This is a genomic window from Novosphingobium soli, from assembly GCF_042432915.1.
Lineage (GTDB): Bacteria > Pseudomonadota > Alphaproteobacteria > Sphingomonadales > Sphingomonadaceae > Novosphingobium > Novosphingobium soli.
Window position 1 is genome coordinate 276,682 of the sequence record NZ_JBHLWK010000013.1, and the last position, 49,805, is coordinate 326,486.

Consider the following 49,805-nt stretch of genomic DNA (forward strand, 5'->3'; position numbering starts at 1 on the left):
GTCGACGACACGCCGCCCGAGGCGATCGCGAGCATCACCATGCGCACCCTGTGCGTATGCGGTGCCGACGACCACGACAACGGCTCCGCGCAGGACCTCGCTGCCGCGCTGCCCGACGCCATCTACGCCGAGGTCCCGGGCAATCACATGAGTTCGGTGACGTTCAAGGACATGGGCCGCACCATCGCCGAATTCCTGGCCTGAGCCGGCGGCATTCCCGAGCGTTGCGGGCGGACGTCGCACTGCGTTTTCGGGTGCCGGCACCTGCCGTTCGTACCGCACGGGATGCTGCGTTCGGTTGATGACGGGCGCATATGGGCTTGCCGGAAGCCCGCAAGGTCAATAACCCGCCGCGCCACAATCGATTCGCAAGCGGCGCGCGGCTGACCATGCCCCCCGCACGAGAAGGAGCGGTCGCGATGCGTGCATTCGTTTTCCCCGGTCAGGGTAGCCAGAAGGTCGGCATGGGCGCCGAACTCGCCCAGGCCAGCGCCGTGGCGCGCGAGGTCTTCCAGGAGGTCGACGAGGCGCTCGGCCAGAACCTCTTCCGGATCATGACGGAGGGTCCGGAGGACCAGCTCACCCTTACCGAGAACGCGCAGCCGGCGATCATGGCCAACACCATCGCGGTGCTGCGGGTGCTGGAGAAGGAAGGCGGCGTGGCGCTGGCGGACAAGGCCGACTTCGTCGCCGGCCATTCGCTGGGCGAGTACACCGCGCTGTGCGCCGCGGGCGCGTTCAGCCTGGCCGACACCGCGCGCCTGCTCAAGCTGCGCGGCCGGTCGATGCAGGCGGCGGTGCCGGTGGGCGTGGGCGCGATGGCGGCGCTGCTGGGCGCCGACATCGAGAAAGCCACCGCGCTGGCCGAAGCCGCCGCGGAAGGCACGCTGCCGGAAACGGGGGCGAAGCTGGTCTGCACGGTGGCGAACGACAACGATCCCGGCCAGGTCGTGCTCTCCGGGCACCGCCAGGCGATCGAGCGGGCGATCGAGGTGGTCAAGGACTTCGGGATCAAGCGCGCCGTCGCGCTGCCGGTCTCGGCGCCGTTCCACTGCCCGCTGATGCAGCCCGCTGCCGAGGCGATGGCCGAGGCGCTCGACCGGACCCGTCCCGGCGCGCTGCGGGTGGCGCTGTTCGCCAATGTCACCGCCGCCATGGTCAGCGACCCGGCCGAGATCCAGCGCCTGCTGGTGGAGCAGGTCACCGGACGCGTGCGCTGGCGCGAGAGCGCCATCGCCATGCATGCGGCGGGCGTGGAACGCTTCGTCGAGCTCGGCGGCAAGGTCGTCGGGCCGATGATCAAGCGCTCCGCAGGCGAGGTGGAGGTCACCGCCGCGAATACGATGGCGGAGATCGAGGAGCTTGCCCGGACGCTCTGAGCCGGGCCGCTCTGAGCCGGGCCACTCTGAGCCGGGCGCGAGCGCCGCTTGCGTTTGCCCGGGCAGGCCGTAGGTCTGCTGGGCGCGTTGCCGCAGTCGCCAACGGGCGCCGGGCGGCTCCTGCATCTGCGCTGCGGCGCGACTGAATTCGGATTACGGAGACTGCGATGTTCAACCTCAACGGAATGACTGCCCTGGTGACCGGCGCCAGCGGCGGGATCGGCTCGGCCGTGGCGCGCGCGCTTGCGGCGCAGGGCGCCCGCCTCGCGATCTCCGGGTCCAACGCCGAGAAGCTGCGCGCCTTCCGCGACGAGCTCGACGAGCATACGCCGCAGCACCTGCAGGAGGTCGACCACGTCGCCATCGCCTGCAACCTGGGCGATGCCGAGCAGGTCGAGAAGCTGGTCCCGGCCGCACTCGAGTCGCTGGGCAAGATCGACATCCTCGTGAACAACGCCGGCATCACCCGTGACAACCTGGCCATGCGGATGAAGGACGAGGAGTGGGATCAGGTCATCACGATCAACCTGGAATCCACGTTCCGCCTGATGCGCGCGGTCACCAAGCCGATGATGAAGGCCCGCTTCGGGCGCATCGTCAACGTGACCTCGGTGGTCGGCACCACCGGCAACCCCGGCCAGATGAACTACTGCGCGGCCAAGGGCGGCATCACCGCGATGTCCAAGAGCCTCGCGCAGGAGCTCGCTACCCGGGGCGTGACGGTGAACTGCATCGCGCCCGGCTTCATCCGCACCGCCATGACCGACGTGCTGCCCGACGCCCAGAAGGAGGCGCTGAACGGGCGCATCCCGATGGGCCGGATGGGCGAAGGCGACGACATCGCCAGCGCCGCCGTGTTCCTCGCCAGCCGGGAAGCGGGCTACATCACCGGCCAGACGATCCACGTCAACGGCGGCATGGTCATGGTGTGATCGGCCGCGGCGGGGAAGGGCGGGCGGCTGCGGTCTCTCGCCTCCCGCCGCGCGGTCTCCCGCGGTGCCCGGCGGGCCGCACCAAATCGGCGCGAACCCCCGCGCTTATCCCCAGATTCGCGGATTCCGGCATACATCCTGCTTGCCGCAGCACCGCCGGGCGTTAGAGATAGTCGTCCGATTTCGGGGTTGATCCGAACCCACGCCCGAACCTACGTCCGACCAAGGGGGACTTGAGGCTGTCATGAAGGCCACCATCGAACGTTCCACGCTGCTGCGCTGTCTGTCGCACGTGCAGTCCGTGGTCGAACGCCGCAATACCATCCCGATCCTCTCGAACGTTCTGATCGAGGCTTCCGCCGGCGGCGCCATCAAGATCATGGCCACGGACCTCGACCTCCAGGTGGTGGAGACGCTGGGCGCGGTCTCGGTGGACCAGGCCGGCGCGATCACGGTCTCCGCGCACCTCCTGTTCGACATCGCCCGCAAGCTTCCGGAAGGCAGCCAGGTCAGCCTGGACTCGGCCGACAACCGCATGGTGGTTAAGGCCGGGCGCAGCCGCTTCCAGCTGCCGACCCTCCCGCGCGACGATTTCCCGATGATCGCCGAAGGGGAACTGCCCACCAGCTTCGAGATCCCCGCCGCCACGCTGGCGCAGCTGATCGACCGCACGCGCTTCGCGATCTCCACCGAAGAGACGCGCTACTACCTCAACGGCATCTTCCTCCACGTCACGGACGAGGAGCTGAAGGCCGCCGCCACCGACGGGCACCGCCTGGCGCGCTTCACGCTGCCGCGGCCCGACGGCTCGGAAGGCATGCCCGACGTGATCGTCCCGCGCAAATGCGTGGGCGAGCTGCGCAAGCTGCTGGAAGAGGCGCTGGACACCAGCGTGCTGGTGGACCTTTCCGCCAGCAAGATCCGCTTCACCCTGGGCGGCGAGCATGGGGTGGTGCTGACCAGCAAGCTGATCGACGGCACCTTCCCGGACTATACCCGCGTCATCCCCACCGCCAACGACAAGCTGCTCAAGGTCGATCCCAAGACCTTCTTCCAGGGCGTGGACCGCGTCGCGACGATCGCGACCGAGAAGACGCGCGCGGTCAAGATGGCGCTCGACAGCGACCGCGTGACGCTCTCGGTGACCTCGCCCGACAACGGCACCGCGGCCGAGGAAGTGCCCGCGCAGTACGCCGCAGACGGCTTCGAGATCGGCTTCAACGCCAACTACCTGAAGGACATCCTCGGCCAGATCGAGGGCGACACGGTGGAACTCCACCTCGCCGATGCGGCGGCGCCCACGCTGATCCGGCAGGACGAGAAGAGCCCGGCGCTCTACGTGCTGATGCCCATGCGCGTGTGACGCCGACCCCGGCCTGCGCATGACGATCACGAGAGAGCCGGGGCGGTCGTCGCTCCGGCTCTCTTCGTTGGCGGGGCCGCGTCAGGCCCGGCCCGTCGCCTCGATCATCTGCTCGACGTCGACGAACTTCTCACGCGGGGAGCCGTGGCGCGCATTGGCGACCTCGGCCTCGTCGATCTTCTGCCAGTCGGTGAACCTGACCACCTGCAGGCCACGCTCCGCGGCCAGGCGGTCGAACCCCGCGCGCCCCGGCTTGCCGCTGTCGCCCGGCACGTCCGTCGCCACCTTCTCGATGATGGCGAAGCCGTCGGGGCGGTTGGTGCCGATCGTTCCGGTGGGGCCGCGCCGCGCCCAGCCCACGCAGTAGAGGCCGGGGCGGATGCGCCCCTCGTCATTGGCGAAGCGCCCGCCTTCGACGTCGTAGGGGACGTCCGGGATCGGCGAGGTCTGGTAGCCGATGCAGGCGATCACCAGGCCGGCCGGGATGCGGTAGGTCTCCCCGGTGCCGACCGCCTTGCCGTCCTCCAGCCGCGTGCGCTCCACCTCCACCGCTTCCACCCGCCCGTCGCCAAGGATGGCGCGGGGCGCGGCGAAGAAGTCGAAGTCGATGGTGACGTCGTCCGGCCGCGGATCGGCCTGGGCGGCGAAGCTGCGCAGCAGCCCGACCGCCTTGCGCAGGCCGGTGTCCAGCGCGGCGTCCGCCTGGGCGTCGGGCAGGTCGGCCGGGTCCACCACCGGATGCGCACGGGACAAGCGGGCCAGCTCGCCCAGCTCCTTGGGCGTCATCGCCACCTGCAGCGGGCCGCGCCGCCCGAGGATGACGATCCGCCGCACGCGCGAGGCGCGCAGGCCGGCGAGCGCATGGCCGACGATGTCCGATCCCGCGAACTCCTCTTCCGACTTGGCGAGGATGCGCGCGACGTCCAGCGCGACGTTGCCGTTGCCCACGATCACTGCCGTCTCGTGCTCCAGCCGGGGGGCAAGCTCGGTGAACTGCGGATGCCCGTTGTACCAGCCGACGAACGAGGCCGAGCCGAACACGTTGGCGAGATCCTCCCCCGGCAGCGCCAGCTTGCGGTCGGCGGGCGCCCCGGTGGCCAGGATCACCGCGTCGTAGAGCTCCTGCAGCTCCGCCACCGAGAGATCGCGGCCGAGCATGACATTGCCCACGAAGCGCACGTTGTCGGTCAGCGCGGTCGCCTCGTACCGGCGGACCACGCCCTTGATCGACTGGTGGTCCGGCGCCACGCCGGTGCGGATCAGGCCAAAGGGGACGGGCAGGCGGTCGAAGATGTCGACCCTTGCGGCTTCGCCCCATTGGCGCAGGGCGGCTTCGGCCGTGTAGTATCCGGCCGGGCCCGATCCGACGATCGCGATGTGGCGCACGATGGCTTCTCCCATGATGGGCCGGCTGCCGCGCCGGCCGGTTGACGCCAAGCAAGCATGGCCTAACGTGCGGGGCAAGCGGAAAGGGTCGGAGCCGGCCCGTGGTGCGGTGCAGCGGACTTAACGGTTTCCTAATGCGGGCAGGGCCATCACCCCCGCATGACCGTAGGTGCTCGTTCACGTCGAATCGAGGCGCTCGCCCGCGCCGGGGAGCAGCCCGCTTCCGAAGCGCAGGGCGACTCGCGCGTTCCGGCGCCCGCTGCCGGCGCGTTCGGCGGCGTCGTACGGTTCCGCGCCCACCAGGACGTCAGGGACGTGCTGCATTACTTCACCTCGCCGCACTGGTCGCTGATGGCCCCGACGATGGCGGCCGCGGCGATCCTGCTGGGGCTGCTTTCGAACAGCGTCCCGCACGGGCCCGCCCTGCTGTCGATCGCGGCCGGGGCGGCGCTGTGCCTCCCCGGCGGCGCCTACGCGAAGCTGGAGCGGCGCATCGCGCACGACGGGTGGCAGCGCTACCCGCTCATGATGCTGGCCGTGATCCTGCCGATGGTGCTGTTCGGCTTCGGGCTGGCTTACTGGACCTTCCACCACCATGCGGTGGACTGGACGATCACGGTCAACGTCTGCGTGATCGTCGTGCTGATGGCGACCGCGCTGCTGGAGAACCGGCTCACCTCGGTGATCGGCGCCACCATCGGGCTATGGGGCGGCAGCGCTCTCTACGCGGGCTCGGGCGTGTCGATGGCGCTGCTGACGCTGGGGGCCGCCGTCGGGCTGGTCCTGACCGTCTCCCAGGCGCGCCGCGCGGCCTCGCAGTCGCTGGTCCAGGCCGAGCGGGAGCGCGAGCAACGCCGCGCCGAGCAGCTGCTGCACGAATACGAGCAGACCGGCCAGGGCTGGTTCTGGGAGACCGACCGCCTGGGCCGCATCACCTACGTGACCGCTCGGATCGCCGCGATGCTGGGCAAGCGGGCGGAGGAGCTGGAGGGGCGGCCGTTCATCAGCCTCTTCGCGATCGACCTGCAGGGCCAGCAGAGCGAGAGCAGCCTCATGTTCCACCTCGACACGCGCTCCTCGTTCCACGACCTGCACTTGCGCGCGGCGAGCCCGGGACGCGGGTCGGGCGAGCGCTGGTGGTCGATCTCGGGCCGGCCGGTGCTCGACCAGTTCAACAACTTCATGGGCTTTCGCGGATCGGGCACGGACCTGACCGAGACTCACCGCTCGCAGCGCCACGTCACGCAGCTGGCGCGGTTCGATTCGCTGACCGGGCTCGCCAACCGCTTCCAGATGGCGGAGTGGCTGGACAAGGTGCTGGCAGGCCCGCGGCCGGAAACGCGCGCCTGCGCACTGTTCCTGCTCGATCTCGACCGTTTCAAGCAGGTGAACGACACCATGGGCCACCCGGCCGGCGACGCGCTGCTGAAGCAGGTGGCCGAGCGGCTGAGCGAGAGCGCAGGGGAGCGCGGGCGCGTGGGGCGCCTGGGCGGCGACGAGTTCCAGGTCCTCCTGCACGGGGTCCAGCACCGCGAGGGGCTGGCGCAGCTGGCGCGGCGCATGATCGAGGCGCTGTCGCAGCCTTATGCGATCGAGGGCACGCAGGTGACCATCGGCGCCTCCATCGGCATCGCCCTGTGCCCCGATGACGGCTCCACGTCCGAGGAGCTGATCCGCAACGCCGACCTGGCGCTCTATGCGGCGAAGGGCGGCGGGCGCGGGCGCCACCATTTCTACGACGAGAACCTCCACGCCGACGCCAAGGAGCGCCAGCAGCTGGAGCAGGACCTGCGCGACGCGATCGCGGACGGCGCGTTCGAGCTGCACTACCAGCCGCAGGTCCACACCACGAGCGAGAAGATCACCAGCTTCGAGGCGCTGCTGCGCTGGAACCATCCGGTCCACGGCTATATGTCGCCCGCCCGCTTCGTGCCGGTGGCGGAGGAGTGCGGCCTGGTGGCGCAGATCGGCGAGTGGGCGCTGCGCTCCGCCTGCCGCGACCTGGCCCGCTGGCCCGGCTCGGTGCGGGTGGCGGTGAACGTGTCCCCGCTCCAGTTCGCCAATCCGGCGCTGCCGGCAATCGTCACCAGCGCCATCGCCACGGCCGGGATCGACCCCTCGCGCCTGGAGCTGGAGATCACCGAGAGCGTGTTCCTGAGCGACGACCAGGCGACGGAGGCGATGTTCGCGGCGCTGAAGCGGATCGGCGTGCGGCTGGCGCTCGACGATTTCGGCACCGGCTATTCCTCGCTCGGCTATCTCGAGAAGGCGCCCTTCGACAAGATCAAGATCGACCAGAGCTTCGTGCGCGGCGCCGCGGTCGCCGGCAGCCGCAACGGCGCCATCATCTCCTCCATCGTCAGCCTGGCCGAGGCGCTCGGCATGGAGACGACCGCGGAGGGCGTGGAGACGCTGGACGAACTGGACCTGGTGCGCCTGCTCGGGTGCAGCCATGTGCAGGGCTACGTCTACGAACGGCCGCTCAGCGCGGCAGCGGCGTCGGCGCGGCTGGAGCAGGGGCTCGTCGTGGTGGCGAAGGGGCCGCGCGCCACCCGCGCGCCGCGCCAGACGATGCTCCGGCGGGTGGCGATGGAGCACGGTGCCCATTCCTACGAAGGCACGATCCGCAACATCTCGCGCAGCGGCGCGATGATCGAGGGGCTGTGGAACGTGCCCGACGGCACCGTCTTCGGCCTGCACTTCTCCGAGGACCACGTCGTCATGGCCACCGCGCGGTGGTGCCGGGAGGACCGCTTGGGCGTGGAGTTCGCGCAGCCGCTGGAGATCGACGCCACCGGCGCCGTGCTCGCCGGCCCGGCGCGGCAGCAGGCGCAGCGGGCAGAACGGGCGGACACCGCGCTGCTGCGCCGCCTCGCCTGACGCGGCGCTTGTCGAAGCATGCGAGCCTCGCGCCCCGCCCCGGGCCTTCGACAAGCTCAGGCTGAGCGGTTTGAGAGATGAGGCTTGGGGCGGACCTGCCTGCCCCATGGCACCACGTCGTACCGCTTCGCCCATCCCACCCCGCTCATGCTGAGCTTGTCGAAGCATGCGAGCCTCGCGCCGCGCCTTGAGAGCTTCGGCATGCACTCGGCAGGCTGACAGCGCCGCAAAGCGCTGCTAACGGCGCATCCATGACCGACCTCGCGCAGATCCGCAACTTCAGCATCATTGCCCATATCGACCATGGCAAGTCGACGCTCGCCGACCGCCTGATCCAGACGACCGGGGGACTTTCCGAGCGCGAGATGAGCGCGCAGGTCCTCGACAACATGGACATCGAAAAGGAGCGGGGCATCACCATCAAGGCGCAGACCGTGCGCCTGAACTACACCGCCTCGGACGGGCTCACCTACGAGCTCAACCTGATGGACACCCCCGGGCACGTCGACTTCGCCTACGAGGTCAGCCGCAGCCTTGCCGCCTGCGAAGGCGCGCTGCTGGTGGTCGACGCGGCGCAGGGCGTGGAAGCGCAGACGCTCGCCAACGTGTACCAGTCGATCGAGCACGACCACGAGATCGTGCCGGTCATCAACAAGATCGACCTGCCCGCCGCCGAGCCGGAGAAGGTGCGCAACGAGATCGAGGAGGTGATCGGCATCGACGCCTCCGAGGCGGTCATGGCCAGCGCCAAGTCCGGCATCGGCATCGGCGAGGTGCTGGAAGCCATCGTCAAGAAGATCCCGCCGCCGCAGGGCGAGCGCGACAAGCCGCTCAAGGCGATGCTGGTCGATTCCTGGTACGACCCCTACCTCGGCGTCGTCATCCTGGTGCGCGTGATCGACGGCGTCATCAAGAAGGGCCTCCAGGTCAAGTTCATGCAGGGCGCCACCGAGCACCTGATCGACCGCGTCGGCTGCTTCACCCCCAAGCGCATCGACCTGCCCGAGCTGGGGCCGGGCGAGATCGGCTTCATCACCGCGCAGATCAAGGAGGTCGAGCAGGCCAAGGTCGGCGACACCATCACCACCGTGAAGGGCGGGGCCACGCAGGCGCTGGCCGGGTACAAGGAAGTCCAGCCGGTGGTGTTCTGCGGGTTGTTCCCGGTGGACGCCAACGACTTCGAGAAGCTGCGCGAATCGATCGGCAAGCTGCGGCTCAACGACGCCTCGTTCAGCTTCGAGATGGAATCGAGCGCGGCGCTGGGCTTCGGTTTCCGCTGCGGGTTCCTCGGCCTGCTCCACCTGGAGATCATCCAGGAGCGCCTCAGCCGCGAATACGACCTCGACCTCATCACCACGGCGCCCTCGGTGGTCTATCGCCTGACCATGACCGACGGCTCGGTGAAGGAACTGCACAACCCCGCCGACATGCCGGACCCGGTGAAGATCGACTTCATGGAGGAGCCCTGGATCAAGGCGACGATCTACACGCCGGACGAATACCTCGGCTCGATCCTCAAGCTGTGCCAGGATCGCCGCGGCATCCAGAAGGACCTCACCTACGTCGGCGGCCGCGCCCAGGTGAGCTACGAGCTGCCGCTCAACGAAGTGGTCTTCGACTTCTACGACCGCTTGAAGTCGATCAGCCGCGGCTATGCGAGTTTCGACTACGAGCAGATCGGCCTGCGCGAGGGCGACCTGGTGATGATGAACATCCTGGTCAACAACGAGCCGGTCGACGCGCTGTCGATGATCGTCCACCGCGGCCAGGCCGAGCCTCGCGGGCGCGCGCTGGTGGAGCGGCTCAAGGAGCTGATCCCGCGCCACATGTTCAAGATCCCGATCCAGGCGGCGATCGGCGCCAAGGTCATCGCGCGCGAGACCATCAGCGCGATGCGCAAGGACGTCACCGCCAAGTGCTACGGCGGCGACATCACCCGCAAGAAGAAGCTTCTGGAGAAGCAGAAGGAAGGCAAGAAGCGCATGCGTGAGTACGGCAACGTGCAGATCCCGCAGGAAGCCTTCATCGCCGCGCTGCGGATGGGCGAGGAGTAAGGCACGGGGCCACCGCAAGGCGCGCCCGCCAGTCTCCGGTGCCGGCGATTCGCGCGGGCGGCGGCGTCTGGCGATCGGTGAGCAAGAGCTCTGCGTCGGGCCCGCGCCTAACCGGCGCTGTTAATCGTTAAGTCAAGTTAACTGCGCTTATTGTTGCGCGTTTATGACCAACGCGGCTAGGGTCGGACCCAGAGGCAGGGGGGCTCTCTGATAATCTATGGACGACACTGGTCGCCCGATCGAGCAAGACCTGCATCTGCGCAGCGGCGGTTGCGGACGCATTTTCGCGCACCTGACGCTCAAGCAGCACGAGGTCCTGGTCCGTATCGCGGAAAACAGGACGAGCAAGGAGATCGCCTGGGAACTGGGCATTTCCGAAAGCGCGGTCAACCAGCGCATCGAAGGCGTGCGCGTGCGCCTGGGCTCGCCGTCCCGGGCCGAGGTCGCCCGCGCCTATCGCCAGTACCTGCAGGATCGGTCGGCGACCTGTAATTCGATACCAGGGAAGAATCTTCAGGTTCCCGAGGGAACCTTGGCCGACGATGCGGAGGCCCGGGACGCGCGCGCCCGCTACTTCGCGCGCATCGAAACGCTCTCGGGCAAGGCTCCTCCTCGCCCGCCGCAGCGCGAGTTCGGCCGTTTCGTCCCCGAGGTTCTCGACGGGGTGAACGCCGGCCTCAGCAGGACGGCGGCGACGGTGGTCATCGCCCTGGGCATGCTGCTCGTGGCGGTCGTCGGGCTCAGCCTGGCGCGCGCCCTGACCGAGCTTATGTGAAGGCTCGAATGACCGATTGCTTGCCCAGCCGCCGCCGCGCCGTACCGCCGGGGACGAGGATCCGGCCAGGTGGCAAAACCCGTCGCCGCCCCGGTGGCCCGCCCGGCAGCCACAGAGGCGCCAGGCATGGCTGAGCCGTCCTGGACGGCCTGGCTGTGGATGACCAAGCACAGCTTCCAGTTCGCGGCCTTCGTCCTGCTGTTCCTCTACGCCGTGCTGCGCTGCGACGGGCCCGAGCGCGTGCTGGCCGCCGTGCTGCTGGCGCTGCCGCTGCAAGACCGGCTCTATCACGCACTGGCGGGCGAGGAGGTCGTCTGGGCGCGCCTCGACCTGGGCCACCTCGCGATCGATCTGGTAACGATGGCCTGCGTCTATCCCGTCGCGCTGCGGGCCAACCGGGTCTATCCGCTGTGGATCGTTGCCGCGCAGATGATCGCGCTCTTGGGCCACTTCGATCGCTACCTCATCGTCGGGTGGACGAGTTCGCGTACGACATGATGACGATGCTGCCTTCCTACGTGCAGCTCGTCGCACTCGTCCTGGGCGTCGCCTGGCACCGCGGCCGCTGGCGGCGGATCGGACGCTACCCCGCGTGGCGCAAGGAGTTCCCGGCGCCGGCGTGAGGCAACCGGCGCGAGGCGACCGGCGACCGGCCGGCCGGGCTCAGTCCGCGACCTTGCTGCAGTTGCGCCCCGCGCGCTTCGCCTCGTAGAGCGGCGCGTCGGCTCGGGCGATCCACTCCTCGGCACTGGTCACCGTCTCCACCAGCGGGGCGATACCGAAGCTGGCGGTGATGGCGATGGTCCGCTCCGGACTGATCGCCACCGGGTGCGCGGCGATCAGGCGGCGGGAGCGCTCGGCGGCCGTGAGCGCGTCTTCGGCCCCCGTCTCGGGCAGCAGCATGGCGAACTCCTCGCCGCCGAGACGGCCAATGCAGTCTGCCGGGCGGGTCGAGCCGTCCAGCACCGCGACCAGTTCGCGCAGCACGGCATCGCCGGCCGGATGGCCCCAGGTGTCGTTCACCTGCTTGAAGTGATCGACGTCGATAAGCAGCAGCGAGGCGTCCCGTCCGTAGCGGCGGCAGCGCGCGATCTCCTCGTTCGCCTTCTCGAGGAAGCCGCGGCGCGTGAGCGCCCCGGTGAGCTGGTCGCGCTCGGCGATCCGGCGCAGCTCCATCTCGTTCACGACGATGCGCGCGAAGTTGCGCAGGATGGAAAGGTCCTTCTCGTCGAACTCGCGCGCCTTGGTGTCGATGGCGCACAGCGCGCCCACGTTGTAGCCGTCGGAGGTGACGAGCGGGACGCCGGCATAGCTGCGCACGTGCGGGTCGCCGTTGACCAGCGGGTTTTCGGCGAAGCGCGGGTCCGCCTTGGCGTCGGGGATGACGAAAGGCGCGCGCTGCCGGATGGCGTGGGTGCAGAACGACACGTCGCGCGGGGTCTGGGTGGCGTCGAGCCCCGCACGCGCCTTGAACCATTGCCGGTCGCGATCGACCAGCGTGACCGCGGACATCGGCACGCCCAGCACGGTACGCACCAAGTCCACCACATTCTCGAACGGCTCCTCTGGCGCGGTGTCGAGGATGCCGAGGCGCTCCAGGGCGGCGATCCGGCCCGCTTCATCGGTCAAGGTCTGGTCGGCGTACATGCGCGATGGTCCTGCGAAAGGCTCCCGAAAAATATGGTCCTGATCCAAGCTAGGGAGGTGTCGATGGTCGTACAACCCGCGATTCTCCGTTAAAATCGTTAGGAAAGATTGCGCGACCCCGTCCGTGCAGCGATGCAACCGTTTGACATGGATGCACGGACACGAAACTGTCGCCTCCTGTGTCCATGCGTTCATCCTGCTGACTCGCATGGAACCTGCCCGAGCTTTGGAGACGCTTGCTTGACCCAGATCGTCACAGTCCCGACCACGCCCTTCGAAGGCCAGGCGCCCGGCACCTCCGGGCTGCGCAAGAAGGTCAAGGTGTTCCAGCAGCCGGGATACGCCGAGAACTTCATCCAGTCCGTCTTCGACGTGGTGCAGCCTGAGCCGGGCGCGGTGCTGGTGATCGGCGGCGACGGCCGGTTCCACAACCGTACTGTGATCCAGCAGGCGATCCGCATGGCCGCGGCCAACGGCTACGGCCGCGTGATCGTGGGGCAGGGCGGCATCCTCTCCACCCCCGCCGCCAGCCACGTCATCCGCAAGTACGGCGCGAGCGGCGGGCTGGTCCTGTCGGCCAGCCACAACCCCGGCGGGCCGGACGAGGACTTCGGCATCAAGTACAACATCGCCAACGGCGGCCCGGCGCCCGAGAGCGTCACCGGCGCGGTCCACGGGCGGACCGGCACGATCGACCGCTGGCTGACCGTGGAGGCCGACGACATCGACCTCGACCGCATCGGCGAAGTGCCGGTGGGCGCGGCCAAGGTGCAGATCATCGACCCGGTGGCCGACTACGCCGATCTCATGGAGGCGCTGTTCGACTTCGCCGCCATCCGCAAGGCCGTGTCGAGCGGCTTCACCATGCGCTTCGACGCGATGAGCGCGGTGACCGGCCCTTACGCCAAGGCGATCCTGGAGGGACGGCTGGGCTTCCCCGCGGGCACCGTCGTCAACGGCGAGCCGCTGGAGGACTTCGGCGGGCACCACCCCGATCCCAACCTGATCCACGCCAAGGCGCTCTACGACCTGATGATGTCCGCCGAGGCGCCCGACCTCGGCGCCGCCTCGGACGGTGACGGCGACCGCAACCTCATCATCGGCCGGCACCGCTTCATCACCCCGTCGGATTCGCTGGCGATGCTGGCGGCGAACATCGAGATCGCCCCGGCCTATCGCGGCCGGCTCTCGGGCATCGCGCGCTCGATGCCCACCAGCGCCGCCGCGGACCGCGTGGCCGAGGGGCTGGGCGTGCCGGTGTTCGAGACGCCCACCGGCTGGAAGTTCTTCGGCAACCTCCTCGATGCCGGCCGCGTCACCATCTGCGGCGAGGAGAGCGCCGGCACCGGCTCCGACCACGTGCGCGAGAAGGACGGGTTGTGGGCGGTGCTGCTCTGGCTCAACATCCTGGCCGTGCGCGGCATCAGCGTCGATGAACTGGCGCGCGAGCACTGGGCCCGGTACGGGCGCAACTACTATGCCCGCCACGACTACGAAGGCATCGCCAGCGAGGGTGCCAAGGCGCTGATGGACGGGATCACCGCGCGCCTGCCGATGCTTCCGGGCAGCCGCTTCGGCGCGCTCACCGTCGGGCAGGCGGACAGCTTCTCCTACACCGACCCGGTGGATGGCTCGGTCAGCGCCAACCAGGGCCTGCGGGTGCTGTTCGAGGACGGCAGCCGCATCGTCTTCCGCCTGTCGGGCACCGGCACCCAGGGCGCGACCTTGCGCGTCTACCTGGAACGCTACGAGCCGCCGCTGGGCGACATCGATGCGGATACGGGCACGATGCTGCAGCCGCAGATCGAGGCGGCGGAGGCGATCGCCGCGATCGCGCAGCATACCGGCCGCAGCGCGCCCGACGTCATCACCTGATCGCCACGCCCATCGGGCGGCTGCGACGACGAAGGCCGGGTCCGCATCGCGCGGCGCCCGGCTTTCGCGCATCGGGCCGGTGCCGGCTCTGCCTGCGTGCACGCCGCTCCGGCGATGATTGGATATGCTGAGCACGTCCGAACGGCGGCTTTCGGCGCATTGGGTCCGCGCTCTTCAGCAGGTTGTATACATCCCGGGCAGAAATCGCTTGCCCCACCTTGGGCCCCGTTCCATCATCTCCTCCAGGAGAGGAACGCGGGACACCCCATGAGCAAGCACATCCACCTGGTCAGCTTCCTGATCAATTCGCCGATCAACCACACGGTCCTGAGCTGGTCCCAGCTCGGCGACAACCGGCTGGAGGCGCTGCACGACATCGCGCTGTGGCAGGACCTTGCCCGCACCCTCGAGCGCGGGATGTTCGACGGCATGTTCTTCGCCGACACTCCCGGCGTGTTCGACCGCTATCGCGACAGCCACGAGGATGCGGTGCGCTACGGCGTGTGCTGGCCCTCGCTCGATCCGGTCGTGCTGCTCTCCGCGCTGGCGGCGGCGACCACGCACCTGGGACTGGCGGCGACGATGTCGACCAGCTCGTACCAGCCCTGGACGATCGTGCGCCAGCTGGGAACCATCGACTACTTTTCGGGCGGCCGCGTCGGCTGGAACATCGTCACCGGGCACTTGCGCGGCGAGCATCGCGCGCTCGGCCTGCAGCAGCTCGACCACGACCGCCGCTACGACCGCGCCGACGAGTACATGGAGGTCTGCTACAAGCTGTGGAACTCGGTGAAGCCGGGTGCCATCCTGGCCGACCGGGAGGCAGGGATCTATGCCGATCCCTCGAAAGTGGATTTCGTGGATCATCGCGGCGAGTTCTTCTCCTGCCAGACGGTGGCCCCCGTGCCGCCTTCGCCGCAGGGCCATCCGGTGCTGTTCCAGGCTGGCAGCTCCGGGCGCGGCCAGCAGTTCGCGGTGAGCCATGCCGACGTGGTCTTCTCGATCCAGCCCAACCTGCCCGGCATGAAGCGGTTCATGGGCAACCTTGCCGAGGCGGCGCAGGCGGCCGGCAAGAAGACCCCTGGGGTCAGCTTCGGCATCCAGCCCATCGTCGGCGGGACCGAGGAGGAAGCGCGGCGCAAGCTGGCGGACCTGGTCGAAAAGCTGCCGATCGACGGCTGCCTTGCCCGGCTTTCCGGCACCATGGGCGTGGACTTCGCCGGCATGGACCTCGACCAGCCGCTGGCGGAGATCGAGACGCAGGCCTCGCAGGGGCTGATGAAGGCGTTCGCCAACATCGAGGGCGACAAGCCGCTCACCCTGCGCGAGGTGGCGATCCGCTGGGGCCTGGCGGTGGGCAAGCCGCAGGTCGTCGGCACGCCCGAGCAGGTGGCGGCGGAAATGGAGCGCATCTGGCGCGAGACCGGCTGCTACGGCTTCAACGTCACTCCCACCGTCATGGCCAGCTCGGTCACCGACTTCGTCGACCAGGTGGTGCCGGTGCTCCAGGCCCGGGGCGTGTACCGTACCGAGTACGAAGGCACGACCTTCCGCGAGAACCTGGGGCTCTCGTGAAGGCAGGCGGCTGATGGGGGATATCCGGAACAAGGCGTACAACATCGCGCAGGTGCGCGCGCTGGCCCGGCGGCGGCTGCCGCGCGCGATCTGGGAATTCATCGAGCGCGGAACCGAGGACGACCTGCTGGTGGAGCGCAACGTCGCGGCGCTGCAGGCAGTGCAGCTGCTCCCGCGCACGCTGCGCGACGTGTCGCAGCGCTCGGCGGAAATCGAGCTGTTCGGCCGCCGCCAGCCGCTGCCGCTGGTGATCGCGCCCACCGGGGTGTCCGACCTGCTGTGGCACCGCGGCGAGCGGGCCATCGCACGCGGCGCGGCGGCGGCGGGCATTCCCTTCACCCAGACCACCAGCTCGACCACCAGCTTCGCCGACATCGCCGGCTGCGCCACGGCCGGGCATTGGATGCAGATGTACCTGTGGGAGCGGTGCGACCTGTCGTGGCAGGTGGTGGACGCCGCCAGGGAGGCCGGGGCCGAAGTCCTGGTGCTCACGGTCGACACCCCGATGTGGCCGCTGCGCGAGTTCAACCGGCGCGCCGGGATGTCCAACCCGATCCGGCCCAACGCGACGCTGGTCTCGGACTTCCTCAAGCGGCCCTCGTGGTTCGCCTCGGTGATCGGCCGCTACTACGTGGAAGGGGGGCTGCCGCAATTCGCCAACTATCCCCCCGAAGTGGGCGGCAAGCTGACCGGCACCGTCAGCCGCGTCGCCAATTCCGCCTCGGTGTGCTGGGACGACGTGCGCGTGTTGCGCCGGCGCTGGCCCGGAAAGCTGGTGGTCAAGGGCGTGCTCAGCGCCGAGGATGCCCGGATCGCGCTCGACCACGGCGTCGACGGGATCGGCGTCTCCAACCATGGCGGGCGCAACTTCGACAGTTCGCCGCCCGCCATCGACGTCCTCGCCGGGATCGTCGACGCGGTGGGGGACCGCACCACGGTGCTGTTCGACAGCGGCGTGCGGCGCGGGGCGGACGTGGTCAAGGCGCTCGCGATCGGGGCGCGCGCGGTGCTCGTCGGGCGGGCCACGCTCTACGGCTGCGCGGCCGCGGGCGAGGCGGGGGTGCGCCACGCCATCGACCTGCTCGCCAACGAGATCGACGTGGCGATGGCGATGGTCGGCGTCACCCGGCTGGACCAGCTCGACCGCAGCTACCTGGCGCCGCCGGCGCCACGCTGACGCCACGCTAACGCCACGCTAACGCGGTGCTAATGCGGCGCTAACGGGGCCTTGCGCGCGCCGTCCAGCGCCGCGATGCGCGCGGCGGTCTCCGGCTCGTCCAGCAGCTGCGGCAGCGGCGCGGCCAGGCGGCGCCGCCAGTTCGGGTGCTCGCGGGTGGTTCCCGGGAGGTTCGGCTGCTCCGGTTCGGCCAGCAGGTCCTCCAGCGGAGCGATCGCCAGCGCGCAGGGCGTGCCGCCGATATGGCGCAAGGCCGCGGCCGCCACCGGCGCCGGATCCTCGGGAGAGGGCCGCGGCGCCGCATCGTGGGTCAGCGTTGCCCAGAGCCGCCCGCGGTCCCAGGCGCGCTCCGCCTCGGCATCGGCCAGGGTGGTGCCCTCCGGCAAGCGGCCGAGCCGGTCGGCCCACTCCAGGTCGCGCCCGCTCCACCAGCCCGCGACGGTGGGCGTGTCGTGGGTCCCGGTCATCGCCACCGCCTGCGCCGCGTAGTCCTGCTGGCCGACGAAGCCGCCGTCGGCCGCCCGCTCGAACCACAGCACGCGCATGCCCAGCATCCCGCGCGCGGTGATCGCCGGGCCGAAGCCCTGCGGCATCGTGCCGAGGTCCTCCATCACGACCAGCGCGTCGGCCCGGTGCGCCTCGAGCGCGACGAGGCGGAGCAGGTCCTCGAAGGGATAGCGCAAGTAGGCCCCCTCGCGCGAGGAGGCGCCTTCGGGCACCACCCAGAGCCGCGCGAGGCCGAAGGCGTGGTCGATGCGCAGCGCGCCGGCGCTGGAGAGCGCGGCGCGGATCGTCGCGATCCAGGGCGCATAGCCGCTGCGGGCCAGCCCGCGCGGGGAGAAGCCGGTCAGCATCCAGTTCTGCCCCAGCGGCCCCAGCGGATCGGGCGGAGCGCCGATCGTGAGGCCCTGCAGCATCTCTCGCCGATGGACCCAGGAATCGGCCCCGCCGGTGTGGACGCCCACCGCGAGGTCGGCGAGCAGGCCGACCGCCATGCCTGCCGCCCGCGCGCGCGCCTGCGTGGCGGCAAGGCTCTCGCGCGCCAGCCACTGGGTGAAGAGGTGGAACTCCACCTCCGCGGCCTGCTCGCGCGCGAAGGCGGCGACCGCCGGTCCGTCCGGGTCGTGGTAGGCCGCGGGCCAGTCCTGCCACCCGCGCGCCCCGCCGGCGCGGAACCGGACGTCGAGCGCGTCGAACAGCGCCTGGCGCTGCAGCCCCTCGCCATGGGGCGCATTGTCGCGGGCGATGCGGGCGCGGGTCTCGGGATCGAGCGCGACGAAGGCCCGGCGCAGCGACTCCAGCCGGCGCGGCAGGGCGCCTTCCCAATCGATCAGCTCACCGCCCGCGTCCTCGGCCGCGAGCGGGGCGAGCCCGACCAGCGCCGGGTCCCCCAGGGCGCCGTTGAGGTGGAGCCGGCTGGAGGGGGAGTAGGGGCTGAAATCGTGGCCTTCGCCGGGGAACAGCGCGTGAACCGGGTTGATCGCCAGCGTGTCCGCCCCGCGCGCGGCGAAGGCCTCGGCCGCTTCGGCAAGCTGCGCGAAGGTGCCGAAGGCGCCGGCGCCGCGCAGCGCCGGGATCTGGATCGCCGGCCCCCACATGCGCCCCTTGCCGCGCACCGCGGGCGAGGGCGCGAAGCGCGGTGCCACGGCGAGCGTCAGCGCATGGCCGTTGACACGCAGCGGATAGTACCCGGGCTCCTCCACCGCCGGGAGCGTCCAGGCCTGGGTGTCCAGCACTTGCACCGTCCCGTCGGGCAGCGTGAGTTCGGCACGCGCGAGCCCCGCGGGCAGCGGAGTGGGGGTGCCGGCGTCGGTGACGATCATCGCCGGGGGCTCGGCGCCTTCCGCCGCCACCTGGCGCAGGCTCGCGGCGATGGCTTCGGCGTTGCCGGCCGGATAGCCGAGCGCCGTGGCGATGGCGGCGAGCGAGGCGTCGCTTACGATCTGCTCCCGGCCGTCCGCATCCCACCAGATCCGGCACAAGCCGATCGCCTCGGCAAGCGCGTGCAAGCTTTGCATTTTTCCTCGTCGCTCCCTGCGCCCGTCCGGCCGAGGCTATCGCGCCCCGGCTCCGGCGGCAATCGCGCTTGCCCCTAGCGAACCGCGCGGGCGATCGTTCCAGAACGGGGACTTGCGTGAAGCGAGTGCGGCCTCGACCATGCCGCAAAAGCCAGCGGGAGAGACATGCATGCCCAGGATCGACGTCGCCGGGATCGGCATAGCCTACGAATTGCTCGGCAGGGAAGGCGATCCGGCGGTCGCGCTCACGCCGGGCGGCCGCTTCACCATGGACGTGCCGGGCTTGCGCGAGATGGCGGAGGCGCTGGTCGCGGCGGGCCGGCGCGTGCTGATCTACGACCGGCCCAACTGCGGCCTGTCCGACGCCTGCCTGCTGGGCGACAGCGAGTCGGAGATGCAGGCCGAAGCGCTGGCCGGCCTGATCCGCAAGCTGGACCTCGGCCCCACGGTGATCGCCGGCGGCTCGGGCGGCAGCCGCGTCTCGATGCTGGCGGCGGCCCGCGACCCGGAGATCTGCTCCCACCTGGCGCTCTGGTGGATCTCGGGCGACCCCATCGGGCTGATGCAGCTGGCCACCTACTATTGCGGCGAGGCGGCGACGCTGGCGAGCGCGGGCGGCATGGAAGCGGTGCTCAAGGCGACGAGCTGGGCGGAGAACCTCGCCAAGAGCGAGCAGGCGCGCGCCTTCATCGCCGCGCAGGACCCCGATCGCTTCATCGCCGTGATGCAGAAGTGGGCCGCCGCCTACGTTCCCTCGCCGATCACGCCGGTCCCGGGCATGACCCCGCGCGACTTCGCGCGCCTGACGATGCCCGTGCTGGTCTTCCGCAGCGGGAAGAGCGATCTTTCGCATACCCGCGCCACGTCCGAGTGGGTCCACCGGCTGGTCCCCCATTCACGGTTCGTCGATCCGCCGTGGGCTGACGACGAGTGGAACCAGCGCTCGGCGCAGACCATGTCGGGGACGCAGGGGCACACGCTGTTCCGCTCCTGGCCCAAGCTCGTGCCCCAGATCCTGGACTTCATCGGCGGCTGAAATTGCCCGAAGGAACCCGCCAGCGGCCGAGCGCGGATCGCAGGTCCTGGCGGGCATCCCACAGGATAAGCGCGATCAGGACCAGTGCCACCAACCCGTAGCGGGCCCGGAAGGGGACATTGAACCAGGGCTGCGCGGCGAGCGGCGCCGGCGGGTCGGTCCAGGCCGGGATGACGAGCGCCAGCCAGCATGCCAGCACGACTGCGGTGCGCAGCGCCCGCGGATGGTGGAGCGTGCGGGCCAGCGCGGCGAGGATCGCCGGGAACACCAGCGCGTAGTGATAGCCCCAGGCGTTCGGGGCGGCGACCAGCGAGGCGCAGAGCAGCAGATTGAGGCTGTCGAGCGGCCGGGCCTCGCGCGTGGCGAGGCCGTGGGCCATCGCCAGCAGCACGCCCACCGCCAGCACCACCCTGGACGCGAGCTGGACGGCCTCGGGGATCGGCACGAAGTGCAGGATCGGCTGTCCGCCGCCCGCGGCGACGTGGGTCGCCACACCGGCCAGCGACTGCGCCACACCCGGCATCGTATAGCCCTGCGCTTGGGGCAGCAGCGCGGTGAAATACTGGATGTAGAGCCCCGGAGCGGCCCAGAGCAGGCCCACCAAGGCCAGCGCCGCGCAGGCTGCCACGGTGGCGAGGGCGGCGCGCCACTTGCGCGGGGTGAGGAAGAGCGCAGGGACCAGCCCTGGATAGATCTTGAGCCAGAACCCCAGCGCGATCGCCAGCCCGGCGCACACCGGGCGGCCCCTTGAAGCGCAGCCCATGCCGACGACGGCCGAGGCCATCAGCAGGATGTTGACCTGCCCGGCGGCGATCGAGGTCCCGATCGGCGCGATGGCGAGCGCCGCCAGGAGAGCCGTGATGGCGGCCGAGCGCGGCACGTCCACAAGCCGAAGCGCGGCCCAGGCTGCTCCTGCCAGCGCCGCCATCGACATTGCCGAGTGGAGGAGGAAGGCCAGGTCCATCGGCATGCGCGAGAGCAGGTGGAAGTAGATCAGCGAGGGCGGAGGATAGACGAAGCCGCTGACGAACTCGCCGTTGTGGCAGATGTCGTATGGCGTCTTGAGGCTGGCCGCACCGCACATGTAGGTGCGAAAATCGAGGGTGAGCGCAGCCGCGCCGGCGCCCTCGCGGAGCACGGCGGCGAACTCCAGCACGTGGTGCGCCAGCAGCAGGCCGCTCGCCATGGTCACCGCGGCAAGGAGCCACCGGGCGGGTGGCCGGGATCCCATGGTGTTCATCTCGCCTCGCGCGTGGTTCGGCACCCCGTCTAGCGCCGGGTGGTTACGCGCGAGTGAAGAGGCGAAAGCCGCTGCGGGCAGGGTGTGCGTCTCCAGGCATGCCCGACATCGTCGGGGCGACAATGGTTCACGCCGGATCATATCCCCGCAAGGATGACGCAACGCATTGCTTTGACGTTATCTTTTTGGAGATGGTGCGCCGATTTCGGCCATCCTCAGAGACCTAGCTGCCCGGACGGCGGCCAGAGCCGTCCTTGACACCTGTACAATATTCGGGCGACTTTCGCAGCGACACGAGAGGCGGCGCCGGGATGCGGCCGCCCCGGGGAGGAGAGCGCCGGATTCGCACGCAGGCAAGCGCCTGGGGTGCGGTCCTCAAGCCAACATGCGGGCCTGGCCCGCCGGCCCCGAACAGCGTCCCGCGAATGGCGGAACGGGCCCGCAGAGGTCCGCCGGTAGAATGGGAGAGGACGATATGCAACGAACCGACCTTCGGCGTACCCTGCTGGCGGCCGCCGCGACCGCGGCGACGCTCGCGACACCGGCGATGGCCCAGGAGGCCGCGCGCGCCACGGACGATGGCGGCGACGTCGATGCCATCGTCGTCACCGCGCGGCGCACCGAGGAGCGGCTGCAGGACGTGCCGATCTCCATCACCGTGTTCAACCAGGAGCAGATCAGCCAGCGCAACATCGTCAGCACCGCGGACCTGGCGACGTACACGCCCTCGCTGTCGGTCAACGCCAAGTTCGGGCCGGAGAAGGCGTCGTTCGTCATCCGCGGCTTCGTCCAGGACCTGGCGACGCAGCCCTCGGTCGGCACCTACTTCGCAGACGTCGTCGCCCCCCGCGCGGGCGGGTCCACCACTTCGGGCAACGGGGTGGGCGTGGGAAGCCTGTTCGATCTCCAGAACGTGCAAGTGCTGAAAGGTCCGCAAGGGACGCTGTTCGGCCGCAACACCACCGGCGGCGCCGTGCTGCTGGTGCCGCGCAAGCCGACCGATGTGCTGGAGGGCTATGTCGAGGGATCGCTGGGCAGCTACGACCTGCGCCGCGTGCAGGCCGTGCTCAACGTGCCGCTGGCCGACAGCTTCAAGGTCCGGCTCGGCGTCGACCGGATGAAGCGGGACGGCTACTTGGAGAATCATTCCGGGATCGGCCCGGACCGGCTCGGCAACACCGACTTCATCGCCGCGCGTCTCAGCATCGTCGCCGACCTGACGCCGGAGCTGGAGAACTACACGATCGCCACCTACTCGGATTCGGACAACCACGGGACGTTGGCGCGGGTCGTGGGCTGCAACCCGGCTTCCGGCCTCGCCTCCTTCTGCCAGCGGCAGGTCGACCGCCAGAACGCGCGGGGCGACGGCTGGTGGGACGTCGAGAATTCCGAGCCGGACCCGCGCGTCCACATGCAGACCTGGCAGGTCATCAACACCACGACCTGGCTCGCCAGCGACACGCTGACGGTCAAGAACATCGGCAGCTACGGCGAATTTCGTGAGACCACGCGCTACAGCCTGGAGGGCGAGTTCTTCACCACGCCGGCCGGCCAGCTTGCCACGACGCTGATCCGCATCAACAACACGCCCGGCTACAACAACGCCAGCCAGCTCACCTGGACCGAGGAACTGCAGGTGCAGGGGCAGTCGGCCGACGGCGGCCTGAAGTGGCAGGCTGGCGGTTATTACGAGGCGAGCGACCCGATCGGCTTCACCTCGCAATCGACCACGCAGCTCATGAACTGCCAGGATTCCTACGCCCAGCTGGGGCGCTACCTCTCGGGCGGTCCGATGGTGAGCTGCCCGGCCGGATCGAGCGCGAGCATCTCCATCCCCTTCCAGAAGACCTGGTTCCGCAGCAAGGGGCTCTACTTCCAGGGTACCTACAACCTGACCGACCAGTTCAGCGTGACCGGCGGCGTGCGCTATACCTGGGATCGCATGACCCATCGCTACGACGGCACCACCCTGCGGTTTCCGACGCCGGGCGTGACGACGGCGGGTTGCGGCAACGCGGTGCGGGTGACCAATCCGGACGGCAGCCCGGTCTTTATCCCGTCGCTGGCGGAGCACGCGCGCTGCAACGTCACGTTCACCGCGAAGTCGGACAAGCCGACCTGGCTGATCGACCTGGACTACAAGCCGGTGGACGACGTGCTGCTCTACGCCAAGTGGGCGCGCGGCTATCGCGGGGCGGGCGTCGCCTCCGCCAACGTGCTGCTGGAGACCTGGGGGCCCGAGAAGGTGGACACCTACGAAGTGGGCGCCAAGGCGAGCTTCCACGGCGCCGTGCGCGGCTACTTCAACGTGGCGGCGTTCTACAACGACTTCAGCGACCAGCAGATCCAGGCCACGCTCGTGCGCAATCCGCGCCCGGGCAACCCCTTCATCGGCGGCAGCGCCATCGTCAACGCGGGCAAGTCGCGGATCTGGGGGATCGAGGTCGATTCCTCGATCAACCTGTTCGACGGGCTGCGGGTGGACGCCGGCTATACCTACCTCGACACCAAGGTGCTGGAGTTGAACCCGCCCGCGGTGCCTGCCGACGCGCAGCAGTTCTTCACCGCGCTGGTGCCCACCGCGGAGGAGGGCGGCCCGCTGGCGCTCTCGCCCAAGCACCGCCTGACGCTGACCGGCAGCTACACCCTCCCGCTGGACGAGAGCATTGGCCGGATCAGCCTCGGCGCGACCTACGTCTACACGAGCGAGCAGGTGATGAGCCTGGCGACGGCGCCGGCATTCCAGAACGCGCCTGCGACCGACCTGCTGAACCTCAACGCCAGCTGGGCGGACGTGCTCGGTCAGCCGTTCGACCTCTCGTTCTTCATGACCAACGTCACAAACGAGAAGTTCCCGCTCAACGTGAACAACGCCTACGGATCGTTCGGGCTGGAGTCGCAGATCGTCAACGAACCGCGGATGTACGGCTTCCGGCTGAAGGCCCGCTTCGGCGGCTGAGGACCAGTGTTTGCCAGGGGATGAACAGCTTGTCCCACGGTTATCCACAGCCGTGTCCATGGATCGGCGGCTCGGGTCGGCTAAGGTAGGGGGTGGACCTCGCCGGCTATCTCACCCGCGTCGGCCTCCCGGCCGCGCCCGCGCCGACCGCGCGGGGGCTTGCCGTCCTGCAGTCGGCGCACCGCCAGGCGATCGGGTTCGAGAACCTCGACGTCATGCTCGGCCGTCCGATCCGCCTCGATGCGCCCTCGGTGTTCGACAAGCTCGTGCAGCGCGGGCGCGGCGGGTACTGCTTCGAGCACAATCGCCTGTTCGCGGACGTGCTGGGAGCGCTGGGCCTGGCGCCGCGGCCGCTGCTCGCGCGCGTGCGGCTCGGCCAGTCCGTTGATGCGATGCCGCCGCGCACGCACACCTGCCTGCTGGTCCCGGTCGACGGGGCGCTCTGGCTCGCGGACGCGGGGTTCGGCGGTAGCGACCTGCCTCCGCTGCCGCTGTCGGACGGCGCGGAGGCGACGACCACCGAAGGGGCCAGGCACCGGCTGCGCCGCATCGGCGCGCGCGGCAGCCTGGGCGGAGAGTGGCTGCTGGAGCGGTCGGGACCGCGCTGCGCCACCGACGGGCGCGCGCGGGCGGAGCCGGGCTGGCAGCCGCAGTACGCCTTCGACCTCTCCGAAGTGGCGCCGGACGACCTTGAGCAGGCCAACCACTGGACCGCGACGCGCCCGGGCACCCGCTTCACGACGCTGCACGTCGCCAGCATCCCGCTCACGGCGGGATTCGCCTCGATGGTCGATCGCGAACTCACCATCCATGACGGGAGTGGCACCCAGCGACGCGAGATCACGGGCGCGGCCGACTACGCGCAGGTCCTGCGCGAGGTGTTCAGGATCGCGATGCGCGCGGAAGAGGTCGCGGCACTGCCGTTGTTCGCCTGAGGCCGCCCCCTCAGACCTCCAACAGCCTCGGCATCAGCTCGACGAAGTTGCACGGCCGGTTCCGGCTGTCGAGCTGTTCGGCCAGGATGCCGTCCCAGCCGTCCTTCACCGCGCCGTTGGAGCCGGGCAGGGCGAAGATGTAGGTTCCCCGCGCGACCACTGCCATGGCGCGGCTCTGGACGGTGGAGGTGCCGATGGTCTTGTAGCTGAGCCAGCGGAACAGCTCGCCGAAGCCGGGGATCTCGCGACCGCCCAGCCGTCCCAGCGCCTCGGGCGTGACGTCGCGGCCGGTCAGGCCGGTGCCGCCGGTGGAGACCACCGCGTCCACTTCGGGGTCGTCGATCCATTCGGTCAGGAGCGCCGCGATGGCCCCGGCATCGTCCCGCTCGATCCGGCGCCGCACGAGGGCGTGGCCCGCCCCCTGGATGCGCGCGGCGAGGATGTCGCCCGAGGTGTCGTTTTCGGCCGTTCGCGTGTCGGAGACGGTCAGCAGGGCAATGTTGATGGGCCTGAAGACACGCTCAAGGTCGATTGCCACGCACAAACGCTCCATTTGCAGCCATGCGCACGCCCTGCGAGCCCGCCAGGCCCGGGAAGGTCGGCCACATGCCCTGCGCCAGTTCCATGCGGCTTTCCGAGGCGCCGCCCGCCTGGCGTTCGTACATCCAGTAGTTGCGCATCACAATGTTCACGTAGCCGCGCGTCTCCCAGTACGGGAGCGATTCGATCCACAGCAGCGGATCGCCCTGGCAGTTCACTTCGGTGTTCCAGCGGCGGACGGGCAGCGGGCCGGCGTTGTAGGCCGCCATCACCTTGGGCAGCAGGCCCTGCGTGCCCGGATCGTTCTTCAGCGTCTCGAGGTGACGCTGGCCGAAGGCGAGGTTGACCTCGGGCTTGTTGAGATCGGACGCGTTGCCGGTGTAGCCGAGCGAGCCGGCATGGTCCTGCGCCGCGGCCGGCATGATCTGCATGAGCCCCCGCGCGCCCGCGGGGCTGACCGCGCCGGAGCGGAACACCGATTCCTGCAGCGCATGGGCATAGACCAGCGCCGGGTCCACCTTCCAGCCGCCCACCGGTGTCCACTTGGGGGTGGGGAAGCGCGTCGCAGGCTCCGGCTTGCCCCCGTAGGGCGCGTTGTAGGCCATCCACAGCTGCGTGCCGGGCAGGCCGAGGTCACGCGCGAGGCGGGTGAGAGGGGCATACTGCGATGCCTGGCCGATGCGGGCCTGGTGCCGCAGCACCTCGTCCGCCAGGTTGTCCTTGCCGATCTCGGTGAGCTGGACCGCCGTGCGCACGTTGGGGCTGGCGCGCAGCTGCTGCCAGTCGGCCTGGGTGAAGTCGGCGGCGGCGTGCTGGGCGGGAATCGGCATGCCCAGCTGCTCGGCCGCCAGCATGCCGTAGAGCGTCTCGTCGCGCGCCGCGGCCAGGCGCATCGCCGCCGAGGCGAGCTCCGGCTTGCGGCAGCGCACCAGGGCACGCCCGTTCCAGTAGTGCGCGGCGCTCGTCAGCTCGGCGTTCTCGGAAGCGCGGGCGGCCCTGGAGAAGGCATCGGCGGCACCCTCGCAGTCGCCCAGGCGCCACGCGGCCAGCCCCGCGGTCCACCAGGCCTCGCCCACCCACGGCCCGGTGCCGAGCGCGGCGATCTGCGCCATCTGGTAGGCGCTGGCGTCCTGGTTCTCGATGTAGAAGCTCCAGGCCACCTTCTGCCGCCATTCGGCCTGCGCGGAGGGGCTGAGGCTGGCGTCGATGCCGTCGAGCAGCAGGCGCGCGCCCATCGGATCGTCGTTCTTGATGCGCTCCAGGATCCCGTCGGAGATCGCCGCGGGCATGGTGCCGTCCTCGATCGAGGCGGGGCGCACCCGCTTCGACAGCGAGGGCAGGCGCGCGAAGGACTGTTCGCTGGGCAGCGCGGGCACGCTGGCGGCGCCGCGCTTGAGCGCCAGGCGGCTGATCTGCTCGGCCCCGGGCAGCTCGGCGCCCTGGGACAGCCACGATTGCAGCTCGTTCAGCTCGATCTTGGGGGAGCCGGCGGCGAGGTAGTATTCGGCGCGGGCCTGCTGGTGCAGCGGGCCGTCGGGCCGATCAGCCAGCATCTTCTGCACCGTCGTCCAGTCCTTGGCGTCGATGGCGTCGAAGATCTGCCGGTAGTACGCACGGTCATCCTGGCTGAGCAGCGATGGCACCGCCGTGCGGTCCGCCCGCGATCGGAAGTAGTCCACCGCGGCGCTGTTGGCGAAAGCCGGCGCGGCCGACACGGCTGCGGCCAGGCAGGCGCCCGCCACCATTCCAGCCCTGGCAAGTCGTTTCAAGTCAGTGTCCCCACATCCTGCGCGATACCGCCGATCCTGCTGCCGGAGGCGGACCCGTCAGGCCGCGGTCCACTCCAGCCAAGCCTCCCAGAGCACCGGCTTGGCCCGCGGCTGCGCCAGCAGCGCGGGGAGGGCCCATGAGGCGAGCAGGGGTATCGAAGCCCCTTCATGGTTGAATAAACGTAAAACGGCAGGACGTTGCGGCGATTCGTGGCCGATTAACGACAAGGCGTTGCCGCCGAGCACGAACAGGCGCCGGGGCGCGGCCAAGGCGATGTGATGCGCCAGCGCCGCTCCCACCCCGCGCGTTCCCAGCGCGGCCCAGTCCGCACCGGGCGTATGCCGGGGAAGGGCACTGGCAAGGTAGATCTCGTCGCGCCGCGTCCCGAACGCCGCCAGCATGGCATCGAGGAGCCGCCCCTGCGGACCGGACAGCAGGCTCTCCCGATCCTCCGCCTCGGGCTCTTCCACCAGCACCATCAGCTCCGCGCCGGCCGGGCCCTGCGGTGCGATGCGCGCGGCAAGGTCGCCCTCGGACAGCAGCGGTTCGCTCAGCCACCAGGAGGCGAAGGACGCAAGGTCGGACGGCAGGGCCTCGGGCTTGAGGACGGGGGGCGCGGACGGCGCCGGCTCGACCGGCGCGGGGCGTTCCCTGCGGGCCTCGGCCAGCGGCGCGGCGGCGCGCTCCGCGGCGGCGAGCCAGTCGACCGGCTCGTCGAGGAAGTCGCAGTCCACGCCCGCGTCCCGCCACCAGTCGAGCGCACCTGTGATATCGTCCAGAAATTCCGGATTTGGCCGATCATCCATCGCCGGGGTCTTGACCTGCCGCGCGGGAGCAATCAAGGCGTTTGCGGATTTAATCGCACGACTAATCACAAAAGAATTCTGGACGGGCTTCCATGATTGAACGCGAAGAGATGCCTTACGACGTCGTGGTCATCGGTGGTGGGCCTGCCGGCCTCGCCACGGCGATCCGTCTCAAGCAGGTGGACCCCGAACTGCAGGTCTGCGTGCTCGAAAAGGGCTCGGAGATCGGTGCGCACATCCTTTCGGGCGCGACCATCGACCCCAAGGCGCTCGACGAACTGCTGCCCACGTGGCGCGAGGACGGCTGCCCGCTGGCCGAGACACCGGTCACCGACAACTGGCACTGGCATCTGACCAAGAAGGGCAAGTTCGCGCTGCCCCACGTCATCCAGCCGCGCTTCATGTCGAACCACGGCAACTACACCGGCTCGCTTGGCAACTTGTGCCGCTGGCTGGCGGAGCAGGCCGAAGCGCTGGAGATCGAAATCTTCCCCGGCTTCCCGGCAGCGGAGATCCTCTATGACGAGGCGGGCGCCGTGATCGGCGTGCAGACCGGCGACATGGGCGTGGACCGCGAAGGCAATCCCAAGGGCGACTTCCAGCCCGGGATGAACCTGCTCGGCAAGTATACCGTCTTCTGCGAAGGCGCGCGCGGCCACCTGACCAAGCGCCTGAAGTCGAAGTACCAACTGGAGGCGAACTGCGAGCCGCAGATCTACGGCATCGGCATCAAGGAGATCTGGGACATCCCCGCGGACAAGCACGTCCCCGGGCGCGTGATCCACACCCAGGGCTGGCCGATGAGCGAGAACGACGCCTGGGGCGGCGGCTTCCTATACCACCAGGCGAACCACCAGGTGGCGCTCGGCTTCGTGACCGCGCTCGACTACAAGAACCCCTACATCTACCCGTTCGAGGAGTTCCAGCGCTGGAAGCAGCATCCGGAGATCCGGGCGATCCTCGAAGGCGGCAAGCGCGTGGCCTACGGCGCGCGGGCGATCAACGAAGGCGGCTGGCAGTCGGTGCCGCAGCTGGCGTTCCCGGGCGGCGTGCTGGCGGGCTGCTCGGCGGGCTTCGTCAACGTGCCGCGCATCAAGGGCACGCACACCGCGATGAAGAGCGGCATGCTCGCTGCCGAAGCCATCGCCGCGGCCATCAAGGCCGGCCGTGAGCAGGACACGCTGCAGGAATACGACGATGCGGTCCGCTCGAGCTGGATCGCCAAGGAGCTGAAGCTCGTCCAGAACGCGGAGCCGATGGTGGCCAAGTGGGGCGGCGAGCTGGGAACGATCCTGGCGGGCGCCGACATGTGGCTGCGCACGCTGTTCGGCTTCGGCCTCGCGCGGCCGATGAAGCACCATCGCGATTCCGAAGCGACGCAGCGCGCCGACCTGTACAAGCCGATCGCCTATCCCAAGCCCGACGGCGTCATCAGCTTCGACCGCCTCACCAGCGTGTCCTACTCCTTCACCAACCACGAGGAAGACCAGCCGGTCCATCTCAAGGTGGCGGACATGGAGCTGCAGAAGGCCAGCGAACTGGGCGTCTTCGCAGGGCCCTCCACGCGCTACTGCCCCGCCGGCGTCTACGAGTGGCTGACGGACGAGGTCACCGGCGAGCCGAAGTACCAGATCAACGCGCAGAACTGCGTCCACTGCAAGACCTGCGACATCAAGGACCCGAACCAGAACATCACCTGGGTGACGCCCGAGGGCGGCGGCGGGCCGAACTACCCGAACATGTGATGTGTCTCCCCGGCCGCCCGCACGGCGGCCGGCTCTCGATCGCGGTTGACGGCTTCGCGCAGGACTCTATGCGCGCCGGTGAAGATCGCGCTGGAGGACGTTGCGGGTGGCGGCAGGGTACATCGTCGAAGCCAGGGCTGCGCGCGGCGGACCGGGGCGGGGCGCTTGGCTGCGCCGCTGTAATTTCCGTCCGGGAGGCGCCGCGTGAACGAGACCGCCTTCGCCAAGATCAACCTCGCTCTCCATGTGCGCCGCCGGCGCGCAGACGGCTACCACGAACTCGAGACGCTCTTCGCCTTCGTGGACGACGGCGACCGCTTGAGCGTCACGCCTGCCGCGGCCGACCGGCTCACCACCCATGGCGCGTTCGCCGGGATGATCGGCGATCCCTTCGGCAACATCGTCGGCAAGGCGCTGTCCGCCCTGCCGCGGGAGGAGGGCTGGGCGGTCGCTCTGGACAAGCGCCTGCCGGTGGCGGCGGGCCTCGGCGGCGGCTCGGCCGATGCCGGCGCGGTGTTCCGCATGGTCGATCGCAGGCAGGGGCTTCCCGCGGACTGGCAGGCGCGCGCCGCCCGGCTCGGCGCCGACGTGCCCGCCTGCGTGCTGTCGACCACCTGCATCGGCACCGGCACTGGCACCGACCTGGCGCCGGTCGACAGCGATCTCGCGGGCACGCCGGTGCTCCTGGTCAACCCGCGGGTGGGCGTGCCGACCGGGCCGGTGTTCCAGGCCTGGGACGGGCGCGACCGCGGCGCCATGCCGTCTTTCGAGGCGACCGGCTCGGTGCGCGCCATGGCGCTTGCGGGGCGCAACGACCTGGAGGCCCCCGCCATCGCGATCTGCCCACCGGTGGCGCAGGTCCTGGCCGCGCTGGCGGACACCGGGCCGTTCCTCGCGCGCATGTCCGGGTCGGGGGCCACCTGCTTCGCGCTCTACGACGGCTCGGAGGCGCTGCACGCGGCGGCCGAGGCCGTGGCCCGCAGGCAGCCGGGGTGGTGGCTGATGACGGGCCGGCTGCGGTAGGGCGCAGGAGCGGTTGGTACCAAGGGCTTTGATGAGAAGGGCGGCTTCGATGCAGGCAGGTGTGGAAAGCGAATACCATCGCCTTCTGGGCGAACCGCAAGAGGGCGGCCTGCTGGTGGTCGCCGACCATGCCTCGAACCGGGTGCCCGCCGATATCGACCTCGGCATCGACCCTGCGCTGCTCGATGCACATATCGCCGTGGACATCGGCGTGCGCGACGTGGCCGAGCGCATGGTGAGGCCCGGAACCGCAGCCTGGCTGGGCCATGTCTCCCGCCTGGTGTGCGACTTCAACCGCGATCCGGGGGCGCCTGCCATGGTTCCGCTGGTGAGCGATGGCCACGCGATCCCCGGAAATGCGCTGACCGACGAAGAGCGCCACGCGCGGGCCGCGCGCTTCTTCCATCCCTATCACGACGCTATTGCCGCGCTATTGCATCGCTGTCGCCCGTCGCTGATGCTCTCGCTGCACAGCTTCACTCCGGCCCTGGCCACCAGCGACACGCCCCGGCCGTGGCACGTCGGCGTGCTCTACAACCAGGACGAGCGCGCCGCCCGGCTCGCGATTGCCTGGCTGGAAGCGCAGAAATGCGTGGTCGGCGACCAGGAACCGTACTCCGGCAAGGTGCTCAACGCCTCGATGAACCGCCACGCCGAGGCGAACGGCATTCCCTACATCGGCATCGAAATCCGCCAGGACCTGATCGCCGATGCCGCCGGCCAAGCCGCCTGGGCCGACCGCCTGACCGCCTTGTGCGATACGGTCGCGCGCCCGCTCTAGACGGGTTGCGGCGGTCGACGTGAAATAAAGTTTCGAAACGCCTCGTTGAAACGAAACTGATAGCCATGTAGGGGCACCGCAAGCCCGCGCCTGTAAGGGCCTTCTCGGAGTCCATGACAATGCCTGCCTATCGTTCCCGCACCTCGACCCACGGCCGCAACATGGCGGGCGCGCGCGGGCTCTGGCGCGCGACCGGCATGAAGGACGCCGATTTCGGCAAGCCGATCATCGCCGTGGTCAACTCGTTCACCCAGTTCGTGCCCGGTCATGTTCACCTCAAGGATCTTGGCCAGCTGGTCGCGCGCGAGATCGAGGCCACTGGCGGAGTCGCCAAAGAATTCAACACGATCGCCGTCGACGATGGTATCGCGATGGGCCACGACGGCATGCTGTACTCGTTGCCCAGCCGCGACCTGATCGCCGACAGCGTGGAATACATGGTCAACGCGCACTGCGCCGATGCCATGGTCTGCATCTCGAACTGCGACAAGATCACCCCCGGCATGCTCATGGCCGCGATGCGCCTGAACATTCCCGCCGTGTTCGTCTCCGGCGGACCGATGGAAGCCGGCAAGGTCGTCCTCAAGGGCAAGGAGCACGCGCTCGACCTGGTCGACGCCATGGTGGCCGCCGCCGACGAGAGCTACACCGACGAGGAAGTCGCGGCGATCGAGCGTTCGGCCTGCCCGACCTGCGGGTCGTGCTCGGGCATGTTCACCGCCAATTCGATGAATTGCCTGACCGAGGCGCTGGGGCTGTCGCTGCCCGGCAACGGCTCGACCCTGGCCACCCATTCCGACCGTGAGCGCCTGTTCCTGGAGGCCGGGCGGCTGGCCGTCGACTTGTGCCAGCGCTACTACGAGCAGGAGGACGAGAGCGTCCTTCCCCGCGCCATCGCGAGCTTCGAGGCGTTCGAGAACGCGATGAGCCTCGACATCGCTATGGGCGGCTCGACCAACACCGTGCTGCACCTGCTGGCCGCGGCGGCGGAGGCGGGCGTGGACTTCACGATGGCCGACATCGACCGGCTTTCGCGCAAGGTGCCGTGCCTCTCCAAGGTCGCTCCGGCGAAGAGCGACGTCCACATGGAGGACGTGCACCGGGCCGGCGGCATCATGGCCATCCTCGGCCAGCTGGACCGGGCCGGGCTGCTCCACACCGACCTGCCCACGGTCCATGCGCGCACGCTGGGCGATGCGCTCAATCGCTGGGACGTGAGCCGGACCAACGAGGCCTCGGTGCAGGAATTCTACAAGGCGGCGCCGGGGGGCGTGCCGACGCAGACGGCATTCAGCCAATCGCGGCGCTGGCAGGAGCTCGACCTCGATCGCGAGAACGGCGTCATCCGGTCCCAGGAGCATGCGTTCAGCCAGGATGGCGGGCTCGCGGTGCTCTACGGCAACATCGCGCGGGATGGCTGCATCGTGAAGACGGCGGGCGTGGACGAGAGCATCCTGCGGTTCACCGGCACGGCGCGGGTCTACGAGAGCCAAGATGCGGCGGTGGCGGGGATCCTCGGCGGGCAGGTGGGTGCGGGCGACGTGGTGGTCATCCGCTACGAAGGGCCGCGCGGCGGGCCGGGCATGCAGGAGATGCTCTACCCCACCAGCTATTTGAAATCGAAGGGTTTGGGCAAGGCCTGCGCGCTGTTGACCGACGGGCGGTTCTCCGGCGGCACCTCGGGCCTGTCGATCGGGCACGCCTCGCCCGAGGCGGCCGAAGGGGGCGAGATCGGGCTGGTCGAGAACGGCGACACGATCGCCATCGACATTCCGGGACGCACGATCAACCTATTGATTTCCGACGAAGTTCTCAGCCATCGCCGGGCCCAGCAGGAGGCCCGCGGCCCCGACGCCTGGTCGCCGGTGCACCCGCGCAAGCGCAAGGTCTCGGCGGCGCTGCAGGCCTACGCGGCGATGACCACGAGCGCGGCGCGCGGCGCGATCCGCGACGTCACCCAGCTTCGGCGCAAATAGCGCGGCATTAGCGCGCCATCAGCGGCGCTACAGCAGGTTGATGCCGACCTTGCCGAAGAAGGCCCCGCTCTCGAGGTGCCGATAGGCGTCCTGCAGGCGCGCGAGGTCGAAGACGACATCGACCACGGGCCGGATGGCATGCGCGGCCACGAAGGCGGTCATCGCCTCGTGCTGGTCGCGGTTGCCCACGCCGATGGGGGCGATGGCCACCGCGCTGGTCCCCACGCGGGTCCAGCTGAACTCGGATCCGAGCATGCCGATGGCGGAAATCTGCCCCTCGGCACCGAGCAGCCGGGCGTTGTCCTCGAACTGGACCGCGCCCACGGTGTCGATCACGTTGGCGATCGGTCGCGGCCCCAGCGCCGTCTCCAGCGCGCTCGCCCAATCCGGCGTGGCGCGGGTGTCGATGCACAGGTCCGCGCCGAGGGCGGCCGCGCGCGCCAGCTTCGCCGCGGATGAGGAGGTGATCGCCACCTGCGCCCCCATGGCCTTCGCCAGTTGCAGAGCCGCCACCGAAACGCCCCCAGTGCCATGGCAAAGCACCCAGTCGCCGGGGGATGTCGGGCGGAATGCGGTCAGCGCCGACCATGCGGTGAGCCCGGCGCAGGCGAGCGTCGCGCCGTCCAGATCGCCGAGCGAGTCGGGCACCGCGCACAGGCCCTCCACCGGAAACACCGCGTACTGACGCGCGACCCCGTCGATCGGCCCGCCGAGCATCCGGGCGTCAGGAGTCGGTCCGCTCAGCCAGTAGGGTGCGAAGATCGGCACCACCCGATCGCCCACCGCGACGCGCCCGCTGCCTTCGCCCAGCTCCACCACTTCGGCCACGCAGCAGGAGAGCGGCACCACGCGCGGTTCCTTGCCGAGGCCGGGGATCAGGCCCTTGGCGACGATCAGGTCGCGGAAGTTCAGCGTCGCCGCCCGGATCCGCACCAGCGCCTCGCCGGGGGCGGGCTGCGGCACGGCGGCATCCGCGATCGCGATCGTACCGATGCCCTTGCCGCTTTCGATGGTCGCCTGCTTCATCGTCAACCCTTCCTTGGCCGTCCTCGACCCTATCCCCTGGTTCGTGGCCCGCAGCCTAGCACCGCGGCGGTCGTGCGCAGTCGCTTTCCCGCTCGCTCGGGCGATGGGTTTGCCTGCCGCTGCGCAGCGAAGTGACTGGGCCGCCAATCGGCCGCGCCCTGCCTTCCCGCGTCGCGAACCCCGCTGCTAGCCTCGCGGCAACACGGCAGGGGTGGAGTGAAGACGATGCAGGAAGCGCTCTCGATCGTCGCCGGTCCACCGCTCGACGAGGAACCGGGGCAGGGCGCGCGCACCATCGCCGGCTACTTGCGTGAAGTGGTCGCCCGGCATGGCTCCCGCGAAGCCGTGGTGCTGCGCAGCCCCGGCCACCGTCTCTCGTGGAGCTACGACGCGCTGCTCGCCCATTCGCTGGGGGTCGCGCAGGCGCTGGTCGCCTGCGGGATCGGCAAGGGCGAGCGCGTGGGCATCCTCATGACCAACCGGCCCGAGTTCCTCTCCAGCCTCTTCGGCATCGCCCTCGCAGGCGGGGTCCCGGCGGCGCTGAGCACCTTCTCGACCCCCTCCGAGCTCGACCACCTGCTGCGGGCATCGGAGATCTCCGTTCTGCTGTTCGAGCAGCAGGTGACGCGCAAGGACTTCGGCGCGATGCTGGCCGAGCTGGAACCCGCCATCGCGGCCGCGCCCCCGGGCGGGCTGTCGTCCTCACGCTACCCCTACCTTCGCCGCCTGGTGGTGCTGGGCGGGGTGCCCGGAGACCCGGAGCCGGCCGAGCCACGCACCGGCGGCGCGGTGGAGGCCTGGGACCAGTTCCTGTCGCACGGGCGCGCGGTGGCCGAAGACATCGTGCTCGCGCGGGCCGACGCGGTCCATCCGGCCGAGGTCGGCGGCCTGTTCTTCTCCTCGGGCACCACCAGCCTGCCCAAGGGCATCGTCCATGCCCAGCGCGCCTTCGCGATCCAGTGGTGGCGCTGGCCCAGGCTCTTCGCGATGCACGAGCCGGTGCGCAGCTGGACGGGCAACGGGTTCTTCTGGTCGGGCAACGTCTCGATGGTGGTCGGCACCGCCTTCTCCACCGGGGGCGCGGTGATCCTCCAGCGCATGTTCGAGGCGGACGAGGCGCTCGCGCTGATCGAGCAGGAGAAGGTGACGTTCCTCAGCGGCCGCCCGCACCAGTGGGCTCGCCTTTCCGCCTCGCCGCTGTGGGACAAGGCCGACCTCTCCAGCCTGAGGTACGTCACGCGCGGGGAGATCATCTGGCAGCATCCCACGGTCGAAACCGGCTGGGACGTGCCGATGTCCTTCGGCTGCACCGAGACGATGACGATCTGCACCTCGTTCGTGGCGGACGACCCGGAGGGGCGCGCGCAGGGCGCGTTCGGCTCGCCGCTCCCGGGCAATGTCCTAAAGATCGTCGAGCCGATATCCGGCCGGCCGGTCCCGGTCGGGCAAGTGGGGGAGATGTGCATCCGCGGCCCGACGCTGATGGCCGGCTACCTGGGCAAGAGCCCCGAGGAGTGCTTCGACGGCGAGGGATTCTTCTGCACCGGCGACGGCGGGCGGGTCGATGCGGAGGGCCGCTTCCACTGGGAGGGACGTCTTACCGACATGATCAAGACCGGCGGCGCCAACGTCTCCCCGCTGGAGGTCGACGATGTCATCGCCCGGATTCCCGGGGTCAAGCGCAGCCTCACCGTGGGCGTGCCCGACGACCTGCTGGGCGAGATGGTGGTCGCCTGCATCGTGCCGCTCGACGGGGCGCAGGTGCAGGAGAGCGAGGTGGTGGCGCGCTGCCGCCGCGAGATCGCCAGCTTCAAGGTGCCGCGCCGCGTGCTGTTCTTCACCGACGAGGATCTTGCCGGGGCAGGGGGCATCACCGGCAGCGAAAAGGTGAAGTCAAGCCAGCTTCGCGAGCTCGCGGTGCGACGCCTCCAGGGCGATACCGCGGGGGCGGTCTGACTAGCGCTTGCAACCAAGCCCGTCCCTGAACCACAGTTCAGCGAGCGTAACAGCCGCAGCTGTCCGAGAGAGGAATCATGAGCCAGACGCTAGAAAACAGGGCGAGCCCCGATGCCGCCACCCAGCTCGACATCTACCGGCGCATGGTCCGGATCGAGCGCAACGACGAACTCACGCGCCAGCAGATCCGCCGCGGCCGCATCACCGCGCCGTACTATTCGGCGCGCGGGCAGGAGTGCATCCCCTCGGCCATCTCGGTGCTGCTCAACGACGACGACAAGATCTGCACGATCTACCGCGGCATCCACGACATGGTCGCCAAGGACATGCCGCTGCGTCCGCTTTGGGCCGAGATCTGCGGGCGCGTGGACGGCACCTGCAAGGGCAAGGGCGGCCCGATGCACCTCACCCATCCGGAAACGGGCGTGATGGTCACCACCGGCATCGTCGGCTCCTCGATGCCGATCGCCAACGGCTTCGGCTGGGCCGCGCTGCTCGACGGCACCAAGCAGGTGACGGTCGCCTACTTCGGCGACGGCGCCAGCAACATCGGCGCCTTCCACGAGGCGCTGAATCTCGCTTCGGTGTGGAAGCTGCCGGTGATCTTCGTGTGCCAGAACAACGGCTTCGCGGAGCACACCCGGTACGAGAACGGCACCTCGGTGGACTTCATCGCCAAGCGCGCGATCGGCTACGGGATGCCGGGCTACACCGTGGACGGCAACGACCCGCTCGACGTCTACGCCCATGCCCATGCCGCCATCGAGCGCGCCCGCGCGGGCGAGGGGCCGACACTGTTGGAATGCAAGACCTTCCGCTTCATGGGCCATGTCTTCGGCGATAACGACGCCTACATGACCAAGGAAGAGAAAGCCGCGGCGATGGAGGTCGATCCGCTGCCGCGCTTCCGCCAGAAGCTGATCGACGACGGCATCGCCACCGCCGAGCAGCTCGACGAGCTGACCGCGAAGCTCGAGGCGGAGGTCAACGACGCCATCGAGTTCGCGATGGCCTGTGAATTCCCGTCCGACGACGAACTGCGCCGCGACGTCTTTGCCGAGGAGATCGCGGCCAAGGAGATCTACGCATGACCACCGAGACTCTGGAAGCGCCCGTCGTGGAGACGGTGAAGATGAACGGCCTGCAGGCGATCAACGCCGCTTTGGTCGAGGCGATGGAGGCCGATCCCAAGGTTCTCGTGCTGGGCGAGGACGTGGCCGACCGCGAGGGCGGCGGCGTCGTCGGCGTGACGCGCGGCCTGTCGACCAAGTTCGGCGACATGCGGGTGCGCTCCACCCCCATCGCCGAGCAGGCGATCGTCGGCGCCGCCATCGGCGCGGCCATGGCCGGCTACAAGCCGGTAGCCGAGATCATGCTGATGAACTTCACTACCGTCGCGATGGACATGATCGTCAACCACGCGGCCAAGCTGCGCTTCATGTCCGGCGGCCAGAGCCAGGTTCCGCTGGTCATCCGCACGCTGACCGGCGCCGGCAACCAGACGGCGGGCCAGCATGCCGACTTCTACGAGGCGTGGTTCGCCCATACCGCCGGCATCAAGGTGGTGATCCCCTGGACGCCGGCCGACATGAAGGGTCTCTATCTCTCGGCGATCCAGGACCCCGATCCGGTCATCATCATCGAAAGCGGCAAGACGCTGTTCGTGCCGATGGACGTGCCGGTGAACCAGGGCCCGATCCCGCTGGGCAAGGCCAACGTCGTGATGCCGGGCACCGACATCACCATTCTCTCCTACGGGCAGATGATGTTTACGGTGATGCAGGCGGTGGAGGAACTCACCGCGGCCGGCGTCTCGGTCGAGGTGGTGGACCTGCGCACGGTCTCGCCCTGGGACAAGGAGACGGTGCTCGCATCGGCCGAGAAGACCGGTCGCCTGCTCGTCGTCCACGAGGCGGGGCGCAACTTCGGCCCCGGCGCCGAGATCGCGGCCACGGTCCAGGAAGCGCTGTTCGGCAGGCTGAAGGCGCCGGTCGGCCGCCTCGGCGCGCCCTACTGCGCGGTTCCCTTCGCCAAGAAGCTGGAGGATGCCTACCTGGTGCAGCCGCCGGCCATCGTGGCGGAGGCGCAGCGGCTCGTCGCGATGGGGTGAGCCCCGGCCCGCACCGGTAACCACAAGGCCGCTGCCGGCACTGCGCCGGCGGCGGTCTTTTTTTCGTGCGTCCCTCCGAGTCAGGCGAGGATCGCCTGCTCGCGCTTCTCGGGCCGGATGTAGATCGAGGTGATCTTCGGGGACAGCGCCTTCATCCGGCCTTCCAGCTCCTCGATCAGTTGCTCGGCCTCGCCCATCGGCAGCTCGTCGGCGAAGTCGGCGCTGATCGCCACGAAGACGGCGTCGGGCCCGGTGTGGACGGTGCGCACGTGGTTCACGGAGGTGATGCAGGCATTGTCGTCCATCACCGCCCGCAGCTCCGCGATGAGCGCGGGATCGGCGGCTTCCCCGATCAGCAGCCCCTTCGATTCGCGCGCCAGCAGCACCGCGACCGCGGCCAGCACCACGCCGATGGCGATCGAGGCGGCGCCATCGAGGCGTGGATCGTCGAAATGGCCGCTCGCCCAGATGCCCAGCGCGGCGAACGCGAGGCCGACGAGCGCGGCGCTGTCCTCGAACAGCACGATGAAGCCCGGCGGGTCCTTCGACCGGCGGATCGCCTGCCACCACGACTGGCGGCCGCGTCCGGCGTTGAACTCGCGCACGGCGATGGCCCAGGACGCGCCCTCCATCAGGAACGCCACGCCGAGCACGATGTAGCTGAGCGTCGGGTCGGCGATGGGGTGCGGTTCGCGCACGTGGGCTATGCCCTCGTAGATCGAGATCCCGGCGCCCCCCGCGAAGATCAGGATGGCGACCACGAAGGCCCAGAAGTACAGCTCGCGGCCGTAGCCGAACGGGTGCGCCGCGTCGGGGGCGCGGCGGCCCTGCTTCTGCCCGTAGAGCAGCAGCACCTGGTTGCCGCTGTCGACCAGCGAGTGGACGCCCTCGGTCGCCATCGCGGAGGACCCGCCGATCGCCGCCGCCGCGAACTTGGCCACCGCGATGCCGAGGTTCGCCGCCAGCGCGCCATAGAGGACGATGTTCTCGCGGAAATGCCCGGATGCGCCGGGTGCGGGAGGAGACGCCATGCCGGGCTAAACGCGGCATGTACCGATGCGTTGCCGGGCTGGTGTCCCCGCTCGGAACGCCCCGGCGTAACATGGATAGGGGATGCAGGCGCCGCTGGCCCTGGTAGACTGCCGCGGTTCAGGCTGCCGGAGGTGACGCCATGGGGTTCTGGGAAAAGGCGCGGGAGGGCTGGGAGAAGGGCCGCCAGTTCGTCGATGACGTGACGGAGGCCGTCGATTTCAGCGAGGCCGCGGCGGGCGCGAGGACGGCCGGCCAGGACGCCGCGGCGCGGGCCGGCAACGCCGCCCTGGTGCTGACCGCCGAGCAGGCGCTTCAGGTCATGACCATCCGCCATGGCGCCGCCTACCCGCGCAAGAACGCCAGCGAGATGACCCGCGACGAGATCGAGGCGGTGCAGTGGCAGCTCGTCGAATCGTGGAAGGCCTATCGCCGGCTGAGCCTCGTCACCAACGCGGTCCAGTGGGCCTTCAGCAAGATGATCAGCGGCAGCGCCCCGGTGCCGGGCCCCACCGACCTGCTCAACGCGCTGCAGGCGCTGTTCCAGGCGACCGGCGACAATCCCTCGCGCGCCGAGGTGATGGAGTTCTGGCAGAAGTACTGCAAGGGCCAGCTCAGCATCGTCGAGCAGGTGACCAAGGGCCTGACCGAGACCGGCACGACCTACCGCGGCGGCTCGCTCAGCAACCCGAGCAAGCGCAAGGTGCTCGACGACCTGATGAAGGAACCCTAGCCCGACGCCTTCGCCGCCGCGTTGGCCGCCGCCTTCGCCGATGCCGCCAGCGCCTCCCGCCCGGTCCGTTCGTTCCAGTGGTCCGGCGACCCGCAGAGCTGGAGGTTGAGCATGGCGCGCTTCATGAACCGGTGGATGGGGTGCTCCTCGGTCAGGCCGATGCCGCCGTGAAGCTGGATCGCCTCCTCGGTCACGAACTGGAAGGCCTCGGCCGCGAGCGTCTTCGCGGCGGCGATCTGGGTGGACGTGGCCTCCGCGTCGCGCACCCGGCTCCACAGCAGCGCCTCGGCGACGACCAGGCGGGTCTTCATGTCGGCGGCACGGTGCTTGAGCGCCTGGAACATGGCGATCGGCCGGTCGAACTGGCGCCGCATCTTCATGTACTCGACCGTGAGGTCGAGCGCCGCGCCGGCCGCGCCCAGGCAATCGGCCGCGAGCGCCAGGTGCGCCTCGGGCGCCAGCGCGTCGTGCAAGGCTGCGGCGCCGTCCGCGTCGGTCAGCATCAGCGCCGGCTCGGGCGCGTAGCCATCCAGCACGAGGTCGAAGAGGCGCCGCCCGCTGTCCCAGATCGGACGCTCCACGATCGTCACGCCGGGCGCGTCGAGCGGGACGAGCGCGTAGCCCATCGGCAGCCGGACGACCACGGCACTCGCCATGTCCGCGTCGAACACCCCGCCGACAGTGCCGGAGACGGTGCCGCCGGCCGAGCGCTCCAGCCGCGCGGGCAGGAGGTGCAACGGCGCGTATTCGCCGCCGGCGAGGCGTTCGAGCCACTCCGCCCGCTCCGCGATCGCGCCGGCCTGCACCGCCTGCAGTCCCAGCTGCGCCGGGATCAGCGGCGCCGTCGCCAGCACCCGGCCCATCTCGGTGTGGATGGCGGTGGAGGCTTCGCGGCCCAGGCCGAGCCCCCCGTCCTCCTCGGGCAGGCGCACCATCAGCCAGCCCATCTCGGCCACCAGCTTCCAGCTGTCGTCGCGGTCGGGCGAGAGCGCGTCGGCGGGAAAGGCCTTCTGCGCGGCGTCGGTCAGTTCGTTGAGTTCGATCATGTCAGAGGACCCAGCCCTTCGGCTCGCGCGGCATGTCCAGCATGCGCTCGGCGATGATGTTGCGCTGCACTTCCTCGCTGCCGCCGGCGATGGTCCAGGCGTAGGAGTTCATGAAGTCGGCCATCCAGTTACCGGTGTTGAGGTCGCCGAAGGTGATCGGCGCGACGTACTGCTCGTCCATGCCGCCCAGCCGCAGTCCCAGCTTGGCGTAGGCGCGCAGCGCCCGGCTGTAGCTGTTCTTGACGATCGAGGCGTCGCCCATGCGCTCGATGCCGCGGATGCGGTTGTCGAGGAACTGGTCGGCGATGGCGCAGACGGCGTCGACCTGCGTCACCAGCGTCCCGAAGTCGCGCAGCACGCCGCGTTCATCCTCGTGCCCGTGCGCCTGGATCAGCGCGGCGACGCGGGCGAGGGCGCCGCGCATGCGATAGGACAGCTCCATCAGCGTCAGCCCGCGCTCCGAGGCGAGCGTCGCCTGGGCCACGGCCCAGCCCTTGCCTTCCTCGCCCACCCGCTCGGACACCGGGATCTCGACGTTGTCGAGGAAGATCTCGGCGAACTCCTCGTCGCCCTGGATCTGGTGGATCGGGCGGACCGAGACGCCGGGCGTCTTCATGTCCATCAGCAGGTAGGTGATGCCCGCCTGCTTGGGCCCGTCGGAAGACGTGCGCACCAGCAGCAGGCACTTGTCGGCGAACTGCGCCATCGTCGACCAGACCTTCTGGCCGTTGACGACGTAGACGTCGCCTCCGGGGCGGCTGACGCGCTCGGCCTTGGTCTTGATCGCGGCCAGGTCCGATCCGGCGCCCGGCTCGGAGAAGCCCTGGCACCAGGTCTCCCCCTCCAGGATGCGCGGCAGGTACCGGTCGCGCTGCTCGGCGCTCGCGCACTCGTGCAGCGTCGCGAAGGCGTGGTAGGTGGAGACGAACGAGAGAAGCAGGCGCGGCGTGTCCGCCTTGGCCAGTTCCTCGTAGATCACCTTCTGCTCGGCCAGGGTGCGGCCACCGCCGGGGAACGCCGCCGGCCAGTGCGGAATGGCGTAGCCGGCCTTCACCAGCTTCGCGAACCAGTCGCGCTGGGTGGCGACGAAGTCCTCCTGCGTGCGGCTGGCGTCACGCCAGCCCGCGGGAGCCTCGGCGGCAAGGAAGGCGCGCACGTCGCGGCGCAGCGCTTCGAGGTCGGGCGTATCGGTCATGGCGGGTGTCCAAGCACAGCGCGCGAAGTCTCGTCCAGAACCGGCAGTACGCGCGGGCGATATCGGACCGGCCCTCCCTGGCTCAGACCGCCACTGCGATAGTGTCGCCCTCGACCCGGACTTCGTAGGTCTCGATCGGCATGGTCGCGGGCGGATTGAGCGGCTTGCCGGTCTCCAGGTCGAAGCGCGCGCCGTGGACGGGGCAGGAGATCCATCCGGCCCGCACGCGGCCGCATTCCAGCGTCTCGTAGGCGTGGCTGCACAGGTTGCGCACGGCGAAGATGCGGTCCTTGGCGTTGACCAGGATCACGCCGATCCCGTTCACCTCCACCACCTTCTTGCCGCCGGGCGGCACCTCTTCGAGTTTCGCCACGGGGACGAATGCCTTTTCGCTCATTGTGTCGCTTCGACCTTCCGCATCTTTGGTTCTCCCGCGCCCCTGCGGCGCACCCCGTCATGGCGCAAGCGCGCCGCCGACGCCAGAGCAGGGCCAAGCAACTCGCAGTACCCCGGCGGTCATTTCTAGGGCAAGCCGTGGACGCGATAAGCGGCGGAACGGCGGTGAACGCCGGCATGCACGTGCCCTTGGGGAGAGAACCGGTGACAATTGCGGAAAGCTTCGACGTCGTTGTGGTCGGGTCGGGAGCGGCCGGGGCGATGGCGGCATTGCGCAGCGCCGACCTGGGCATGAAAGTGCTGATCGTGGAGAAGGCGCACAAGTTCGGCGGCACGTCGGCGACCTCGGGCGGCGTCATGTGGATTCCCAACCACGGGCTCGACGGCGATGCGGGCGACAGTCGCGAGAGCGCACTCCGATACCTCGACGCGACCATCGGCGTGCCGGTGAACCGGGAGCGGCTGGAAGCCTTCGTCGACGAGGCGCCGCGCATGCTGCACTTCCTCAAGTCCACGGGCGTGCAGGTGCTGGCGGCAGCCTGGCCGGACTATTACCCGGATCGGCCGGGCGCGCGGGCGGACCGCTCGGTGATCGTGCCGACGTTCGACGGGCGCCGGCTGGGCGACGGTCGCTATGCCCTGATGCGCGAGCAGTACAACCGCTTCAAGCTGTTCGGCCGCTACGCCATGGACCTGACCGAGACGTTCGCGCTGATGATGCAGTCGAAGGGCTGGCGCACGGTCGCGGGCAAGATGATCGGGCGCTACTGGCTCGACCGCGGCACGCGCAAGGTCTCGCACCGCGACAAGCGCTTCACGCAAGGCGCGGCGCTGATGGGCGCGACTTACGAGCAGGTGTTCCAGCGCGGCGTCGAGTTGCGGCTGGAGACCAGCCTCGAGCGGTTGCTGAGCGACGAGGGCGGGCAGGTCACCGGGGTCGAGGTCTCCAGCTTCGGGCGCCGCTACACGATCGGGGCGCGGCACGGCGTCGTGCTCGCCGCCGGCGGCTTCGAGTGGAACCAGGAGCTGCGCGACCGCTTCTTCCCCATCCCCGGCCTCACGCGTCACTCCTCGACGCCCGAGGACGGCAACCGCGGCGAGGCGCTGATCGCCGCCGAGCGCGTGGGGGCCAGCACCGAGCATACCGAGCAGGGCTGGTGGATCCCGACGATGACGCTGCCGATGAAGGGGGCCTCCAACTTCCACGAGATCCATCAGGCGGCGTTCGACGTCGGCCGGCCGTGGAGCGTGGTCGTGAACCGCAAGGGGGTGCGCTTCGTCGACGAGGCCTGCGGCTACGACCAGTTCGGGCAGGCGATGGTGCGCGACCAGCTGGAGACCGGGGCCAACATGCCGTGCTGGCTGATCTTCGATGCCAAGTTCCGCCGCAAGTTCAGCGCCGGCGGCCTGATGCCCACGGTGCACACGCCGGAGAAGAAGGTGCCCGCCGACTGGTGGGACCACTACGTCTTCCGGGCCGATTCGATCGAGGACCTGGCCCGCAAGATCCACCTGCCGGTGGAGGCGGTGACGCAGACGGTCGCGAACATGAACGCCTATGCGAAGACGGGGATCGACCCCGAGTTCGGGCGCGGGATGAATCCCTACGACCAGATGTTCGGCGATCCCAGCTCCACGCCCAACCCCAACATCGGCCCCATCGACACCGCGCCTTATTATGCAGTGCCGATCAACAACGGCGATCTCGGCACCAAGGGCGGCTTGCGGTGCGACGCCCGCGCGCGGGTGCTCGACCAGGCGGGCAACCCGATCCCGGGGCTCTATGCCGCGGGCAACAATTCGGGCACGCCTTTCGGAGACACCTACCCGGGCGCGGGCGCGACGATCGGGCCGGGCATGACGTTCGGCTACGTGGCCGCCAACGACATCGCCGAACGTTCGGGCAACCAGCGCGGCATGGAGGCGGGCCGGCCGGGGGAGGTCCGGGCCTATGCTTCGACGCCGGCCTGAGGCCTTGGGGCGGCGTTTTCGGGCGGGGCTTCGACCGGCTCAGCCCGAGCGGGGTGGTTGGCATGAAGCCCGGCTTTCCAGGTTCTGCGTCTCCCCCCGCTCAGGCTGAGCTTGCCGAAGCCCGCGCTGAGCGGGGCGAAGCCACCCACACCCACCGACCCCGGAACCGTCCGGAACCAGAAGAGAGAGAAAGAGGATGCAAGGCAAAGTAGCGATCGTCACCGGCGCGGCGGGCGGCATCGGCGAGGCGGTCGTGCGCGCGCTGGGGGCGAAGGGCGCAAAGGTGCTGGGCACCGGGCGCAACGCGGACAAGCTGGCGGCGCTGAAGGACAGGCTGACGGGCTCGGTCGCGTTCGAGTTCGTGGCGGTCGATGCCACGGCCCAGGACGCGCCTGCGCGCATCGTCTCGGGCGCGGTGGAGCGGTTCGGCCGGCTCGACGTGCTGGTGAACAACGCCGGCTCCTTCAACTTCGGTCCGGTCGACCAGACCACGGACGCGATGCTGGACGAGGTGCTGGACATCTCGCTGCGCGCGCCCTTCCGCCTGTGCCGCGAGGCGCTGGGGCACATGGGCGAGGGCGCCTCGATCCTATTCATCGGCTCGACCTGGGGCCTCTACGGCACGCCTGGCGGAGGCGCCTACTCGACGGTGAAGGCCGGGCAGATCGGCCTCATGCAGACGCTCGCCGCCGAATACGGGCCGCGCGGCGTGCGCGCGAACTACGTGGCACCCACCGTGGTGCGCACCGAGATGACCGATGCCTTCTGGGACCTCGACTTCTTCCGCCGCACCAACCACGAACTGACACCGCTGCAGCGGGACTGCACCGCGGCCGACATCGGCAACATGGTCGCCTTCCTCGCCTCGGACGAGGCCGGCTTCGTCAACGGGCAGACGATCGCGGTGGACGGCGGCATCTCGACCACCCGCTATCTTGCGCCGGCGGCAGTGGGGGCCGTGCGGCAGTGAGGTCAGTTCGCGAATGTATAGACCTCGGGAGCCCGCATCGGCAGGAGTAATCCTTGTTCAACGCTGGTCGGCACTTGCTGCCCGCCGGTCGCGCCATTGTATAGCCAGCGGACAAAGTACAGTGATCCCGGCGTTTCCACCGCGCGTCGTTCCAGAGTACGGAACCCCGTGGGCAAGTCCTTGCGGCCACTGCGATTGACCTTGCTATTCTGCGGGACGATATTGATGTCCGCTCCCCCACCCAAAGTGTGGGCGATGGTGTGGCCTCGGTCGAACAATAAGGAGTTGTGCAAAGGATGCCCGGCTAGCCGGTCGTCGGGCTCACCCTTGCGCGTGACAGCATTTTTGCCTTGGCTGATTACGTATGCGGCTACGAGCCGCTCGGCAGCAATGTCGAAGAGATAGCGGATGCCTCGCCGGTCGAGCATGTCAAACTCATCCAGACGGACCCAGACCAGTTTGGAAGGGACCTGCTGGCCCGTTGCTGTTTTCGGGTCCCACGATCCCACAACCATCTCCGGATATGGACTTGTCCAAATGCTCTCGAGGCGGCGGACAACCCGTCCCCAGCGATCGCTTCCGGGCGACATGGCCATTAGAGATTTGGTGAGGATCTGGTACGGAATAAGCGTCACGATCGGTTTCCTTCTCCGCTGAGATTGCAAGGTCCGCTCGGGCGGAACCGTGGTTCTGGGCGACCATCGTTGACTGCTGCGGAGCATACCTTCGTCCGGGCGGTAAACAAGCGGCGTCCCTTGCCGGTGCAGCCGACTTGGCACACAGGCAGGACGTGACGACTGGGAGAGCAGCGCGCCGATGCAATTCGACTGGACACCCGAACAGGACGCCTTCCGGCACAAGCTGCGCGACTTCCTGGCCGCCAACCTGCCGGAGGACTGGGAGCGCTTCTCCGAGCATGGCCCCGCCTCTCCCGCGCTGACGGCGTTCGCCCGCGAGTTCTGCGTGAAGCTGGCGGATGCCGGGCTCCTGTTCCCCCACTGGCCGGTCGCGATGGGGGGCGAGGGGCTGGGCCCGTGGGAGCAGCAGATCCTCTCCGAGGAGATGTGGATCGCTGGCGAGCCGCGCGGCGGCCAGTACATGAACGTCAACTGGATCGGCCCGACGCTGGAGCGCTACGGCACCCCGGAACAGAAGGCCCGCTACCTGGAGCCGATCACGCGCGGGGAGTCGCTGTGGTGCCAGGGCTTCTCCGAGCCGGATGCGGGATCGGACCTCGCGGCGCTGCGCACCCGCGCGGTGCTGACCGACGGCCGCTACGTCATCAACGGGCAGAAGATCTGGACCAGCTACGCCGGCCTTGCCGACACCTGCTTCCTGCTGACCCGCACCAGCGACGACCGCAAGAAGGGCATAACCATCATCCTGGTGCCCATGGACACGCCCGGGATCACGGTACGCCAGATCCCCTCCCTCATCGGCGAGGGCGACATCCACGAGGTCTTCTTCGACGACGTGACGGTGCCCGAGGGCGCCCGCTTCGGCGATGAGGGGCAGGCGTGGGAGATCGTCGCCTACTCGCTGCGCAACGAGCGGCTCGGCATCCCGCGCTTCACGCTCGCCCGCGCGGCGCTCGACCGCGCGGTGCAGATGCTGCAGGCGCAGGGTCGCTTCGCCCGCGAGCACGTGCGGATCGAGGCGGCGCGCTGCGCGGCGCTGTGCGAGGCGGCGGGGACGGCGAACTATGCCGTCGTCCAGAAGCGCGTGGACGGCCTCGCCATCGGCGCCGAGTCGAGTTCCGCCCGCTACGCCACGGTCATGGCCGAGCGGGCGGTCTGCGAGTTCGTCGTCGAGTTCCTCCCCGAAGCGCTCGCCGGGGCGTCCCCGTACCTCAAGATGCACCACCAGCGCGGGATCGTCGCGGGCGTCGCCGCCGGATCGGCCGAGATCCAGCTCAACATCATCGCCAGCGACGTGCTGGAACTGCCCCGGGAGCCGCGCTGATGCAGCTTGCCCTCAACGAGGACCAGACCCAGGTCCTCGACTTCGTCGACAGCCTCGCCCGGCCCTATGCCGGCGTGCCGATGCACGACGTGTCGCTCGCGCTGGAGAGCCCGGACCTGGACGCGGCGCTGGTCGAGAACGGCTTCCTCGACGTCATGGCGGTCGAGGAGCTCGGCCCGGTTACGGCCGCGCTGGTGGTCGAGAAGCTGGCGCGGCTGCCCTTCGCCGTGGAGGCTGCCGCCTCCGCGCTGGTGCGGCCGCTGATCGATCCGGAGCTGGCGCGCCCGCTCTGCCTCGTCGAGGAGGGGCGGACCGGCAATCCGGTGCGCTTCCTCAGGCCCGGCGCCACCGTGGTCGTGGTCGGTCCCTCCGGGGTGCGCAGCTTCACCGCGCAAGGGGGCATGATCGCGCCGGCGCAGGCGGACACGCTCTATGCCTATCCGGTGGCGTTCCTGAACCGGCTGCCGGACGCGATGACGCAGCACGACGTCGATCCCGCCGAGATCCTGCGGGCCTGGCGCGTCGCCGTCGCGGCCGAGGCGGCCGGTCTTCTCGACGCCGCGCTGGCCGCCACGGTGATCTACGTGTCCGAACGCAAGCAGTTTGGCCGCCCGCTGGCGACCTTCCAGGGCATGCGCCACCGCCTGGCAGAGGACCAGGTGGCGACCAACAGCGTCCGCTGGCTGGCTTTGCGCGCGGCCGGCACCGGCGATCCCGGCGATGCCGCGATGGCCCTGCTGCATGCGCAGGACACCGCCCGGCGCGTCTGCTACGACTATCACCAGTTCCTCGGCGGCATGGGCATGACGCTGGAGCATCCGCTGCACCTGTGGACCTACCGTCTCAAGCTGCTCACCGCCGAGCTGGGCGGGCGCGGCGAGCAGGGGCTTGCGGCCGCCGAGGCGCTCTGGGGCTAGGTCGTGAACTGATAAATCTGCGATGACAGTGGATGGTGGTTGCCCGCGTGCTATGCATGGCAATGCGTTCAGTAGCCTCGCTTCTTTTGCTCTGCTTCCTGCCCGGATGTGTGACGGCGGAGCATGCGCCTGTTTTGGAGTTTGGGTGCAGTGACGTGGCCGTGGTTGGGCGGATAAAAACGCTAGGACGGGCGGCCGTTCAAGGCTCCGACGCGCTCCCCGACTGGCAAATCGCATATCGACTTCAGGTTCAGATCAAGCGCGTGGTTCTCGGTGGCGAACGCAGGCGAGTAGTTCCGGCTACAGCCATAGCACACGCTCAAATTCGCGATGACCGGGATTTTCTGATAGTCCTTACGCCAGATGGGAAAGGCGGCTACTCCCTGGCGACGGCCTCTCTGTGGCAATATCGGCCGAAGCTCAGCGCGTCGTGCTTGTAGAGCGTTCCGTTCACTGGCGGCTTCCAAAATACGTCGTGTTCTGATTCAGGCTCACAATGAGCCGATATGATCTTGCCGAGAACTTCCTCGCAATGGTCCAACTCGGTTTAATGCGGCTTTGGCTTCGCGCTTATGAGTCTACGGCCTAGGGTTGGTACTCAATAAGCTTGCGTGTTGTGGTT

General features: G+C 69.4%; 40 protein-coding genes and 1 pseudogene (1 of these 41 running past the window's edge). 28 read left to right on the forward strand and 13 right to left on the reverse strand.

The window, feature by feature from the left end:
* The 4 genes from ACFFJC_RS11855 to dnaN all read left to right on the forward strand — a co-directional run.
* Positions 1-204, forward strand: the end of a protein-coding gene (locus ACFFJC_RS11855; RefSeq protein WP_379487758.1) for an alpha/beta fold hydrolase. Its footprint begins 555 nt before the window's first position; only the last 204 of its 759 coding nucleotides appear in the window; its start codon lies off the left edge, out of view; it ends in the stop codon at positions 202-204.
* Between the two features lie 215 nt (positions 205-419).
* Positions 420-1,379 carry an ACP S-malonyltransferase gene (gene fabD / locus ACFFJC_RS11860; RefSeq protein WP_379487716.1) on the forward strand — a complete coding sequence of 320 codons (960 nt, stop codon included), beginning with the start codon at positions 420-422 and terminating at the stop codon, positions 1,377-1,379.
* Between the two features lie 167 nt (positions 1,380-1,546).
* Positions 1,547-2,311 (forward strand): 3-oxoacyl-[acyl-carrier-protein] reductase, encoded by a 765-nt coding sequence (gene fabG, locus ACFFJC_RS11865; protein ID WP_379487717.1) that lies wholly within the window; start codon positions 1,547-1,549, stop codon positions 2,309-2,311.
* A gap of 244 nt (positions 2,312-2,555) precedes the next feature.
* Positions 2,556-3,674, forward strand: a complete 1,119-nt coding sequence (gene dnaN / locus ACFFJC_RS11870) for a DNA polymerase III subunit beta (RefSeq protein ID WP_379487718.1) — start codon at positions 2,556-2,558, stop codon at positions 3,672-3,674.
* Positions 3,675-3,755: 81 nt separating this feature from the next.
* On the opposite strand, the gene ACFFJC_RS11875 is transcribed toward dnaN, so the two are convergent.
* Positions 3,756-5,060: an FAD-dependent oxidoreductase gene (locus tag ACFFJC_RS11875; RefSeq protein ID WP_379487759.1), complete on the reverse strand. Its 1,305-nt coding sequence runs from the start codon at positions 5,058-5,060 to the stop codon at positions 3,756-3,758.
* Between the two features lie 159 nt (positions 5,061-5,219).
* Here ACFFJC_RS11875 and ACFFJC_RS11880 point away from each other — a divergent pair, with 159 nt between their 5' ends.
* From ACFFJC_RS11880 to ACFFJC_RS11900, 5 genes are all read left to right on the forward strand, one after another.
* A complete protein-coding gene (locus ACFFJC_RS11880; protein ID WP_379487719.1) occupies positions 5,220-7,940 on the forward strand; it encodes an EAL domain-containing protein in 2,721 nt (906 codons plus the stop codon).
* Positions 7,941-8,191: 251 nt separating this feature from the next.
* Positions 8,192-9,994: a translation elongation factor 4 gene (gene lepA / locus ACFFJC_RS11885; RefSeq protein ID WP_379487720.1), complete on the forward strand. Its 1,803-nt coding sequence runs from the start codon at positions 8,192-8,194 to the stop codon at positions 9,992-9,994.
* 217 nt (positions 9,995-10,211) lie between these two features.
* Complete coding sequence (locus ACFFJC_RS11890) at positions 10,212-10,769, forward strand: LuxR C-terminal-related transcriptional regulator (protein WP_379487721.1); 558 nt, start codon at positions 10,212-10,214, stop codon at positions 10,767-10,769.
* A 126-nt stretch (positions 10,770-10,895) separates the two neighbouring features.
* Positions 10,896-11,267 carry a hypothetical protein gene (locus ACFFJC_RS11895; RefSeq protein WP_379487722.1) on the forward strand — a complete coding sequence of 124 codons (372 nt, stop codon included), beginning with the start codon at positions 10,896-10,898 and terminating at the stop codon, positions 11,265-11,267.
* Complete coding sequence (locus ACFFJC_RS11900; RefSeq protein WP_379487723.1) at positions 11,243-11,392, forward strand: hypothetical protein; 150 nt, start codon at positions 11,243-11,245, stop codon at positions 11,390-11,392. The genes ACFFJC_RS11895 and ACFFJC_RS11900 overlap by 25 nt, the downstream gene beginning before the upstream one ends.
* 40 nt (positions 11,393-11,432) lie before the next feature.
* Here ACFFJC_RS11900 and ACFFJC_RS11905 read toward each other — a convergent pair whose 3' ends face one another.
* Positions 11,433-12,416, reverse strand: a complete 984-nt coding sequence (locus tag ACFFJC_RS11905) for a sensor domain-containing diguanylate cyclase (protein WP_379487724.1) — start codon at positions 12,414-12,416, stop codon at positions 11,433-11,435.
* Positions 12,417-12,656: 240 nt separating this feature from the next.
* Between ACFFJC_RS11905 and ACFFJC_RS11910 the strand changes: the two genes are divergently transcribed.
* The 3 genes from ACFFJC_RS11910 to ACFFJC_RS11920 all read left to right on the forward strand — a co-directional run bounded on the left by ACFFJC_RS11910 (position 12,657) and on the right by ACFFJC_RS11920 (position 17,043).
* Positions 12,657-14,291, forward strand: coding sequence for an alpha-D-glucose phosphate-specific phosphoglucomutase (locus tag ACFFJC_RS11910; RefSeq protein ID WP_379487725.1), 1,635 nt, complete (start codon positions 12,657-12,659; stop codon positions 14,289-14,291).
* Between the two features lie 267 nt (positions 14,292-14,558).
* Entirely contained in the window at positions 14,559-15,866 is a 1,308-nt protein-coding gene (locus ACFFJC_RS11915; protein ID WP_379487726.1) for an NtaA/DmoA family FMN-dependent monooxygenase, read from the forward strand.
* A 13-nt stretch (positions 15,867-15,879) separates the two neighbouring features.
* A complete protein-coding gene (locus ACFFJC_RS11920; protein WP_379487727.1) occupies positions 15,880-17,043 on the forward strand; it encodes an alpha-hydroxy acid oxidase in 1,164 nt (387 codons plus the stop codon).
* A gap of 29 nt (positions 17,044-17,072) precedes the next feature.
* Here the strand turns inward: ACFFJC_RS11920 and malQ are convergent, their stop codons facing one another.
* Entirely contained in the window at positions 17,073-19,061 is a 1,989-nt protein-coding gene (malQ, locus tag ACFFJC_RS11925) for a 4-alpha-glucanotransferase (RefSeq protein ID WP_379487728.1), read from the reverse strand.
* 169 nt (positions 19,062-19,230) lie between these two features.
* On the opposite strand from malQ, the gene ACFFJC_RS11930 reads away from it, so the two are divergent.
* The gene (locus ACFFJC_RS11930; RefSeq protein ID WP_379487729.1) at positions 19,231-20,097 is read left to right on the forward strand and encodes an alpha/beta fold hydrolase; all 867 of its coding nucleotides are present in this window, start codon (positions 19,231-19,233) and stop codon (positions 20,095-20,097) included.
* Here the strand turns inward: ACFFJC_RS11930 and ACFFJC_RS11935 are convergent.
* Entirely contained in the window at positions 20,084-21,337 is a 1,254-nt protein-coding gene (locus ACFFJC_RS11935; RefSeq protein ID WP_379487730.1) for a glycosyltransferase family 87 protein, read from the reverse strand. The two genes, ACFFJC_RS11930 and ACFFJC_RS11935, sit on opposite strands and share 14 nt — an antisense overlap.
* A 475-nt stretch (positions 21,338-21,812) precedes the next feature.
* Here ACFFJC_RS11935 and ACFFJC_RS11940 point away from each other — a divergent pair, with 475 nt between their 5' ends.
* Together ACFFJC_RS11940 and ACFFJC_RS11945 are read left to right on the forward strand one after the other, a co-directional pair.
* On the forward strand, positions 21,813-24,296 hold the full coding sequence (locus ACFFJC_RS11940) for a TonB-dependent receptor (protein WP_379487731.1): 2,484 nt from the start codon (positions 21,813-21,815) through the stop codon (positions 24,294-24,296).
* A 92-nt stretch (positions 24,297-24,388) separates the two neighbouring features.
* Positions 24,389-25,231: an arylamine N-acetyltransferase family protein gene (locus ACFFJC_RS11945; protein WP_379487732.1), complete on the forward strand. Its 843-nt coding sequence runs from the start codon at positions 24,389-24,391 to the stop codon at positions 25,229-25,231.
* A 10-nt stretch (positions 25,232-25,241) separates the two neighbouring features.
* Here ACFFJC_RS11945 and moaB read toward each other — a convergent pair whose 3' ends face one another.
* The 3 genes from moaB to ACFFJC_RS11960 form a co-directional block, all read right to left on the reverse strand.
* Complete coding sequence (moaB, locus tag ACFFJC_RS11950; RefSeq protein ID WP_379487733.1) at positions 25,242-25,769, reverse strand: molybdenum cofactor biosynthesis protein B; 528 nt, start codon at positions 25,767-25,769, stop codon at positions 25,242-25,244.
* The gene (locus ACFFJC_RS11955) at positions 25,753-27,516 is read right to left on the reverse strand and encodes a lytic transglycosylase domain-containing protein (protein ID WP_379487760.1); all 1,764 of its coding nucleotides are present in this window, start codon (positions 27,514-27,516) and stop codon (positions 25,753-25,755) included. Before ACFFJC_RS11955 ends, moaB begins: the two co-directional genes overlap by 17 nt.
* An 81-nt stretch (positions 27,517-27,597) precedes the next feature.
* Positions 27,598-28,347, reverse strand: a complete 750-nt coding sequence (locus tag ACFFJC_RS11960) for a uracil-DNA glycosylase family protein (RefSeq protein ID WP_379487734.1) — start codon at positions 28,345-28,347, stop codon at positions 27,598-27,600.
* A gap of 92 nt (positions 28,348-28,439) precedes the next feature.
* On the opposite strand from ACFFJC_RS11960, the gene ACFFJC_RS11965 reads away from it, so the two are divergent.
* The 4 genes from ACFFJC_RS11965 to ilvD all read left to right on the forward strand — a co-directional run bounded on the left by ACFFJC_RS11965 (position 28,440) and on the right by ilvD (position 33,872).
* Positions 28,440-30,092 (forward strand): electron transfer flavoprotein-ubiquinone oxidoreductase, encoded by a 1,653-nt coding sequence (locus ACFFJC_RS11965; protein WP_379487735.1) that lies wholly within the window; start codon positions 28,440-28,442, stop codon positions 30,090-30,092.
* Between the two features lie 204 nt (positions 30,093-30,296).
* Positions 30,297-31,115, forward strand: a complete 819-nt coding sequence (locus ACFFJC_RS11970) for a 4-(cytidine 5'-diphospho)-2-C-methyl-D-erythritol kinase (RefSeq protein ID WP_379487736.1) — start codon at positions 30,297-30,299, stop codon at positions 31,113-31,115.
* Between the two features lie 49 nt (positions 31,116-31,164).
* Positions 31,165-31,896: an N-formylglutamate amidohydrolase gene (locus tag ACFFJC_RS11975; RefSeq protein ID WP_379487737.1), complete on the forward strand. Its 732-nt coding sequence runs from the start codon at positions 31,165-31,167 to the stop codon at positions 31,894-31,896.
* A 119-nt stretch (positions 31,897-32,015) separates the two neighbouring features.
* Positions 32,016-33,872 (forward strand): dihydroxy-acid dehydratase, encoded by a 1,857-nt coding sequence (gene ilvD / locus ACFFJC_RS11980; RefSeq protein WP_379487738.1) that lies wholly within the window; start codon positions 32,016-32,018, stop codon positions 33,870-33,872.
* A 27-nt stretch (positions 33,873-33,899) separates the two neighbouring features.
* Here the strand turns inward: ilvD and ACFFJC_RS11985 are convergent, their stop codons facing one another.
* A complete protein-coding gene (locus tag ACFFJC_RS11985; protein WP_379487739.1) occupies positions 33,900-34,898 on the reverse strand; it encodes a zinc-dependent alcohol dehydrogenase family protein in 999 nt (332 codons plus the stop codon).
* A gap of 225 nt (positions 34,899-35,123) precedes the next feature.
* Between ACFFJC_RS11985 and ACFFJC_RS11990 the strand changes: the two genes are divergently transcribed.
* From ACFFJC_RS11990 to ACFFJC_RS12000, 3 genes are all read left to right on the forward strand, one after another.
* Entirely contained in the window at positions 35,124-36,854 is a 1,731-nt protein-coding gene (locus tag ACFFJC_RS11990; RefSeq protein WP_379487740.1) for a class I adenylate-forming enzyme family protein, read from the forward strand.
* A 77-nt stretch (positions 36,855-36,931) separates the two neighbouring features.
* Complete coding sequence (locus tag ACFFJC_RS11995) at positions 36,932-37,945, forward strand: thiamine pyrophosphate-dependent dehydrogenase E1 component subunit alpha (protein ID WP_379487741.1); 1,014 nt, start codon at positions 36,932-36,934, stop codon at positions 37,943-37,945.
* Positions 37,942-38,964 carry an alpha-ketoacid dehydrogenase subunit beta gene (locus tag ACFFJC_RS12000; protein WP_379487742.1) on the forward strand — a complete coding sequence of 341 codons (1,023 nt, stop codon included), beginning with the start codon at positions 37,942-37,944 and terminating at the stop codon, positions 38,962-38,964. The genes ACFFJC_RS11995 and ACFFJC_RS12000 overlap by 4 nt, the downstream gene beginning before the upstream one ends.
* A gap of 80 nt (positions 38,965-39,044) precedes the next feature.
* On the opposite strand, the gene ACFFJC_RS12005 is transcribed toward ACFFJC_RS12000, so the two are convergent.
* A complete protein-coding gene (locus tag ACFFJC_RS12005; protein WP_379487743.1) occupies positions 39,045-39,995 on the reverse strand; it encodes a cation diffusion facilitator family transporter in 951 nt (316 codons plus the stop codon).
* Between the two features lie 140 nt (positions 39,996-40,135).
* Here ACFFJC_RS12005 and ACFFJC_RS12010 point away from each other — a divergent pair, with 140 nt between their 5' ends.
* Complete coding sequence (locus tag ACFFJC_RS12010) at positions 40,136-40,726, forward strand: hypothetical protein (RefSeq protein ID WP_379487744.1); 591 nt, start codon at positions 40,136-40,138, stop codon at positions 40,724-40,726.
* Here ACFFJC_RS12010 and ACFFJC_RS12015 read toward each other — a convergent pair.
* The 3 genes from ACFFJC_RS12015 to ACFFJC_RS12025 all read right to left on the reverse strand — a co-directional run bounded on the left by ACFFJC_RS12015 (position 40,723) and on the right by ACFFJC_RS12025 (position 43,364).
* On the reverse strand, positions 40,723-41,772 hold the full coding sequence (locus tag ACFFJC_RS12015; RefSeq protein ID WP_379487745.1) for an acyl-CoA dehydrogenase family protein: 1,050 nt from the start codon (positions 41,770-41,772) through the stop codon (positions 40,723-40,725). The two genes, ACFFJC_RS12010 and ACFFJC_RS12015, sit on opposite strands and share 4 nt — an antisense overlap.
* A gap of 1 nt (position 41,773) precedes the next feature.
* Positions 41,774-42,967, reverse strand: a complete 1,194-nt coding sequence (locus ACFFJC_RS12020; protein WP_379487746.1) for an acyl-CoA dehydrogenase family protein — start codon at positions 42,965-42,967, stop codon at positions 41,774-41,776.
* A gap of 82 nt (positions 42,968-43,049) precedes the next feature.
* Positions 43,050-43,364 (reverse strand): Rieske (2Fe-2S) protein, encoded by a 315-nt coding sequence (locus ACFFJC_RS12025; protein ID WP_379487747.1) that lies wholly within the window; start codon positions 43,362-43,364, stop codon positions 43,050-43,052.
* Positions 43,365-43,567: 203 nt separating this feature from the next.
* Between ACFFJC_RS12025 and ACFFJC_RS12030 the strand changes: the two genes are divergently transcribed.
* A complete protein-coding gene (locus ACFFJC_RS12030) occupies positions 43,568-45,334 on the forward strand; it encodes an FAD-dependent oxidoreductase (RefSeq protein ID WP_379487748.1) in 1,767 nt (588 codons plus the stop codon).
* Positions 45,335-45,530: 196 nt separating this feature from the next.
* Positions 45,531-46,304, forward strand: coding sequence for an SDR family NAD(P)-dependent oxidoreductase (locus ACFFJC_RS12035; protein WP_379487749.1), 774 nt, complete (start codon positions 45,531-45,533; stop codon positions 46,302-46,304).
* 2 nt (positions 46,305-46,306) lie between these two features.
* On the opposite strand, the gene ACFFJC_RS12040 is transcribed toward ACFFJC_RS12035, so the two are convergent.
* Positions 46,307-46,939: a DNA/RNA non-specific endonuclease gene (locus tag ACFFJC_RS12040; RefSeq protein WP_379487750.1), complete on the reverse strand. Its 633-nt coding sequence runs from the start codon at positions 46,937-46,939 to the stop codon at positions 46,307-46,309.
* 181 nt (positions 46,940-47,120) lie between these two features.
* Here ACFFJC_RS12040 and ACFFJC_RS12045 point away from each other — a divergent pair, with 181 nt between their 5' ends.
* From ACFFJC_RS12045 to ACFFJC_RS12055, 3 genes and pseudogenes are all read left to right on the forward strand, one after another.
* Positions 47,121-48,266 (forward strand): acyl-CoA dehydrogenase family protein, encoded by a 1,146-nt coding sequence (locus ACFFJC_RS12045; RefSeq protein ID WP_379487751.1) that lies wholly within the window; start codon positions 47,121-47,123, stop codon positions 48,264-48,266.
* Entirely contained in the window at positions 48,266-49,183 is a 918-nt protein-coding gene (locus ACFFJC_RS12050; RefSeq protein ID WP_379487752.1) for an acyl-CoA dehydrogenase family protein, read from the forward strand. Before ACFFJC_RS12045 ends, ACFFJC_RS12050 begins: the two co-directional genes overlap by 1 nt.
* Before the next feature lie 484 nt (positions 49,184-49,667).
* Positions 49,668-49,772 (forward strand): annotated as a pseudogene (locus ACFFJC_RS12055) (IS5/IS1182 family transposase); the annotation flags it as partial.
* Between the last annotated feature and the right edge of the window lie 33 nt (positions 49,773-49,805).

Coding starts and splice junctions, on each gene's coding strand:
- ACFFJC_RS12045 (WP_379487751.1), top strand. CDS start 47,121: ATGCAATTCGACTGGACACCCGAACAGGACGCCTTCCGGCACAAGCTG.
- ACFFJC_RS11960 (WP_379487734.1), bottom strand. CDS start 28,347: ATGGATGATCGGCCAAATCCGGAATTTCTGGACGATATCACAGGTGCG.
- ACFFJC_RS12015 (WP_379487745.1), bottom strand. CDS start 41,772: ATGATCGAACTCAACGAACTGACCGACGCCGCGCAGAAGGCCTTTCCC.
- ACFFJC_RS11920 (WP_379487727.1), top strand. CDS start 15,880: ATGGGGGATATCCGGAACAAGGCGTACAACATCGCGCAGGTGCGCGCG.
- ACFFJC_RS11915 (WP_379487726.1), top strand. CDS start 14,559: ATGAGCAAGCACATCCACCTGGTCAGCTTCCTGATCAATTCGCCGATC.
- ACFFJC_RS11940 (WP_379487731.1), top strand. CDS start 21,813: ATGCAACGAACCGACCTTCGGCGTACCCTGCTGGCGGCCGCCGCGACC.
- ACFFJC_RS11965 (WP_379487735.1), top strand. CDS start 28,440: ATGATTGAACGCGAAGAGATGCCTTACGACGTCGTGGTCATCGGTGGT.
- ACFFJC_RS12035 (WP_379487749.1), top strand. CDS start 45,531: ATGCAAGGCAAAGTAGCGATCGTCACCGGCGCGGCGGGCGGCATCGGC.
- ACFFJC_RS11930 (WP_379487729.1), top strand. CDS start 19,231: ATGCCCAGGATCGACGTCGCCGGGATCGGCATAGCCTACGAATTGCTC.
- ACFFJC_RS11905 (WP_379487724.1), bottom strand. CDS start 12,416: ATGTACGCCGACCAGACCTTGACCGATGAAGCGGGCCGGATCGCCGCC.
- ACFFJC_RS11985 (WP_379487739.1), bottom strand. CDS start 34,898: ATGAAGCAGGCGACCATCGAAAGCGGCAAGGGCATCGGTACGATCGCG.
- ACFFJC_RS12010 (WP_379487744.1), top strand. CDS start 40,136: ATGGGGTTCTGGGAAAAGGCGCGGGAGGGCTGGGAGAAGGGCCGCCAG.
- ACFFJC_RS11935 (WP_379487730.1), bottom strand. CDS start 21,337: ATGAACACCATGGGATCCCGGCCACCCGCCCGGTGGCTCCTTGCCGCG.
- lepA (WP_379487720.1), top strand. CDS start 8,192: ATGACCGACCTCGCGCAGATCCGCAACTTCAGCATCATTGCCCATATC.
- ilvD (WP_379487738.1), top strand. CDS start 32,016: ATGCCTGCCTATCGTTCCCGCACCTCGACCCACGGCCGCAACATGGCG.
- ACFFJC_RS11895 (WP_379487722.1), top strand. CDS start 10,896: ATGGCTGAGCCGTCCTGGACGGCCTGGCTGTGGATGACCAAGCACAGC.
- fabG (WP_379487717.1), top strand. CDS start 1,547: ATGTTCAACCTCAACGGAATGACTGCCCTGGTGACCGGCGCCAGCGGC.
- ACFFJC_RS11990 (WP_379487740.1), top strand. CDS start 35,124: ATGCAGGAAGCGCTCTCGATCGTCGCCGGTCCACCGCTCGACGAGGAA.
- ACFFJC_RS12050 (WP_379487752.1), top strand. CDS start 48,266: ATGCAGCTTGCCCTCAACGAGGACCAGACCCAGGTCCTCGACTTCGTC.
- ACFFJC_RS12000 (WP_379487742.1), top strand. CDS start 37,942: ATGACCACCGAGACTCTGGAAGCGCCCGTCGTGGAGACGGTGAAGATG.
- ACFFJC_RS12005 (WP_379487743.1), bottom strand. CDS start 39,995: ATGGCGTCTCCTCCCGCACCCGGCGCATCCGGGCATTTCCGCGAGAAC.
- ACFFJC_RS11975 (WP_379487737.1), top strand. CDS start 31,165: ATGCAGGCAGGTGTGGAAAGCGAATACCATCGCCTTCTGGGCGAACCG.
- ACFFJC_RS11995 (WP_379487741.1), top strand. CDS start 36,932: ATGAGCCAGACGCTAGAAAACAGGGCGAGCCCCGATGCCGCCACCCAG.
- ACFFJC_RS11890 (WP_379487721.1), top strand. CDS start 10,212: ATGGACGACACTGGTCGCCCGATCGAGCAAGACCTGCATCTGCGCAGC.
- fabD (WP_379487716.1), top strand. CDS start 420: ATGCGTGCATTCGTTTTCCCCGGTCAGGGTAGCCAGAAGGTCGGCATG.
- ACFFJC_RS12025 (WP_379487747.1), bottom strand. CDS start 43,364: ATGAGCGAAAAGGCATTCGTCCCCGTGGCGAAACTCGAAGAGGTGCCG.
- ACFFJC_RS12020 (WP_379487746.1), bottom strand. CDS start 42,967: ATGACCGATACGCCCGACCTCGAAGCGCTGCGCCGCGACGTGCGCGCC.
- malQ (WP_379487728.1), bottom strand. CDS start 19,061: ATGCAAAGCTTGCACGCGCTTGCCGAGGCGATCGGCTTGTGCCGGATC.
- ACFFJC_RS11880 (WP_379487719.1), top strand. CDS start 5,220: ATGACCGTAGGTGCTCGTTCACGTCGAATCGAGGCGCTCGCCCGCGCC.
- ACFFJC_RS11955 (WP_379487760.1), bottom strand. CDS start 27,516: ATGGTGGCGGGCGCCTGCCTGGCCGCAGCCGTGTCGGCCGCGCCGGCT.
- dnaN (WP_379487718.1), top strand. CDS start 2,556: ATGAAGGCCACCATCGAACGTTCCACGCTGCTGCGCTGTCTGTCGCAC.